Source organism: Streptomyces sp. NPDC034085 (assembly GCF_055575555.1).
This window is the reverse complement of sequence record NZ_JBVISL010000001.1, coordinates 1-54916: the sequence shown is the minus strand read 5'-3', so window position 1 is coordinate 54916 and position 54916 is coordinate 1. Positions and strand designations below refer to the sequence as shown.

Annotated in this window: 57 protein-coding genes (1 of these 57 cut by a window edge); 32 read left to right on the top strand and 25 right to left on the bottom strand. The window is 72.3% G+C overall.

What is annotated here, in order from left to right; genetic code table 11:
- Positions 1-647, bottom strand: partial view of an inorganic phosphate transporter gene (locus tag ACZ501_RS00285; RefSeq protein WP_361609011.1) — the 5' portion only. 628 nt of this gene lie to the left of the window's left edge; 647 of the gene's 1275 nt are visible here — the first part of the coding sequence; it begins with the start codon at positions 645-647; its stop codon lies beyond the left edge, outside the window.
- 386 nt (positions 648-1033) lie between these two features.
- Here ACZ501_RS00285 and ACZ501_RS00280 point away from each other — a divergent pair, with 386 nt between their 5' ends.
- Complete coding sequence (locus tag ACZ501_RS00280) at positions 1034-2164, top strand: alpha/beta hydrolase family protein (protein WP_361609013.1); 1131 nt, start codon at positions 1034-1036, stop codon at positions 2162-2164.
- A 141-nt stretch (positions 2165-2305) separates the two neighbouring features.
- Positions 2306-3721: a hypothetical protein gene (locus ACZ501_RS00275; protein WP_468791356.1), complete on the top strand. Its 1416-nt coding sequence runs from the start codon at positions 2306-2308 to the stop codon at positions 3719-3721.
- A 71-nt stretch (positions 3722-3792) separates the two neighbouring features.
- Here the strand turns inward: ACZ501_RS00275 and ACZ501_RS00270 are convergent, their stop codons facing one another.
- Positions 3793-4188, bottom strand: a complete 396-nt coding sequence (locus ACZ501_RS00270; protein WP_361609015.1) for a VOC family protein — start codon at positions 4186-4188, stop codon at positions 3793-3795.
- A gap of 60 nt (positions 4189-4248) precedes the next feature.
- On the bottom strand, positions 4249-5139 hold the full coding sequence (gene ypfJ / locus ACZ501_RS00265) for a KPN_02809 family neutral zinc metallopeptidase (RefSeq protein WP_468791353.1): 891 nt from the start codon (positions 5137-5139) through the stop codon (positions 4249-4251).
- A gap of 256 nt (positions 5140-5395) precedes the next feature.
- Here ypfJ and ACZ501_RS00260 point away from each other — a divergent pair, with 256 nt between their 5' ends.
- From ACZ501_RS00260 to ACZ501_RS00250, 3 genes are all read left to right on the top strand, one after another.
- Positions 5396-6994, top strand: coding sequence for an ABC-F family ATP-binding cassette domain-containing protein (locus tag ACZ501_RS00260; RefSeq protein WP_361609019.1), 1599 nt, complete (start codon positions 5396-5398; stop codon positions 6992-6994).
- 354 nt (positions 6995-7348) lie between these two features.
- Entirely contained in the window at positions 7349-7570 is a 222-nt protein-coding gene (locus tag ACZ501_RS00255; protein ID WP_007263382.1) for a helix-turn-helix domain-containing protein, read from the top strand.
- 206 nt (positions 7571-7776) lie between these two features.
- On the top strand, positions 7777-8556 hold the full coding sequence (locus ACZ501_RS00250) for an enoyl-CoA hydratase/isomerase family protein (protein ID WP_361605934.1): 780 nt from the start codon (positions 7777-7779) through the stop codon (positions 8554-8556).
- Between the two features lie 115 nt (positions 8557-8671).
- Here the strand turns inward: ACZ501_RS00250 and ACZ501_RS00245 are convergent, their stop codons facing one another.
- From ACZ501_RS00245 to ACZ501_RS00225, 5 genes are all read right to left on the bottom strand, one after another.
- Complete coding sequence (locus ACZ501_RS00245) at positions 8672-9427, bottom strand: SDR family oxidoreductase (protein WP_361605931.1); 756 nt, start codon at positions 9425-9427, stop codon at positions 8672-8674.
- Between the two features lie 10 nt (positions 9428-9437).
- Complete coding sequence (locus ACZ501_RS00240) at positions 9438-10223, bottom strand: SURF1 family cytochrome oxidase biogenesis protein (RefSeq protein ID WP_362457949.1); 786 nt, start codon at positions 10221-10223, stop codon at positions 9438-9440.
- 79 nt (positions 10224-10302) lie between these two features.
- Positions 10303-10536: a hypothetical protein gene (locus ACZ501_RS00235; protein ID WP_361605925.1), complete on the bottom strand. Its 234-nt coding sequence runs from the start codon at positions 10534-10536 to the stop codon at positions 10303-10305.
- Between the two features lie 97 nt (positions 10537-10633).
- A complete protein-coding gene (locus ACZ501_RS00230; RefSeq protein ID WP_361605937.1) occupies positions 10634-11617 on the bottom strand; it encodes a DEDDh family exonuclease in 984 nt (327 codons plus the stop codon).
- Positions 11618-11726: 109 nt separating this feature from the next.
- A complete protein-coding gene (locus ACZ501_RS00225) occupies positions 11727-12350 on the bottom strand; it encodes a TetR/AcrR family transcriptional regulator (RefSeq protein WP_468791350.1) in 624 nt (207 codons plus the stop codon).
- Between the two features lie 136 nt (positions 12351-12486).
- On the opposite strand from ACZ501_RS00225, the gene ACZ501_RS00220 reads away from it, so the two are divergent.
- The 7 genes from ACZ501_RS00220 to ACZ501_RS00190 all read left to right on the top strand — a co-directional run bounded on the left by ACZ501_RS00220 (position 12487) and on the right by ACZ501_RS00190 (position 19594).
- The gene (locus tag ACZ501_RS00220; RefSeq protein ID WP_468791347.1) at positions 12487-13284 is read left to right on the top strand and encodes an acetoacetate decarboxylase family protein; all 798 of its coding nucleotides are present in this window, start codon (positions 12487-12489) and stop codon (positions 13282-13284) included.
- Between the two features lies 1 nt (position 13285).
- Positions 13286-14170: an SDR family NAD(P)-dependent oxidoreductase gene (locus ACZ501_RS00215; protein WP_468791344.1), complete on the top strand. Its 885-nt coding sequence runs from the start codon at positions 13286-13288 to the stop codon at positions 14168-14170.
- A 12-nt stretch (positions 14171-14182) separates the two neighbouring features.
- Complete coding sequence (locus tag ACZ501_RS00210; protein WP_468791341.1) at positions 14183-15481, top strand: amidohydrolase family protein; 1299 nt, start codon at positions 14183-14185, stop codon at positions 15479-15481.
- A 2-nt stretch (positions 15482-15483) separates the two neighbouring features.
- The gene (locus tag ACZ501_RS00205; RefSeq protein ID WP_468791338.1) at positions 15484-16701 is read left to right on the top strand and encodes an amidohydrolase family protein; all 1218 of its coding nucleotides are present in this window, start codon (positions 15484-15486) and stop codon (positions 16699-16701) included.
- A gap of 208 nt (positions 16702-16909) precedes the next feature.
- Complete coding sequence (locus ACZ501_RS00200) at positions 16910-17818, top strand: sterol desaturase family protein (RefSeq protein WP_361605907.1); 909 nt, start codon at positions 16910-16912, stop codon at positions 17816-17818.
- On the top strand, positions 17815-18525 hold the full coding sequence (locus ACZ501_RS00195; RefSeq protein WP_361605904.1) for a lysoplasmalogenase: 711 nt from the start codon (positions 17815-17817) through the stop codon (positions 18523-18525). The genes ACZ501_RS00200 and ACZ501_RS00195 overlap by 4 nt, the downstream gene beginning before the upstream one ends.
- 25 nt (positions 18526-18550) lie before the next feature.
- A complete protein-coding gene (locus tag ACZ501_RS00190; protein WP_468791335.1) occupies positions 18551-19594 on the top strand; it encodes a zinc-dependent alcohol dehydrogenase family protein in 1044 nt (347 codons plus the stop codon).
- A 76-nt stretch (positions 19595-19670) separates the two neighbouring features.
- On the opposite strand, the gene ACZ501_RS00185 is transcribed toward ACZ501_RS00190, so the two are convergent.
- Positions 19671-21215, bottom strand: coding sequence for a S8 family serine peptidase (locus tag ACZ501_RS00185; protein ID WP_468791332.1), 1545 nt, complete (start codon positions 21213-21215; stop codon positions 19671-19673).
- A gap of 254 nt (positions 21216-21469) precedes the next feature.
- On the opposite strand from ACZ501_RS00185, the gene ACZ501_RS00180 reads away from it, so the two are divergent.
- The 3 genes from ACZ501_RS00180 (at position 21470) to moaA (ending at position 24623) form a co-directional block, all read left to right on the top strand.
- On the top strand, positions 21470-21835 hold the full coding sequence (locus ACZ501_RS00180) for a DUF485 domain-containing protein (protein ID WP_361605895.1): 366 nt from the start codon (positions 21470-21472) through the stop codon (positions 21833-21835).
- Positions 21832-23469 (top strand): solute symporter family protein, encoded by a 1638-nt coding sequence (locus ACZ501_RS00175; RefSeq protein ID WP_361605892.1) that lies wholly within the window; start codon positions 21832-21834, stop codon positions 23467-23469. The genes ACZ501_RS00180 and ACZ501_RS00175 overlap by 4 nt, the downstream gene beginning before the upstream one ends.
- 164 nt (positions 23470-23633) lie before the next feature.
- A complete protein-coding gene (gene moaA / locus ACZ501_RS00170; protein WP_361605889.1) occupies positions 23634-24623 on the top strand; it encodes a GTP 3',8-cyclase MoaA in 990 nt (329 codons plus the stop codon).
- A 6-nt stretch (positions 24624-24629) separates the two neighbouring features.
- Here the strand turns inward: moaA and ACZ501_RS00165 are convergent, their stop codons facing one another.
- Positions 24630-24863, bottom strand: a complete 234-nt coding sequence (locus tag ACZ501_RS00165; RefSeq protein ID WP_361605886.1) for a hypothetical protein — start codon at positions 24861-24863, stop codon at positions 24630-24632.
- Between the two features lie 138 nt (positions 24864-25001).
- The gene (locus ACZ501_RS00160; protein WP_362457974.1) at positions 25002-25334 is read right to left on the bottom strand and encodes a DUF3099 domain-containing protein; all 333 of its coding nucleotides are present in this window, start codon (positions 25332-25334) and stop codon (positions 25002-25004) included.
- Positions 25335-25511: 177 nt separating this feature from the next.
- Here ACZ501_RS00160 and ACZ501_RS00155 point away from each other — a divergent pair, with 177 nt between their 5' ends.
- Entirely contained in the window at positions 25512-25790 is a 279-nt protein-coding gene (locus ACZ501_RS00155; RefSeq protein ID WP_362457976.1) for a GlsB/YeaQ/YmgE family stress response membrane protein, read from the top strand.
- 90 nt (positions 25791-25880) lie between these two features.
- Here ACZ501_RS00155 and tyrS read toward each other — a convergent pair whose 3' ends face one another.
- From tyrS to ACZ501_RS00140, 3 genes are read right to left on the bottom strand one after another with little or no spacing between them, the layout of a single operon-like run.
- Positions 25881-27149 (bottom strand): tyrosine--tRNA ligase, encoded by a 1269-nt coding sequence (tyrS, locus tag ACZ501_RS00150; RefSeq protein ID WP_361610512.1) that lies wholly within the window; start codon positions 27147-27149, stop codon positions 25881-25883.
- Between the two features lie 53 nt (positions 27150-27202).
- A complete protein-coding gene (locus ACZ501_RS00145; protein WP_468791329.1) occupies positions 27203-28597 on the bottom strand; it encodes a metallopeptidase TldD-related protein in 1395 nt (464 codons plus the stop codon).
- A complete protein-coding gene (locus ACZ501_RS00140; RefSeq protein WP_468791327.1) occupies positions 28597-30159 on the bottom strand; it encodes a TldD/PmbA family protein in 1563 nt (520 codons plus the stop codon). The genes ACZ501_RS00145 and ACZ501_RS00140 overlap by 1 nt, the downstream gene beginning before the upstream one ends.
- Before the next feature lie 145 nt (positions 30160-30304).
- Between ACZ501_RS00140 and fabG the strand changes: the two genes are divergently transcribed.
- The 3 genes from fabG to ACZ501_RS00125 all read left to right on the top strand — a co-directional run bounded on the left by fabG (position 30305) and on the right by ACZ501_RS00125 (position 32459).
- Entirely contained in the window at positions 30305-31024 is a 720-nt protein-coding gene (gene fabG, locus ACZ501_RS00135; RefSeq protein ID WP_468791324.1) for a 3-oxoacyl-[acyl-carrier-protein] reductase, read from the top strand.
- Positions 31025-31029: 5 nt separating this feature from the next.
- Positions 31030-31800 carry an enoyl-ACP reductase FabI gene (fabI, locus tag ACZ501_RS00130; protein ID WP_361610519.1) on the top strand — a complete coding sequence of 257 codons (771 nt, stop codon included), beginning with the start codon at positions 31030-31032 and terminating at the stop codon, positions 31798-31800.
- 227 nt (positions 31801-32027) lie between these two features.
- Positions 32028-32459: a hypothetical protein gene (locus ACZ501_RS00125; RefSeq protein WP_468791321.1), complete on the top strand. Its 432-nt coding sequence runs from the start codon at positions 32028-32030 to the stop codon at positions 32457-32459.
- A gap of 12 nt (positions 32460-32471) precedes the next feature.
- On the opposite strand, the gene ACZ501_RS00120 is transcribed toward ACZ501_RS00125, so the two are convergent.
- Positions 32472-33149 carry a FadR/GntR family transcriptional regulator gene (locus ACZ501_RS00120; protein WP_361607088.1) on the bottom strand — a complete coding sequence of 226 codons (678 nt, stop codon included), beginning with the start codon at positions 33147-33149 and terminating at the stop codon, positions 32472-32474.
- A gap of 84 nt (positions 33150-33233) precedes the next feature.
- Here ACZ501_RS00120 and ACZ501_RS00115 point away from each other — a divergent pair, with 84 nt between their 5' ends.
- From ACZ501_RS00115 to ACZ501_RS00100, 4 genes are all read left to right on the top strand, one after another.
- Positions 33234-34514, top strand: coding sequence for a CynX/NimT family MFS transporter (locus ACZ501_RS00115; RefSeq protein ID WP_468791318.1), 1281 nt, complete (start codon positions 33234-33236; stop codon positions 34512-34514).
- Positions 34515-34519: 5 nt separating this feature from the next.
- Positions 34520-34639, top strand: a complete 120-nt coding sequence (locus tag ACZ501_RS00110) for an SGM_5486 family transporter-associated protein (protein WP_361607094.1) — start codon at positions 34520-34522, stop codon at positions 34637-34639.
- A gap of 156 nt (positions 34640-34795) precedes the next feature.
- The gene (locus ACZ501_RS00105) at positions 34796-34990 is read left to right on the top strand and encodes a hypothetical protein (RefSeq protein WP_468791315.1); all 195 of its coding nucleotides are present in this window, start codon (positions 34796-34798) and stop codon (positions 34988-34990) included.
- Positions 34991-35078: 88 nt separating this feature from the next.
- The gene (locus ACZ501_RS00100; protein ID WP_468791312.1) at positions 35079-35600 is read left to right on the top strand and encodes a SixA phosphatase family protein; all 522 of its coding nucleotides are present in this window, start codon (positions 35079-35081) and stop codon (positions 35598-35600) included.
- Positions 35601-35661: 61 nt separating this feature from the next.
- On the opposite strand, the gene ACZ501_RS00095 is transcribed toward ACZ501_RS00100, so the two are convergent.
- From ACZ501_RS00095 to serB, 5 genes are all read right to left on the bottom strand, one after another.
- Positions 35662-36495 carry a tryptophan 2,3-dioxygenase family protein gene (locus ACZ501_RS00095; RefSeq protein ID WP_361607103.1) on the bottom strand — a complete coding sequence of 278 codons (834 nt, stop codon included), beginning with the start codon at positions 36493-36495 and terminating at the stop codon, positions 35662-35664.
- Positions 36488-37435 (bottom strand): diiron oxygenase, encoded by a 948-nt coding sequence (locus tag ACZ501_RS00090; RefSeq protein WP_361607106.1) that lies wholly within the window; start codon positions 37433-37435, stop codon positions 36488-36490. The genes ACZ501_RS00095 and ACZ501_RS00090 overlap by 8 nt, the downstream gene beginning before the upstream one ends.
- Positions 37432-38730, bottom strand: a complete 1299-nt coding sequence (locus ACZ501_RS00085; protein ID WP_468791310.1) for an aminotransferase class I/II-fold pyridoxal phosphate-dependent enzyme — start codon at positions 38728-38730, stop codon at positions 37432-37434. The genes ACZ501_RS00090 and ACZ501_RS00085 overlap by 4 nt, the downstream gene beginning before the upstream one ends.
- Positions 38727-39536, bottom strand: coding sequence for an SDR family NAD(P)-dependent oxidoreductase (locus ACZ501_RS00080; RefSeq protein ID WP_468791307.1), 810 nt, complete (start codon positions 39534-39536; stop codon positions 38727-38729). Before ACZ501_RS00080 ends, ACZ501_RS00085 begins: the two co-directional genes overlap by 4 nt.
- Positions 39537-39759: 223 nt before the next feature.
- The gene (gene serB / locus ACZ501_RS00075) at positions 39760-40959 is read right to left on the bottom strand and encodes a phosphoserine phosphatase SerB (RefSeq protein ID WP_361607115.1); all 1200 of its coding nucleotides are present in this window, start codon (positions 40957-40959) and stop codon (positions 39760-39762) included.
- A gap of 379 nt (positions 40960-41338) precedes the next feature.
- On the opposite strand from serB, the gene ACZ501_RS00070 reads away from it, so the two are divergent.
- Positions 41339-43831, top strand: coding sequence for an ABC transporter ATP-binding protein/permease (locus tag ACZ501_RS00070; RefSeq protein ID WP_468791304.1), 2493 nt, complete (start codon positions 41339-41341; stop codon positions 43829-43831).
- A gap of 86 nt (positions 43832-43917) precedes the next feature.
- Here the strand turns inward: ACZ501_RS00070 and ACZ501_RS00065 are convergent, their stop codons facing one another.
- Positions 43918-44577, bottom strand: a complete 660-nt coding sequence (locus ACZ501_RS00065) for a transglycosylase SLT domain-containing protein (protein ID WP_468791301.1) — start codon at positions 44575-44577, stop codon at positions 43918-43920.
- A 472-nt stretch (positions 44578-45049) separates the two neighbouring features.
- Between ACZ501_RS00065 and ACZ501_RS00060 the strand changes: the two genes are divergently transcribed.
- The 3 genes from ACZ501_RS00060 (at position 45050) to ACZ501_RS00050 (ending at position 47245) form a co-directional block, all read left to right on the top strand.
- On the top strand, positions 45050-46198 hold the full coding sequence (locus ACZ501_RS00060) for a GAF domain-containing sensor histidine kinase (protein ID WP_468791298.1): 1149 nt from the start codon (positions 45050-45052) through the stop codon (positions 46196-46198).
- Positions 46191-46850: a response regulator transcription factor gene (locus ACZ501_RS00055; protein WP_361607127.1), complete on the top strand. Its 660-nt coding sequence runs from the start codon at positions 46191-46193 to the stop codon at positions 46848-46850. The genes ACZ501_RS00060 and ACZ501_RS00055 overlap by 8 nt, the downstream gene beginning before the upstream one ends.
- 149 nt (positions 46851-46999) lie before the next feature.
- On the top strand, positions 47000-47245 hold the full coding sequence (locus tag ACZ501_RS00050) for a chaplin (RefSeq protein ID WP_361607130.1): 246 nt from the start codon (positions 47000-47002) through the stop codon (positions 47243-47245).
- Positions 47246-47551: 306 nt separating this feature from the next.
- Here ACZ501_RS00050 and ACZ501_RS00045 read toward each other — a convergent pair whose 3' ends face one another.
- Positions 47552-48325: a hypothetical protein gene (locus ACZ501_RS00045; protein ID WP_361610117.1), complete on the bottom strand. Its 774-nt coding sequence runs from the start codon at positions 48323-48325 to the stop codon at positions 47552-47554.
- A gap of 133 nt (positions 48326-48458) precedes the next feature.
- Here ACZ501_RS00045 and ACZ501_RS00040 point away from each other — a divergent pair, with 133 nt between their 5' ends.
- The 4 genes from ACZ501_RS00040 (at position 48459) to ACZ501_RS00025 (ending at position 51691) form a co-directional block, all read left to right on the top strand.
- Entirely contained in the window at positions 48459-49259 is an 801-nt protein-coding gene (locus tag ACZ501_RS00040) for an ABC transporter ATP-binding protein (RefSeq protein WP_361610118.1), read from the top strand.
- 73 nt (positions 49260-49332) lie between these two features.
- Complete coding sequence (locus tag ACZ501_RS00035) at positions 49333-49758, top strand: NfeD family protein (protein ID WP_361610119.1); 426 nt, start codon at positions 49333-49335, stop codon at positions 49756-49758.
- Between the two features lie 84 nt (positions 49759-49842).
- A complete protein-coding gene (locus ACZ501_RS00030; RefSeq protein WP_361610120.1) occupies positions 49843-50817 on the top strand; it encodes an SPFH domain-containing protein in 975 nt (324 codons plus the stop codon).
- A gap of 103 nt (positions 50818-50920) precedes the next feature.
- Positions 50921-51691 carry a sulfite exporter TauE/SafE family protein gene (locus ACZ501_RS00025; protein ID WP_468792623.1) on the top strand — a complete coding sequence of 257 codons (771 nt, stop codon included), beginning with the start codon at positions 50921-50923 and terminating at the stop codon, positions 51689-51691.
- Between the two features lie 64 nt (positions 51692-51755).
- Here the strand turns inward: ACZ501_RS00025 and ACZ501_RS00020 are convergent, their stop codons facing one another.
- From ACZ501_RS00020 to ACZ501_RS00010, 3 genes are all read right to left on the bottom strand, one after another.
- Entirely contained in the window at positions 51756-52259 is a 504-nt protein-coding gene (locus ACZ501_RS00020; RefSeq protein WP_361610121.1) for an HNH endonuclease, read from the bottom strand.
- A 148-nt stretch (positions 52260-52407) separates the two neighbouring features.
- Positions 52408-52941 (bottom strand): YbhB/YbcL family Raf kinase inhibitor-like protein, encoded by a 534-nt coding sequence (locus tag ACZ501_RS00015; RefSeq protein WP_361610122.1) that lies wholly within the window; start codon positions 52939-52941, stop codon positions 52408-52410.
- A 40-nt stretch (positions 52942-52981) separates the two neighbouring features.
- A complete protein-coding gene (locus ACZ501_RS00010) occupies positions 52982-53764 on the bottom strand; it encodes a sporulation protein (protein ID WP_361610123.1) in 783 nt (260 codons plus the stop codon).
- Between the two features lie 134 nt (positions 53765-53898).
- On the opposite strand from ACZ501_RS00010, the gene ACZ501_RS00005 reads away from it, so the two are divergent.
- Complete coding sequence (locus ACZ501_RS00005) at positions 53899-54540, top strand: DNA-3-methyladenine glycosylase (protein ID WP_468791295.1); 642 nt, start codon at positions 53899-53901, stop codon at positions 54538-54540.
- The last annotated feature ends 376 nt before the right edge of the window (positions 54541-54916 follow it).

Here is a 54916-nt window from a genome sequence, read left to right as displayed (position 1 = left end):
GGGTTGGAGCCGGGCGCGAGCGCGCCGCCGGCGACCAGGGCCAGGGTGATGATGCCCATCGTCTTCTGCGCGTCGTTGGTGCCGTGGGCGAGGGAGACCAGGCCGGCGGAGGCGATCTGGCCGGCCTTGTAGCCCTTGGCGGAGGTCTTCTCGCCGACCTTGCCGTTCAGCTTGTACGTGACCTTCGCGGCCAGCATCGCGGCCGCACCGGCCACGATCGGGGCGGCGACGGCGGGGATCAGCACCTTGGTGACGACGACGCTGCCGTTGACCGCGCCGAGGCCGGCGGAGGCGACGGCCGCACCGATCAGGCCGCCCATCAGAGCGTGGGAGGAGCTGGAGGGGAGGCCGACCAGCCAGGTGACGAGGTTCCAGAGGATCGCGCCGACCAGGGCGGCGAAGATCACCTCGGGCTGGATGCCCTCCTCGTTGACCAGGCCCTTGGAGATCGTCTTGGCGACCTCCACGGACATGAACGCGCCGACGAGGTTGAGCACGGCGGACATGGCCACCGCCGTCTTGGGCTTGAGGGCGCCGGTCGAGATGGTGGTCGCCATCGCGTTGGCTGTGTCGTGGAAACCGTTCGTGAAGTCGAACACGAGAGCGGTGATGATCACGATCCCGAGGAGAAGCGTTATGTGCTCCATTTACCCAGGCTTCTGTTTGGCGTCAGTGGCACGGCGACCGTAGGCAACCTGGGTGAACGGAAGATGAACTGACTCGGGCGACACGGTGTCCTCACGCGCCACACGATCGGGTCATTCGCCCGGTTCTTTTGTAGTTATCCCGGTTCATGCACGTCAAAGCGGGGTGAACGGACCCTTCCGGCAGGCTCCGCGGTCCTGCGGGATCCCCCTCCGGACGCCCGGAGGAGAGCTAGATCACTCCACTTGAGGCCGCCCCGCATTCCGCTCGCGGAGCTCGCGGGCGGCACCCCCGCGACCGGCGCGGCCCGCGCCCGCCGACGCGGGCCTCCTGACCGGAATGATCTCCTCCGGTGGCCCGCCGGCCGCCCCGCCCCGAGACTGGAACGGTGCGTACCGCCACAGCGACGGCAGCGGCCGTCACCACGACCCTGATCGGTGCCGGAGCAGCCGCGGTCGCGGCCGGCCGGTACGCCGCCGACGCCGCCCTGCGGCCCGAACCCGGCCGCCCCCTGCCCGGCGGCCCCCCGCTGAGCGTCCACTCCACCGCTCCCGGCCGGATCGCCCTCACCCGCTCGCTGGCCTCCCTGCGCCCCGGCGTCCACGGACTGGAGGCGCCCGGGGTGCACGCCGTGGTCGGCTCCGTCCTCACCGGCGTCCCGCACGCCCCCGACACCGTCGTACGCCGCCTGCTCGCCGTCACCCACGGCAGCCTGACCCCCGGCATGCGGGTCGCCCTCACCCCCCAGGTGCACCGGGGCAACCCCCGTACCGCCCTCGGGCTGGACCACGCCGACGTGGACGTCCCCGGGGAGCTCGGCCCGCTCCCCGCCTGGTTCCTGCCCGGCGCCCGGGGCACCTGGGTGATCACCGTCCACGGGCTCGGCACCACCCGGGAGCACCCGATGGCGGTCATGCCCTTCCTGCACGGCCACCGCCTCCCCGTGCTCGACCTCGCCTACCGCGGCGACCTCGGCGCCCCCGCCTCCCCCGACGGCCTCGGCCACCTCGGCGAGTCCGAGTGGCGCGACCTGGACGCCGCCATCCGCTACGCCCTGCGCTACGGGGCCCGCCGCGTGGTGCTGTACGGCTGGTCCACCGGAGCCACCATGGCCCTGCGCGCCGTCGAGCGCTCCGCCCTGGCCGGGCGGATCTCCGGGGTCGTCCTCGACTCGCCCGTCCTGGACTGGCACACCACCCTGCGCGCGCTCGCCGCCGCCCGCCGCACCCCCGCCCCGCTGCTCCCGCTCGCGGTCCGCGCCGCCGAGGGCCGCGCCGGGCTGCGCGCCGACCACCGGGCCCCCGCCGCGGACCCCGGCGCGCTGAGCGTCCCCGTCCTGCTCTTCCACGGGCCCGCCGACACCATCGCCCCCTGGGAGCCCTCCCGCCGGCTCGCCGCCGCCCGGCCCGACCTGGTCACCCTGCACACCGTCATGGACGCGGGGCACGGGGCGATGTGGAACGCCGACCCGCTCCGGTACGAGGAGGCGCTGCGCCGCTTCCTCGTCCCCCTCATGTGAGGTGCGATGCGGCGCGGAGGGTGAAGGGCCTGGGGCGGACGGGACGGCATGGGGGATTCCTCCCGGTTCATCCGGCCCGTGACCTGTGGAAACGACCGGTTCCGTTTGGGCTTTCGGCCAGTGACGGGCGAGACTGCTTCCGTGACGTCCCGAAAGCCTGATGAGCAGTTGGCTCGCGACTCCAGACTCCGACTCGTCTCCCAGCGCTCCGTCGCCACGGCGCGCAAGGCGGTGACCGACCGGCGAACCCGGCCGGCCACCCGGCCCCCGGCGGGCACCCCCGCCAGGGCGGACCTGGCGAACCGCGCCCGCACCTCCCTCGCCGACGCGGTACGGCTCGCCCGCTGGGCCGAGCTGCACCTCGGCGCGGGCGACGGCGGCCGCCCCGCCCCCGCGGGCGCCCTGCCCGCGGCCGACGTCGAACGCGCCGCCGACGACCTGGGCCTGACGCACGGGCAGATCCAGGTCGGCTGGGACCGCGCCCGCCTCTCCGGCCTCGTCGAGGTGCACGGCGGACACGCCCGCCCCGGCTGGCGGCTGCGCGCGTGGGACCGGGACGACACCGCCGTACTGCGCGGCTGGGTCGCCCTCTTCGACGCCTGGTCCCTCGTCCACCCGGCCCCCGCCGACATCGCCCCCTCGGCCGTCGCCGAGGTGGTCGAGGCGATGCCGCAACTGCTGTCGCTGCTCCAGCTGTCCGCCGGCCCGGTGAGCGTCCCGGACCTCCTGGACCTCCTCGGCCAGCGCGTCACCGAACTGCGCGACGAGCGCTGCGAGGTCCCCTACGGCGCGGAGACCGCCACCGGCTGCGGCGCCCCCGCCGAACCCCGACCGCTCCCGCTCGCCCGGCTGCTGCGCTGGGCCCTGGGCGGCCTCGCCGCCGTCGACGCCGTCACCCTCGGCCCCGCCCGGGCCACCCTCACCCCCCTCGGCAGCTGGGCCGTGTGGGTGAAGCTGGAGCAGATCTGCGTGGCCGCCCAGAGCCCGGCCGGCAACATCGAGCAGTCGGCCGCCGCCATGCTGCACGGCTGCGCCCGGCTCACCCCCGGACCGGCCCGTGCCGAGTACCAGGCCTGGCTCGCCGCCCGCCCCGTCGGCCACGCCGTCAGCGAGCTGCTGCACGCCGCCCGCGGCGAGGACGCCCTGCTGCGCGGGCTGGCCTTCGAGGCCCTGCGGGTGGTCGGCGCCCCCGCCGAGCCCGAGGTGCGCGCGGCCCTGCGGGAAGCCGTGCTGCGGCCGTACGCCCTGCTCTGGCTCGCCGAGCACGACGGGGTGGACCCCGACGAGGCCCAGGACGTGCTCACCCCCGAGGAGTCGACCTGGCTCTGGGTGGACACGGCGGCGGCCATCGCCGACCACGGCGAGGCCGACCTGCTCGCCCGGCACCTCGACTCCGCCGTCCGCACCACCGTCCCCCGGCTGCTGGACGAGGTCCGCGCGGTCGGCCACCCCCGCACGGTGCAGGTGCTGGTCGCCCTCGCCGCCGCGCACCCCGACCCGGCCCTGGCCAAGGCGGTCCGCCGGGCCGCCTTCCAGGTCCACACCGGCGGCGGCTGACCCGCCCCCCGACCCGGCGCCTCGCCGTACGCGGGCGCGCGGGGAGGCGTACGCCCGCCCGCGCCGCGGCGTCACAGCTGCGGCGCGTACGTCCCGAAGCTCCAGACGTTGCCCTCGGCGTCCCGCGCCATGTAGTCCCGCGAGCCGTAGTCCTGGTCGGTCGGCTCCATCAGGATCTCCACGCCGTGTTCGGCCGCCCGGCGGTGATGGGCGTCGACGTCGCCGACCACGACGTAGACCCCCGCCGGTCCGGCGGCCTCCATGGCCCGGTCGAAGACGCCGCCGCGCCCCTTGCTGCCCAGCATCACCGCGCCGTTGCCGTACGCCAGCTCCGCGTGCATCACCGAGCCGTCATCGCCCTCGTAGACCGCGACCTGCGTGAACCCGAAAGCCTCCGTGAGCTGGCGGATCGCTGCCTTCGCGTCGCGGTAGAGCAGCGTGGGGCAGATGGACGGAACGCCTGCCATGGCGGTCACTCCCTCTCGTGACGGTGATCCGCGTCACAGCATGGCAGGCGCCGCCGACCGTCAGCGGAACGTGTCGCACTGGGCCATGTCGCCCGTGCGGTAGCCCTGGTAGAACCACTGCTGGCGCTGCTCCGCCGAGCCGTGCGTCCAGGACTCGGGGGTGACCCGGCCCTGGAACTTCTCCTGGATCCGGTCGTCGCCCACCGCCGCCGCCGCGTCCAGCCCGTCCCTGATGTCCTGGTCGGTGAGGCTGGTGATCAGCGGCCGTCCCGTGGACTCGTCCGGGGTCCTCGTGGCGTTGTGCGCCCACACGCCCGCGTAGCAGTCGGCCTGGAGCTCGACCTTCACCGCGTTGCTGTTCGCGCCCTGCCGGCCGTCCTGGGCCCGCTGGAGGGTTCCGGTCAGGTTCTGGACGTGGTGTCCGTACTCGTGGGCGACGACGTACGCCTGGGCGAAGGGGCCGCCGCTCGCCCCGAACGTCGTGCGCAGCTCGTCGAAGAAGCCCAGGTCCAGGTAGACCTGCCGGTCACCGGGGCAGTAGAAGGGGCCGACCGCCTTGGTGGCCGCCCCGCAGGCCGTGTTCACCCGGCCGGCGAAGAAGACCGTCGACGCCGGGCGGTAGGCGCCCCCGCGCTTCTGGAACTCCTGCCTCCAGTAGTCCTGGGTGCTGTTCACCACCGCGACGAGCCGGCAGTCCTCGCGGGTGTTGGCGTCCTGCCCGGTCCTGCAGGTCTGCTGCACCTGGGCGGCCGAGGAGGCGGTGGCCGCGGGCTCCGGGCTCCCGTCGGACAGGCCCAGCTGCTCCGGGCCCACTCCGAAGATCAACCCCAGGACCAGTGCGATCAGACCGACCAGGCCGCCGCCCACCGTGGCCCTCCCGCCCGGGACGCGGCTGCCGCGGACGTCCTTGACCTCGGAGGTGTCCAGATTGGCGTCGTCGTCGAACTGCATCCCGCACCGCCTCTATCGGTGAGATCCACGGGGCCGCCTGGGCGCCCCTGCGGCGAGTATCAACCCGTTCATCCTCGTACGCGCCGTGGCGGCTCCGCGTGGTCCGTGCGCCGAACGGGGGACGGGAGGCCCCGAAAAGTGGTTGCGCACCCCCGGTAGAATGAATCCCATGGCAAATCTCCTCGCGGATTAGCGGCGTCGAAGCAACGCGCGTCCTGCCCCCCTTCCGCCGTCCCAACCGCCCTGGAGTATTTCCGTGATCACCGCCACCGGCATCGAGCTGCGCGCCGGCGCCCGCATCCTCATCGAGAACGCGTCCTTCCGTGTGGCCAAGGGGGACCGCATCGGGCTCGTCGGCCGCAACGGAGCGGGCAAGACCACCCTCACCAAGTGCCTCGCCGGCGAGGGCCAGCCCGCCGGCGGCACCATCACCCGCTCCGGCGAGGTCGGCTACCTCCCGCAGGACCCGCGCACCGGCGACCTCAACGTCCTCGCCCGCGACCGGATCCTCTCCGCCCGCGGGCTCGACGTGCTCCTCCAGAAGATGCGCGCCAACGAGGAGCGCATCGCCACCGGCTCCGGCGCCACCCGTGAGAAGGCCCTGAAGCAGTACGAGCGCCAGGAGACCGAGTTCCTGACCAAGGGCGGTTACGCCGCCGAGTCCGAGGCCGCGACCATCTCGGCCGCCCTCAGCCTCCCCGACCGGGTCCTCGGCCAGCCCCTGCACACCCTCTCCGGCGGCCAGCGCCGCCGCGTCGAGCTGGCCCGCATCCTCTTCTCGGACGCCGACACCCTGCTCCTGGACGAGCCCACCAACCACCTCGACGCCGACTCGATCGTCTGGCTGCGCGACTACCTGAAGAACTACCGCGGCGGCTTCATCGTGATCTCCCACGATGTCGACCTGGTCGAGACCGTGGTCAACAAGGTCTTCTACCTCGACGCCAACCGCTCCCAGATCGACGTCTACAACATGGGCTGGAAGCTCTACCAGCAGCAGCGCGAGGCCGACGAGAAGCGCCGCAAGCGCGAGCGCCAGAACGCCGAGAAGAAGGCCGCGGCCCTGAACTCGCAGGCCGACAAGATGCGCGCCAAGGCCACCAAGACCGTCGCCGCGCAGAACATGGCCAAGCGCGCCGAGCGGCTGCTGTCCGGCCTGGAGGCCGTCCGCGCCTCCGACAAGGTCGCCAAGCTCCGCTTCCCGGACCCGGCGCCCTGCGGCAAGACCCCGCTGACCGCCGAGGGCCTGTCGAAGTCCTACGGGTCGCTGGAGATCTTCACCGACGTCGACCTGGCCATCGACAAGGGCTCCCGCGTGGTCATCCTCGGCCTCAACGGCGCCGGCAAGACCACCCTGCTGCGCCTGCTGTCGGGCACCGAGAAGCCCGACACCGGCACGGTCGTGCCCGGCCACGGCCTCAAGCTGGGCTACTACGCCCAGGAGCACGAGACCCTGGACCCCGAGCGCACGGTCCTGGAGAACATGCGCTCCTCCGCGCCCGACCTGGACCTGGTCGACGTACGCAAGACGCTCGGCTCCTTCCTGTTCTCCGGCGACGACGTGGACAAGCCGGCGGGTGTGCTCTCCGGCGGCGAGAAGACCCGTCTGGCCCTGGCCACCCTGGTCGTCTCCTCGGCCAACGTGCTGCTGCTCGACGAGCCCACCAACAACCTCGACCCGGCCAGCCGCGAGGAGATCCTCGGCGCGCTGCGCACCTACAAGGGCGCGGTCATCCTCGTCACGCACGACGAGGGGGCCGTGGAGGCCCTGGAGCCCGAGCGGATCATCCTGCTCCCGGACGGGGTCGAGGATCTGTGGGGCCCGGACTACCGGGACCTCGTCGCCCTCGCCTGACCGTCCGCGGCGGCGTTGATCCAGTTCCTTATGGATCATTCGGCTCAGACGTGATCCATCATCTGAGTGAGACGGTCTCGTACCCTCGCGCCCTGTTCATCGGCCCCGGCCGCGTCCGCAAGGACGCGCGTCCGGGGCCGGCCGTCTTCCGCGTCCGGCCCCCTGACCTGGTGATTCCTTTCGGCAACGGAGAAATGTGACGGAGGTCATGCGCCGGAAGAGGAGATTCCGTTCTGCTCGGGTGTCCACCGGCTGGGAAATGCCGTCGTACCGACCTTGCTGAATGGGTGGCCAGGAAGCCGGGGAGGGGTGATCATGAGAAGTCCAGAGCGCACTTCCCATGAGGAGGCACGGGTGGCCGAGACTCTGAAGAAGGGCAGCCGGGTGACCGGCGCCGCGCGCGACAAGCTCGCGGCAGACCTGAAGAAGAAGTACGACTCCGGTGCGAGTATCCGGGCGCTGGCCGAAGAGACCGGCCGGTCCTACGGATTCGTCCACCGGATGCTCAGCGAGTCCGGAGTCACGCTGCGTGGTCGCGGTGGCGCGACGCGCGGCAAGAAGGCGGCTGCGGCCTGACCCTGGCCGTCAGGCCGAGGCCGGTGCCGAAGTCCGCCCGACAGCTCCGTGCTCTTTCACGCTGTCTGATCCATGCTGTCTGTTTCCGTCCTGCTCCACGCACGGTTCCTTCGGTGACCCCCGGTCGGCCCTCCGGTCGGCCGGGTGGTTACTGTGCAGTCACTTAGGCCGGGTACGCGGCCACGACTGCACACCGGAGGCATCAGATGGCTCTGCTCGACAAGGATGGCGTACGGCTCACCATCGACGACACGGTCGCCACGGTGACACTGACCAATCCGGCCAAGCGAAACGCCCAATCCCCCGCGCTCTGGCGGGCGTTGGCGGAGGCCGGACGGTCGCTGCCCGGCACCGTCCGGGTCGTCGTGCTGCGCGGGGAGGGCAAGTCCTTCTCCGCCGGGCTCGACCGGCAGGCTTTCACCCCCGAGGGTTTCGAGGGCGAGCCGTCATTCCTCGATCTGGCACGCGGTTCGGACGAACTGCTCGACTCCACCATCGCCGAGTACCAGGAGGCCTTCACCTGGTGGCGCCGCAATGACGTCGTCTCCATCGCCGCCGTGCAGGGGCACGCGATCGGCGCCGGCTTCCAGCTGGCGCTCGCCTGCGACCTGCGCGTGGTCGCGGACGACGTGCAGTTCGCCATGCGCGAGACCAGCCTGGGCCTGGTCCCGGACCTGGCCGGCACCCAGCCGCTGACCGCCCTGGTCGGCTACGCCCGCGCGCTGGAGATCTGCGCGACGGGCCGCTTCGTGCACGCCGAGGAGGCCGAGCGGGTGGGCCTCGCCAACCTCGTGGTCCCGGCCGACGAGCTGGACGCCGCCGTCCAGGACCTCACCACCGCCCTGCTGGCCCCGCCGCGCGACGCCGTCATCGAGACCAAGGCGCTGCTGCGCGGCGCCCCCTCCCGTACGTACGACGACCAGCGCGCCGCCGAGCGAGCCGCCCAGGCCCGCCGCCTGCGCGACCTGGCGGGCCTCTCCGACTGAGGCCGGCGGGCGGGCGCGACGGCGGGGCCGGTCCTTCCGGCACCCGCCGGCGTGTGGCGCGAGGGGTGCGGAGCGGGCCGCTCGCGGCCGGGCCGCGCCGTCGGCGCCCCGGGCGTCAGAAGCCGTGGCGGGCGCCGCCGTCCACCGGGAGCATCAGGCCCGTCAGGTACGACGCCGCCGGGGAGAGCAGGAACGCCGCCGTGCGGCCGAACTCCGCCGGGGTGCCGTAGCGGCGCAGCGGGATGCGGGACTCGTTGCCCGCCCGCGCCGCGTCCGCGTCGCCGGACAGCGCGTCCAGCTCCCGCACCCGGTCGGTGTCGATCCGGGCCGGCAGCAGGCCGATCACGCGGATCCCGCGCGGGCCCAGCTCCACCGACAGGGACTTGGCGAAGCCCGCCAGCCCCGGCCGCAGGCCGTTCGAGATGGTCAGGCCGGGGATGGGCTCGTGGACCGAGCCCGACAGCACGAAGCCGATGACCCCGCCCTCGCCCAGCTCGGCCGCGGCCGTCCGGGCCAGGCGGACCGCGCCCAGGAAGACCGTCTCGAACGCCGCCGCCCACTGCTCGTCGGTGTTGTCCGCCGCGAAGCCGGGCGCGGGGCCGCCGACGCTGATCAGGATGCCGTCGAAGCGCCCGAACCGCTCGCGCGCCGTGGCCACCAGCCGCTCCGCCGCCCGCGGGTCGGAGTTGTCCACCGCCACGCCCAGCGCGTGGGGGCCGAGTTCCGCGGCCGCGTCCGCCACGCGCTTCTCGTCCCTGCCGGTGAGCACGACCTTCGCCCCGTCGGCGGTGAGTTCCCGCGCGGAGGCGAAGCCGAGGCCCCGCGTGGCTCCGGTGACGACGTAGACACGGTCCTTCAGTCCAAGATCCATGCCCGACAACCTACGCCGAAGCGGGCTCCGGCGACACGGCCTTCGCCGCCGCCTCCTCGCGGTCACGCCTCTCGCGCCGCACCAGGACCACCCACCCCACCGGCACCGCCGCCGCGAACAGCCACCACTGGACCGCGTACGCCATGTGCGGGCCGATCGAGTCGTGGTCGGGCTCGGCGACCGGCTCGGGGGTGCCGCCGGCCGGTCCGGGCGCGACCAGTTCGAGGTACCCGCCGAGCACAGTCCTGCCCAGCGCGGCCGCCTGCTGCCCACTGTTGATCAGCATCACCTGGCGGTCGGGCAGGCCCTTGCGGTCCTTGATGCCGCTGCCGCCGCTGGTCTCGTCGGCCTTGAGCCGCCCGGACACCGTGACCTCGCCCGAGGGCGCGGCCGGCACCGGCGGGTAGGCGCGCGGGTCGTCGCCGCCGGCCACCCAGCCCCGGTTGACCAGCACGACGCGGCCGTCGCCCAGCACCAGCGGCGTCACCACGTGGAAGCCGACCTTGTCGTCGTTCGAGGTGCGCATCCGTACGACGGTCTCGTGCGCGGAGTCGTACGTACCGGTGGCGGTGACGGCGCGCCAGTAGTCGGCCCTCGGGACGGTGTGCCCGGGGGAGGTGACCTCGGTCACCGGCACCGGCTTCGCGTACAGGTTCTTCGCGATCAGCTCGTTCTGCGCGACCCGGTGCTCGTGGCGGTGGAACTGCCAGAACCCCAGCTTGATCATCACGGGGATGAGGACGAGGGTGACGAGGGTGAGGGACACCCACTGCCGGGTCAGCACAAAGCGGTACACGCCCACGACGGTACCCCCAGCGGCGAGGACCCCGGAGGGCGGGTGGCCCTCCGGGGCCGCAGCGGCGGCGGGCGGGTGATCAGACGTGGTCGACGATGCCCACCTTCCCCTCCGCGCGGGCGCAGTGCGCACCGCAGAACCACTGGTCCTCGACCTCGACGCCCTGCCCGATGATCTGGACCCGGCAGTGCTCGCAGATCGGCGCCATGCGGTGGATGGCGCACGAGAAGCAGTCGAAGACGTGCACCGCGCCCTGCGCGTGCACCTCGAAGGACATGCCGTAGTCGTTTCCGCAGACCTCACAACGTGCCATGCGCCGCATGCTGTGCGGGGCGGGCGGCCGGAACAAGATCCACCGGGGTGAGTCGCCCGGCCTGCACCCGGCCGGAGCAACACGCGCTGCTCCCGCGCTACGCCTCGCCGGCCGCCGCGACGTCCCGCAGCAGCTGGGTGAAGGCCGCCTCGTCCACGACCGGCGTCCCGAAGGACCTGGCCTTGACCGTCTTGGAGGTCGCGGAGTCGGGGTCGTTCGTCACCAGCAGGCTGGTGAGCCGGGACACGCTCGTCGCGACGTGCAGGCCCGCCTCCACGGCCCGGTCCTCCAGCAGCTCCCGGTCCACGGAGGTGTCACCCGAGAAGGCGACCCGCATGCCCTGCCGCAGCGGCTTGCCGTCCTCGAAGCGGCCCGGGTTCGGGTACGGGCACGGGGGCCGCTTGCGCGAGGCCCGCCAGGAGCCGCCGTTGCCGTACGAGGACTGGTAGCCGATGCGGGGCGCGGCGGGGGAGTCCGACCACTCCGTCAGCGGACGGCACTCCAGCAGGGGCAGCCGTACGCCGTCCCGCGCGGCCGCGTGCAGGGACGGACGGAAGGCCTCCGCCAGCACCCGGGCGTCGTCGAGCGCGTGGTGGGCGCGCTGCTGGACCACCCCGTAGTGCGCGGCGAGGGACGCCAGCTTGTGGTTGGGCAGCGGGAGGTTCAGCTCCTTCGACAGGGCGATGGTGCACAGCCGCTGGCGTACCGGGGCGGTCGCGGAGGCGCGCGCGTACTCCCGCGCGATCATCTGCCAGTCGAAGATGGCGTTGTGCGCGACGAGCACCCGGTCGGCGAGCCGGCCCGCGAACTCCTCGGCGATGTCCTCGAAGAGCGGGGCGTCCTGGAGCATCGCACTGGTCAGGCCGTGGATCCAGGTGGGCCCCGGATCGCGGCGCGGGTTGACCAGGCTGTACCAGTGGTCCTCCACGTTGCCCTGAGCGTCGAGCCGGTAGACGGCCGCGGAGATTATCCGGTCGTCGCGAGCGAGCCCGGTCGTCTCCACGTCGACGACCGCGTACCCCTGTGGGTACGCGGTCGGCCATTCCGCCTCTGCGGTCGTACGGTCGTGCAGCATGGTCACAGAGGATATCGGCACGCACTGACACCCGTGGCCCGATGCCTTTTCAGCCCGCCTGCGCCCCCTGCCCGGTGAGCGGGCCGTCCCCCCGGCTCCGCCACCGGGCCGGGCCCTATCCGCCGGGCTCCGCGAGCAGCGCATCGGTCAAGGCCCGTACCGACAGCAGGAACAGCCGTTCCGGGTCCGCCGGGCGGGCCAGGGCGCGGGCGAGCGCGGGGTCGCCGGCGGCCTGCGGATCCCAGAGCTCCCCCTCGCCCGGCGACTGGGCGGGGGAGCGCTCGCGGTTGCGCTCGACGAGCAGGAAGCCGACGATCTGGAACTGGACGGCGCGCACCGCGTCGGCGGCCCGCGCCCCCCGCAGTCCCGCGGCGTGCACCTCGTCGACGAGCGCCCGCTGGGCGGGCAGGAACATGCGCTCGGTGAGCCCGCGCTCGTGGACCATCGCGATCAGGTGCGGGCGTGCGCGCAGTTCGCGCCGCAGGGTCCGGGCCACCGAGACGATCCGCCCGGCCGGTGTGTCCCCGGCCGGGCGGACCGCGCCCATCTCCTGGACGGTCCGCTCCACGAGGGCGTCGAGCAGCTGCTCGCGGTTGCCGACGTGCCAGTAGATGGAGGTCACCGCCGTGCCCAGCTCGGCGGCGAGCCCCCGCATGGTCAGGGCCGCCGGACCGTTCCGCCGGACCAGGGACGCGGCCGCCTCCAGCACCTCCTCACGGGTCAGTGCGCTTCTCGCCATGGGGACGGTTCGCCAATCTGTCGCTACGTCAGTTCCTGTGCGTGCAGGGGTCTTTACCCTTCATCGGCAGCGGTGTAACTGTGTTACAGAACCGCCCCCGGTCCCGCCGGGGGGACCCAGAAGGGTGGTGCGAGACATGGCACGCATACGGTACGGAGCGCGCACCGAGGCCGAGACCACGGCGTCGCGCGAGAAGAGCGCCAAACTCCCCGACATCTGGTCCACCGGCGTCGTGGCCGTCTGGGAGACCGACCCCGACGCCGTGGCGGCGGTCCTGCCGCCGCCGCTGGGGCCCGCCGAGCGGCCCCTCGTCCGGGCCAACATCAGCAAGGTCGACCTGCCCGGCTACCCGCTCGGCGCCGGCTCGGTGGCGGTGGCCGCCCGGCACGGCGGGGTCGAGGGCTGGTACCCGCTCGTCATGCCGATGACCCACGAGCGGGCCCTGACCGGGGGCCGGGAGGTGTTCGGCGAGCCCAAGAAGCTGGGCGAGGTCACCGTCGAGCGCGAGGGCCTCGTCGTACGGGCCGCCCTCGCCCGGCACGGGATCGCCTTCGTGGAGGTGCGCGGCGCCGTCGACGGCGCGCTCCCGCTGCCCGAGCCGACGGTGAAGACCGACTTCTACTTCAAGTTCCTCCCCGCGGTGGACGGCTCGGGCCTGGACGGCGACCCGGTCCTCGTGCACTGCACGCGCAACGAGAAGGTCCGCAGGCTCGAACACCTCACCGGTGACGTGGTGCTGCGCGAGTCGATGTTCGACCCCGTGGCCGACCTTCCCGTACGCCGCCTCGTGGAGCTCACCATCGGCGAGAAGACCACCGACCAGAAGGGCCGGGTCGTCGAGCGGGTCAGCGCCCAGGCGCTGCTCCCCTACATCCACCAGCGCTACGACGACCCGCTGCAGATCCTCGACGGGCCGCCCGAGGGGAGCGTGTGACATGCGGCTCGAACCCGGACAGGTGGCCGTCGTCACCGGCGCCGCGAGCGGCATCGGCCTCGCCATGGCCCGCCGCTTCGCCGCCGAGGGCCTCAAGGTGGTCCTCGCCGACGTGGAGGAGGCCGCCCTGCGCAAGGCGGCCGACGACCTCACCGCCGACGGCGCCGAGGTGCTCGCCCGCACCGTCGACGTCAGCGAGCGCCACTCCGTCCTCGCCCTCGCCGACGCCGCCTACGACGCCTTCGGCGCCGTCCACGTCCTGTGCAACAACGCCGGCGTCGGGTCCGGCGCCGAGGGCCGGATGTGGGAGCACGAGCCGAACGACTGGAAGTGGGCCTTCGCCGTCAACGTCTGGGGCGTCTTCCACGGCGTCCAGGCCTTCGTCCCGCGCATGATCGCCTCCGGCGCCCCCGGCCACGTCGTCAACACCTCCTCCGGCGACGGCGGCATCGCCCCGCTGCCCACCGCCTCGGTGTACGCCGTCACCAAGGCGGCGGTGGTCACCCTGACCGAGTCCCTCTACGCCCACCTGAAGGCGGAGGGCGCGGCCGTCGGCGCCTCCGTCCTCTTCCCCGGACCGCACATGCTGCGCACCGGCCTGTGGGAGTCGCACCGCAACCGGCCCGAGCGCTTCGCCAAGGAGCGCCCGCGCAGGTCGCCGTACCGCAGCCTCAGCCAGTACGAGGCGGCGATGAGGCGGGCCGGGCACGAGGTGCGCTTCACCCCGGTCGAGGAGGTCGCGGAGCACGTCGTCGACGGCATCCGCGCCGACCGCTTCTGGATGCTGCCGGCGAGCGAGCACAGCGACCGCCAGATCCGCGCCCGGTCGCAGTCGATGCTCGACCGCGCCAACCCCGCCTACCTGGAGAGCTTCATCCTCGACTGAGGAGCGTCTGCCGTGAGTGACACCGCCAACGCCGCGTACGAAGACCCCTACCTGATCATCTCCTCGGACTGCCACGCCGGCCTGCCGACCGAGCGGTACCGCCCCTACCTCGACTCCCGCTTCCACCCGCAGTTCGACGAGTTCCTCGGCCAGCGCGACGCCCGCCGCGAGGAGGCCACCCGGCTCGGCGTGCGCAACGAGGCCTTCGCCGAGAAGTGGTTCCACGACCACGCGGAAGGCCTCAAGGGCGGCTGGGACAGCACCCAGCGGCTCAAGGAACTCGACGGTGACGGCGTCGCCGCCGAGGTCGTCTTCCCCGACGCGGACGCCGTCGACAGCCAGACCGCCGCCCCCTTCGGGGTGGGCCTCGGCCTCTCCGGCGACCAGGACCCCGAGCTGGGCATGGCGGGCGCGCAGGCGCACAACCGCTGGCTGGCGGAGTTCGTCGGCCAGAACCCCGCGCGCCACTGCGGGGTCGCCCTGCTGCCCGTCACGGCGGAGCCCGCCAAGGTCGTCGCGGAGGTCCACCGGGCCAAGGAGTCGGGCCTGGGCGCCCTGATGATCCCCTCGATGTGGGTGGACCAGGCCCCCTACCACGACCGCCGCTACGACCCGGTGTGGGCGGCCGCCGCCGAGACGGGGATGCCGGTCGTCACCCACTCGGGGGCCGCGCCCCGCCACGAGTACGGGGACCACCTGGGCATCTACGTCTCCGAGGTCACCTGGTGGCCGGCCCGCCCGCTGTGGTTCCTGCTCTGGTCCGGGGTGTTCGAGCGGCACCCCGGCCTGAGGTTCGGGGTGGCCGAGTCGGGCTGCTGGTGGCTGCCGAACCTGCTCTGGTTCATGGACCGCCTCTACCTGGGCGCCCACGGCGGCAAGAAGCTCTCCCCCTTCTCGGAGCTGAAGCGCCCGCCGAGCGAGTACCTGGACCGGCAGGTGTTCGTCTGCGCCACGAACACCAAGCGCCGCGAGCTCGCCCAGCGCTACGAGATCGGCGTGGACAACATCCTGTGGGGCTCGGACTTCCCGCACCCCGAGGGAACCTGGCCCGACACCCGCAACTGGCTGCGGAACACCTTCCACGACATCCCGGTCGCCGAGACCCGCCGGATGCTGGGCCTGGCCGCCGCCGAGGTCTTCGGCTTCGACACCGCCGAGCTCGCCCCGATCGCCCGCCGGATCGGCCCCACCCCGGCCGACCTGGGCCAGAGCCCCGACCAGGCGGCGGTGGAGGCCTCCTGGGCCCGCTCGCGCGAGACCGGCCGGCACTGGCTCACCGGCGCCGACTTCCCGTCGCTGGGGGTGTCGTAGCCGTGGAGGAGCGCTACACCGTCATCTCGGCGGACTGCCACGCCGGCGCCGACCTGCTCGACTACCGGCCGTACCTGGCCAAGCGCCACCACGAGGCCTTCGACGCCTGGGCCGCCACCTACGTCAACCCGTACGAGGACCTCCTCGCCGACACGGCCGACCTCAACTGGAACTCCCAGCGCCGGCTGGCCGAGCTCGAGGCCGACGGCATCGTCGCCGAGGTCGTCTTCCCGAACACCATCCCGCCCTTCTTCCCCAAGGCCTCCCTGATGGCGCAGCCGCCCACGGCCGCGGAGTACGAGCTGCGCTGGGCCGGCCTCCAGGCGCACAACCGGTGGCTGGCGGACTTCTGCGCGGACGCGCCGGGACGGCGGGCGGGCGTCGCCCAGATCCTCCTCAACGACGTGGACGCCGCGGTGGCGGAGATCCGCCGCACCCGCCGGGCGGGCCTGACCGGCGGCGTCCTGCTCCCCGGCGTCCCGCCGGGCTCGCCGGTGCCCGAGCTGTACTCGGCCGCGTACGACCCGATCTGGGCGGTCTGCGCGGAGCTGGACGTCCCGGTCAACCACCACGGCGGCTCGGCCTCGCCGCCGCTCGGCGACGAACCGGCCGCGCGGGCCGTCTTCATGGTGGAGACCACGTGGTTCTCGCACCGCGCCCTGTGGCACCTCGTCTTCGGCGGCGCCTTCCACCGCCACCCGGGCCTCAAGCTGGTCCTGACGGAGCAGGGGTCCGGCTGGATCCCGGGCGTGCTGGAGATGCTGGACTACTACCACGGCCGCCTGGTGGCAGCCGCCTCCACCGCCGAGGCCAAGTTCGGCGCGGGCCTGGCCGAGGCCATGGGCCGGGGCCCGAGCCAGGTGTGGCGGGACAACTGCTTCGTGGGGGCCAGCTTCATGCGCCCCCACGAGGTCCCGCTGCGGGACCGGATCGGCCTCGGCAAGATCATGTGGGGCAGCGACTTCCCCCACGACGAGGGCACCGCCCCCTTCTCCCGCGAGGGCCTGCGCATCGCCTACGCGGGCCTGCCGAAGGAGGAGGTCGCGGCCATGGTCGGCGGCAACGCGGCCCGCGTGTACGGCTTCGACCTGTCCCTGCTGGACGCCCTGGCCGCCAAGCACGGCCCCCTGGTCTCGGAGATCGCCGAACCGCTGACGGAGATCCCCCCGGGCGCCACCAGCCCGGCGTTCGCCCGGGGCGCCTCGGTCCGGGTCTGGTGACACCGCCTCCCGCCGGACGGCTCGCCACGAGAGGTGGGGCGCTCCGGCGGGACGCGGTCCGGGCCACCGCGCGGCGGTGGCCCCGGCCCGCGGGGGAGCCGTTTCGGGGGCCGGTGGGGGCCGCCCCCTTGTACCCGGGGTAACCCCGTCGGATACTGATCGGTAACAACCCCTAGCGGCACCCCGGAACCCGCCCTAAGGTGCGCCCATGCCAAATCTGCCCGATGTCGTGCTGTGGTCCATACCCGCCTTCGTACTGCTCACCGTGCTGGAGGTCGTCAGCTACCGGCTCCATCCCGACGAGGACGCCGCCGGCTACGACTCCAAGGACGCGGCCACCAGCATCACCATGGGGCTCGGCAGCATCGGCTTCGACCTGCTCTGGAAGCTCCCGGTCGTCGCGGTCTTCACCGCCGTGTACGAACTGACGCCGCTGCGCGTGCCGTTCCTGTGGTGGACCGCCCTGCTGATGCTGCTCGTACAGGACTTCCTCTACTACTGGCAGCACCGGCTCCACCACGTCATCCGCATCCTGTGGGCCTGCCACGTCGTCCACCACAGCAGCAAGCGGTTCAACCTCACCACCGCGCTGCGCCAGCCCTGGACCAGCGCCACCACCTGGTGGTTCTACCTGCCGATGGTCGCCGTCGGGGTGCATCCGGCCGCGATCCCCTTCTGCTACGGCATCAACCTGCTCTACCAGTTCTGGGTGCACACCGAGCGCATCGGGAAGCTGCCGCGCCCCTACGAGTACGTCTTCAACACCCCCTCCCACCACCGCGTCCACCACGCCTCCCAAGGCGGCTACCTGGACCGCAACTTCGGCGGCATCCTGATCGTCTGGGACCGGATGTTCGGGTCCTGGGTGGGCGAGACCGAGCGGCCCGTCTACGGCCTCACCAAGAACATCGACACCCACAACCCGCTGCGCGTCGCCACCCACGAGTACGCCGCCATCGCCCGCGACGTCCGCGCCGCCCGCAGCTGGCGCGAGCGCGCCGGCCGGGTCTTCCGCGGCCCCGGCTGGCAGCCGGCGGCCCGGACCGGCGGGGCCGCCGAGCCCGCCGGGACCAGCGCGGCCGCCGAGCCCGCGAAGGCGCCGGAGCCCGCCGCGTGAGCGCCACCGGAGCCCGTACGCCGTCCTGGGCGGCGGTACGGCCCGTCGCCGGCCGGCGCGCCGAACGCGTGCTGCTCGCCGCCTTCGGCGCGGCCGCGGCCGCCGATCTCGGCGCGCTGCTCGCCGGCTGGCACCTCGGGCACGTCCTCGCCAAACCGCTGCTGATGCCGCTGCTGGTGGCGTACGCGCTGACGCGCGGCGCACCCCGCCTGCTGGTCGCCGCCCTGCTGTTCGGCTGGGGCGGGGACCTCGCCCTGCTCTTCGACGCCGAGCCCGCCTTCCTCGTGGGCATGGGCTCCTTCGCCGCCGGGCACGTCTGCTACCTCGTGCTCTTCGGCCAGCGCAGCCCCTCCGGCCGGGGCGGGCCGAGCCGCGCGGCCGGGGCCGCGTACGCCCTCGCGCTCGTCGGGACCGTCGCGCTGCTCTGGCCCGACCTGCCCGCCGACCTGCGGATCCCCGTCGCCGGCTACAGCCTGCTGCTCACCGCCATGGCCTACCGCGCCGGCGTCCTCGGCCGCGCGGCGGCCGCGGGCGGGGCGCTGTTCCTGCTCTCCGACACCCTCATCGCGACCGGGGTCGCCGGGTGGCCGCAGCTGCCGCGCCCCGACTTCTGGATCATGGCCACCTACCTCGCGGCCCAGTGCCTGCTGGCCCTGGGCGCGGTCGCCCGCGGGCAGGCGTACGGTAGGGAAGTCATACAAGACTGAACCACTTCCGGAGGGCTGCACCACCATGCGCGCCACCGTCATCCACGCCCCGCACGACATCCGCGTGGAGGAGGTGCCCGACGCTGCGATCCAGCGCCCCGAGGACGCCGTCGTCCGCGTCCTGCGTGCCTGCATCTGCGGCAGCGACCTGTGGGCCTACCGCGGCCACGCCGCGCGGCAGCCCGGCCAGCGCATCGGGCACGAGTTCCTCGGCGTCGTGGAGGAGACCGGCTCCGCCGTCTCCGGCCTGCGCGCCGGAGACCTCGTCGTCGCCCCGTTCATGTGGTCCGACGGCACCTGCGACTACTGCTCCGAGGGCCTGTACACGTCCTGCGTGCACGGCGGCTTCTGGGGCTCCGTCGGCTTCGACGGCGGCCAGGGCGAGGCCGTCCGGGTCCCGCACGCCGACGGCACCCTGGTCAAGCTGCCCGCCGCGGCCGCCTCCGACGACCACCTGCTGACCGGGCTGCTCGCGCTGTCCGACGTCCTGGGCACCGGGCACCACGCCGCCCTGGGCGCGGGCGTCCGCGCCGGCTCCACCGTCGCCGTCGTCGGCGACGGCGCGGTCGGGCTGTGCGGCGTCCTCGCGGCCAAGCGGCTCGGCGCCGAGCGGATCATCGCGCTGGGCCGCCACAGCGCCCGTACGGACATCGCCAAGGTGTTCGGGGCCACCGACGTGGTCGCCGAGCGCGGCGAGGCCGCCGAGGCCGCCGTGCGCGAGCTGACCCGGGGCCAGGGCGCGCACGCCGTCATCGAGGCGGTCGGCACCGAGGAGTCCATGCGCACCGCCGTGAACATCACCCGCGACGGCGGGGCCGTCGGCTACGTCGGCGTCCCGCACGGCAGCGGCACCGGCCTCGACCTCGGTGTCATGTTCGACCGCAACATCACCCTGCGCGGCGGTGTGGCGCCGGTCCGGGCCTACATCCCGGAGCTGCTGGAGGACGTGCTGAGCGGCGCGATCGACCCGGCTCCCGTCTTCGACCGGGCCGTGTCCCTGGACGAGGTCCCGGACGGCTACCGCGCCATGGACGACCGCAGCGCGCTGAAGGTCCTGATCAGGCCCTGACCGACCGGGGCGGACGCGAACGGGCCGGGCGGGGAGCACCCCGCCCGGCCCGTCCGTGCGCAGACGTCGTCCGGCGCTACTTGACGGCCTTGAGCGCGTCGACCACGCCCGAGCCGTAGTAGGCGGTCTGGCCCCATTTGCTGGTGCAGGTGGTGGCGTCGACCAGGGCGCCGGTGGCGTCGTAGACCTTCTCCGGGCAGGCCGCCTTCGTGGCCTGGGCCTTCAGCATGGCCTGGAGCTGCGACGGCGTGGCCGTCGGGTGGGCGCTCTTGAGCAGCGCCGCGACGCCCGCGACGTGCGGACCGGCCATCGAGGTGCCCTGCTTGTAGCCGTAGCCGCCGCCGGGGAGGGTCGACAGCACGCGGCCGTTGGCGTCCGGGGTGGCCGGGACCTGCCACTTGTCGCCGCCGGGGGCGGCGACGTCGACGACGCCCAGGCCGTAGCTGGAGTAGTACGACTTCAGGCCCTTGTCGCCGGTCGCGCTGACCGTGACGACACCCGGCAGCTGCGTGGGCAGGTCCAGGCAGACCTTCGGGTCGATGGTGCGCGGCAGCGGGGTGGAGTCGTTCGGGCTGGTCGTGTCCTCGATCGAGTCGGCGGCCAGGTCGTGGTTGGAGTTGCCGGCCGAGGCCACGCTGAGCACGCCCTTGCGCTCGGCGTACTTGGTGGCCCGGGAGAGGGCCTCCACCAGCGCCTTCTGGTCGTCGTCGTTCTTGCAGGTGTAGTTCCACGGGTCGACGTAGTAGCTGTTGTTGGTCACCTCGATCCCCTTCTCGGCGGCGAACATGAAGCCGCAGACGACCGCCTCGGTGTAGAAGAGGCTGGTCCCCGGCTCGCTCACCTTGATCGCGGCGACCTTCGCGCCCGGCGCGACACCGCTGATGCCGACCCCGTTGCGGGCCGCGGCTATGGTGCCGGCCACGTGGGTGCCGTGGTCGCTGCCGTCCGCGTACGGGCGCCAGGCGCCCTCGGCGGTGTCGGCGACGCCGCCGACGCAGTTGGCCGACTGCCCCTTGGAGAAGTTGGCGGCCAAGTCGGGGTGAGTGTCGTCGACGCCCGTGTCGATGACGCCGACGGTGACGTCGGGGCTGCCATCGTTGATCTGGTGAGCCGCGTCGGCCTTGATCGCCCGCAGGTCCCACTGGTTGGACTCCAGGGGCTCCTGGCCCGGCTCGGCCTGCGCCGCCGCCTTGGCGGCGTCCGCGGCGCTGAGCGTCTGGGTCGTGCCCTCCTCGGTGGTCTGCACCGGCTGGAGGGGGGCCGTACGGGTGGCGCCGACCGAGGCGAACAGGCCGCGCTGCGCCCGCAGCTGCTTGGCGAAGTCCGGGTTCTGGGAGTGCGCGACGATGACCCCGATCTGCTCGTGGGCTATCACCACCGTTCCCCCGGCCCGCTCGATGGCCTTCTTGGCCGCCGTCGCCGTGGCGTACACGTTCAGGTTCGCCACGTAGGACAGTTTCGGGCCGGTGGCCGCGGGCTTCGCGGCCGCCACCGGGTCCGCCGTCGTACCCAGCGGTGCGGCCGAGGCCGCGACCGAGGGCAGGAAGGCGAGCGAGGCGGTGAGCGCCAGGCCGACCGGAACGGCGAGAGCTCGCCGGCGGCCGTGTCCCAGATGAGCCATGGGTTCTCCACATCATCCGTGAAAAAGCCGTCCGCACGCGGTCGCGTCGGACGGGTTCATGACAGGCGAACCTAGCGCTGACGTTCCTGTCAGCGCCATGCGTTCGAGAAAGAAGTTCTGGAAGAAACAGCGGGTGTTGAACCGTCCCGACACGCCGGCCGTGCCGTTGACAGGGGGGATCAGCACCACCGTCCCCCCGCACGGAGGTTGTTTTGTCCGTCCCCACCGCACCCGCGTCACAAGGAGAACCCCCCGTGACCACCGAAGCAGCGCCGCCGCCGGGCGGCGCGGTACCGGCCCCGGCGAACCTGCCGGCCGAAGAGTTCACGCGCGTCCAGCAGAGCCCCGAGTTCACCGAACTCCGCAGCTCCTACCGGTCCTTCGCCTTCCCGCTCACCGTGGCCTTCATCGCCTGGTACCTGCTCTACGTCCTGCTGTCCAGCTACGCGGGCGGTTTCATGGGGACCAAGCTCTTCGGCAACATCAACGTCGCGCTGGTCCTCGGCGTCGCCCAGTTCCTGACGACCTTCCTGATCGCCTGGCTGTACTCGCGGCACGCCGCCGCCAAGCTCGACCCCAAGGCCGAGGCCATCAAGAAGCGCATGGAGGCCGGAGCATGACCCTGAGCACGAGCCCGGTCCCCCAGCTGACGGCCGCCGCCGGAGCGAGCGAGCACCGCCCGCTGATCATCACCCTCTTCGGGCTGTTCGTCGTCGCCACCCTGATCATCACCGTCTGGGCCGGCCGCCAGACCAAGGACGCCGCCGACTTCTACGCCGGCGGCCGCCAGTTCACCGGCTTCCAGAACGGCCTGGCGATCTCCGGTGACTACATGTCCGCCGCCTCCTTCCTCGGCATCGCCGGGGCCATCGCCCTCTTCGGCTACGACGGCTTCCTCTACTCCATCGGCTTCCTCGTGGCCTGGCTCGTCGCCCTGCTGCTCGTCGCCGAGCCGCTGCGCAACTCCGGCCGCTACACCATGGGCGACGTCCTCGCCTACCGGATGCGCCAGCGGCCCGTCCGCACCGCCGCCGGCACCTCCACCATCGTGGTCTCGATCTTCTACCTGCTCGCCCAGATGGCCGGCGCCGGCGTGCTCGTCTCGCTGCTGCTCGGCATCACCAGCGACGGCGGCAAGGTCGCCGTCGTCGCGCTGGTCGGCCTGCTGATGATCGTCTACGTGACGATCGGCGGGATGAAGGGCACCACCTGGGTCCAGATGGTCAAGGCGGTGCTGCTCATCGCCGGCGCCCTGCTGATCACCTTCCTGGTGCTGCTGAAGTTCGACTTCAACATCTCCGCCCTGCTGGGCCAGGCCGCCGAGAACAGCGGCCAGGGCACCAAGTTCCTGGAGCCCGGTCTCAAGTACGGCAAGGACGGCCTGACGAAGCTCGACTTCATCTCCCTCGGCCTCGCCCTGGTCCTCGGCACCGCCGGCCTGCCGCACATCCTGATCCGCTTCTACACCGTTCCCACCGCCAAGGCCGCCCGCAAGTCCGTGAACTGGGCCATCGGCATCATCGGCGCCTTCTACCTGATGACCATCGCCCTCGGCTTCGGCGCCGCGGCCCTCCTCAAGCGGGCCGACATCCTGGCCTCCAACAAGGCCGGCAACACCGCCGCGCCGCTCCTCGCCCAGGAGATCGGCGGCGGCCCCGGGTCGACCGGCGGTGCGGTGCTTCTCGCGGTGATCTCCGCCGTCGCCTTCGCCACCATCCTCGCGGTGGTCGCCGGGCTGACCCTGGCGTCCTCGTCGTCCTTCGCGCACGACATCTACGTGAACGTCATCCGCAGGGGCCAGGCCACCGAGAAGGAGGAGGTGCGCGCCGCCCGCTGGTCCACCGTGGTCATCGGCGCCGTCGCCATCTTCCTCGGGGCCCTGGCCCGCGACATGAACGTCGCCGGCCTGGTCGCCCTCGCCTTCGCCGTCGCCGCCTCCGCCAACCTCCCCACGATCCTCTACAGCCTCTTCTGGAAGCGCTTCACCACCCAGGGCGCGCTGTGGTCGATCTACGGAGGGCTGGTCTCGGCGGTCGGGCTCGTGCTCTTCTCGCCGGTCGTCTCCGGCAAGCCCACCTCGATGTTCAAGGACGCCGACTTCTACTGGTTCCCGCTGGAGAACCCGGGGATCATCTCCATCCCCCTCGGCTTCCTCCTCGGGTGGCTGGGAACCGTCCTGTCCAAGGAGGAGGCCGACCCGCAGAAGTTCGCCGAGCTGGAAGTGCGCTCGCTCACCGGCACCGGGGCCCACTGACTGCGGCTTTCCGGAATCGTCCCAGCACCGTGCGTGGCCGCGTCGTACTTCCCTACGACGCGGCCACGTTACGTATCGTTCATTCGGGCACCCCTCGGCGACACACAGGTCGCGTACGCTCGATGCATAGAACCTCTAGATCCGGACAGGGGAGGGGGCCCACAGTGCTTCTCGACACGTACGGCCGCGTGGCCACTGACCTGCGCGTCTCACTCACCGACCGGTGCAACCTGCGGTGTACCTACTGCATGCCCGAGGAGGGCCTGCAGTGGCTGGGCAAGTCCGACCTGCTGAGCGACGAGGAGATCGTCCGGCTGATCCGCATCGCCGTGACCAGCCTCGGCATCACCGAGGTCCGCTTCACCGGCGGCGAGCCGCTGCTGCGGCCCGGCCTGGTCGGCATCGTGGAACAGTGCGCGGCCCTGGAGCCCCGCCCCAGGATGTCCCTGACCACCAACGGCATCGGCCTCAAGCGCACCGCCCAGGCCCTCAAGGCCGCCGGCCTGGACCGGGTGAACGTCTCCCTCGACACCCTGCGCCCCGACGTCTTCAAGACCCTCACCCGCCGCGACCGCCACCACGACGTCATCGACGGCATGGCCGCCGCCCGCGAGGCCGGCCTCACCCCCGTCAAGGTCAACGCCGTCCTGATGCCGGGGCTGAACGACGACGAGGCCCCCGACCTGCTCGCCTGGGCCGTGGAGAACGAGTACGAGCTCCGCTTCATCGAGCAGATGCCCCTCGACGCCCAGCACGGCTGGAAGCGCGACGGCATGATCACCGCCGGGGACATCCTGGAATCCCTGCGCACCCGCTTCACCCTCACCGAGGAGGGTGCCGAGGAGCGCGGCTCGGCCCCGGCCGAGCGCTGGCTGGTCGACGGCGGCCCGGCCACCGTCGGGGTCATCGCCTCCGTCACCCGGCCCTTCTGCGGCGCGTGCGACCGTACGAGGCTCACGGCCGACGGCCAGGTGCGTACGTGCCTGTTCGCCACCGAGGAGTCGGACCTGCGCTCCGCACTGCGCTCGGGCGCCCCGGACGAGGAGATCGCCCGCCTGTGGAAGGTGGCGATGTGGGGCAAGAAGGCCGGCTCCGGCCTCGACGACCCGTCCTTCCTGCAGCCCGACCGCCCGATGTCGGCGATCGGCGGCTGAGGCCGCTCAGCGCTCCCGCTCGGAGCCCTCGGGCTGGACCCACTCGTCGAGCTTCACGACGTCCTTGAGGAAACCGCGGACCCCCAGGAACTGGGACAGGTGTTCGCGGTGCTCCTCGCACGCCAGCCAGGTCTTGCGCCGCTCCGGCGCGTGCAGCTTCGGGTTGTTCCACGCCAGGACCCATACGGCCGCGTCGCGGCAGCCCTTGGCGGAGCAGGTGGGGGTTTCGGGAGAAGTCACGGCCCCAACCCTACAAACGGAAGGGCGACGCCGGGCAGCCACGGGGGGAGCTGCCCGGCGTCGGTCCGTCGCTCCGACGGGGGATGCGGAGCGCGTAGGCAGTATGTCACGCACGACCCCGTGCGGTGCACCGGAACTTCATGATTGATCTGAGCTTTTATTGAGGTTTCCCGCATCCAGTGCGGGGCGCACAGGGGCGGGCACGAAGTGCGAGGGCAGCGAGGGCGCCGATTCGCGCCCCGCGTTGGCGATCACCACGGCGATGTACGGCAGGAGCAGCCCGGCCGCCAGCGTCACCACGGCCACATGGCGCTCCACGTTCCACAGGATCACCGTCGCGATCACCGACAGGGTCCGGATCCCCATCGAGATGACGTACCGGCGCTGGCGCCCCCGTACGTCCTCGGCGAGCCCCATGCGGGCCCCGGTGATCCGGAAGACCTCGGGCCCGTTCCGCTTCGTCCGCTGCATGCTCCACCACCGATCCACCCGCCGGACGCACCCCGGTCCGGACCACTCCACGGTACGCCGCCCGCGCGGGAGCGAGGAGAGGGGGTGCCCCCGAACGGCAGTGTCCGACATGCGCGGTACGCCGGACGGGCCGAGACTGGGCCCACATGCGCACAACGCGCCACGAGGAGGCTCGACATGCAATGGTTGTGGGCGATCATCGTCGGTTTCGTGCTGGGTCTCATCGCCCGGGCCGTCCTGCCGGGCAGGCAGCACCAGCCCATCTGGCTGTCCACCCTCTTCGGCATCGCCGGCGCCATCCTCGGCAACGCCGTCTCGCGCTGGATCGGCGTCGAGGACACCAAGGGCATCGACTGGATCCGGCACCTGCTGCAACTGGTGGGCGCCGTCGTCATCGTCGGCCTCGGCGACATGGTCTACATGGCCCTGCGGGGCAACAGGCGCCGCACCGCCTAGCGGGACGCCGGGCCGCCTCCGGCGGCGCACGGCGAAGGGGCCGGTGCGGACAAGCGTCCGCACCGGCCCCTTCGCCGCGTCCCGTGCCCGTCAGGCGCCGGTGACCTCCACCGCGGCCAGGTTCTTCTTGCCGCGGCGCAGCACCAGCCAGCGCCCGTGCAGCAGGTCCTCCTGCGCGGGGACCGCGTCCTCGGCGGTGACCTTCGCGTTGTTCACGTAGGCGCCGCCCTCCTTCACGGTCCGGCGGCCGGCGGACTTGCTGGCGACCAGGCCGGTCTCCGCGAACAGGTCCACCACCGGGCCCAGCTCGGCGACCCGGGCGTGCGGCAGCTCGGAGAGGGCCGCGGCCAGCGTGGCCTCGTCCAGCTCCGCCAGCTCGCCCTGGCCGAACAGCGCCTTCGACGCGGCGATCACGGCGGCGCACTGGTCCGCGCCGTGCACCAGCGTGGTCAGCTCCTCCGCCAGCGCCCGCTGCGCGGCGCGCGCCTGCGGACGCTCGGCGGTCTGCGCCTCCAGTGCCTCCAGCTCCTCGCGGGACTTGAAGGACAGGATCCGCATGTAGGTGGAGATGTCCCGGTCGTCCACGTTCAGCCAGAACTGGTAGAACGCGTACGGGGTGGTCATCTCCGGGTCGAGCCAGACGGCCCCGCTCTCGGACTTGCCGAACTTGGTGCCGTCCGCCTTGACCATCAGCGGGGTCGCCATCGCGTGCACGTGCGCGCCCGGCTCGACCCGGTGGATCAGGTCGAGGCCCGCCGTCAGGTTGCCCCACTGGTCGGAGCCGCCCTGCTGGAGGGTGCAGCCGTAGCGGCGGTACAGCTCCAGGAAGTCCATGCCCTGGAGCAGCTGGTAGCTGAACTCCGTATAGCTGATGCCCTGTTCGGAGTCCAGCCGCTTGGCGACCGAGTCCTTCGTCAGCATCTTGTTGACGCGGAAGTGCTTGCCGATGTCCCGCAGGAACTCGATGGCGGACAGGCCCGCCGTCCAGTCCAGGTTGTTGACCATGACCGCCGCGTTCTCGCCCTCGAAGGACAGGAACGGCTCGATCTGCGTACGCAGCCGGTTCACCCAGTTCGCGACCGTCTCGGGGTCGTTCAGGGTGCGCTCCGCCGTCGGGCGCGGGTCACCGATCTGGCCGGTGGCCCCGCCCACCAGCGCCAGCGGCCGGTGGCCGGCCTGCTGGAGCCGGCGGACGGTGAGCACCTGCACCAGGTGCCCGACGTGCAGCGAGGCCGCCGTCGGGTCGAAGCCGCAATAGAACGTGACCGGACCGTCCGCGAAGGCCTTGCGCAGCGCTTCTTCATCGGTGGACTGGGCGAACAGCCCGCGCCACTTCAGTTCGTCGACGATGTCCGTCACGGTCTCTCGACTCCTCATGATCTCCGGGAAATACCGAGCTCAGTCTAGGTCGGTCAGACGCCCTTGCTGACCGAACTCATGTTGAAGTCCGGGATGCGGACAGCGGGCATCGCGGCCCGGGTGAACCAGTCGCCCCACTCGCGCGGGAGGGTCTTCTCGGTCCGCCCGGCCTCCGAGGCCCGCGACAGCAGGTCCACCGGCGACTCGTTGAACCGGAAGTTGTTCACCTCGCCCGTGACCTGCCCGTTCTCCACCAGGTACACCCCGTCCCGGGTCAGCCCCGTGAGCAGCAGGGTGGCCGGGTCGACCTCCCGGATGTACCAGAGGCAGGTCAGCAGCAGACCCCGCTCGGTGCCCGCCACCATCTCCTCCAGGGACTTCTCGCCGCCCCCGTCCAGGATCAGGTTCCCGAAGGCCGGGGACAGCGGCAGCCCGGTCAGAGCGGCGCTGTGCCGGGTCGTGGTCAGCCGGGCCAGCTCGCCGCCGCTGATCCACTCCGTCGCCGGGACCGGCAGACCGTTGTCGAAGACCGACGCGTCGTCGCCCGAGCTGTGCGCGATCACGAACGGCGCGGACTCCAGGCCCGGTGCGTTCGGGTCGCTGCGCAGCGTCAGCGGCAGCTGCGACAGCCGCTCCCCGATCCGGGTGCCGCCGCCGGGCTTGGAGAAGACCGTCCGGCCCTCCGCCGCGTCCCGGGCGGCCGCCGACCACATCTGGTAGATCAGCAGGTCGGCCACCGCGGTCGGCGGCAGCAGGGTCTCGTACCGGCCGGCCGGCAGTTCGATCTTCCGCTCGGCCCAGCCGAGGCGTACGGCGAGCTCCGCGTCCAGGGCGGTCGGGTCCACGTCCTTGAAGTCGCGGGTGGCCCGGCCGGCCCAGGCGGACCGGGAGCGGTCGGGGGACTTCGCGTTGAGCTCCAGGGTGCCGTTCGGCTGGTCGTGGCGCAGCCGCAGGCCGGTCGAGGTGCCGACGTAGGTGGAGGTCAGCTCGTGGTGGGCGAAGCCGTACAGCTCCCGCCCACCCGCCCGGGCGCGGGCGAAGGCCTCGCCGAGGGCCGGGGCGAAGTCCGCGAACACCGCCGAGGAGGTCTCGTCCGGGGCGTCGGTGAAGTCCGGGGAGGCCGGGGTGCCCGTCACCAGCGGCTGGGCGTCCTCGGCGGGGCCGGCACCGCGCGCGGCAGCCTCGGCGGCCCGGACCAGCGGCTCCAGGTCGGCGGCGGTGACGGCGGAGCGCGTCACGACCCCCGAGGCCGTGCCCTCCCTGCCGTCGACGGTGGCGATGACCGTCAGGGTGCGGCCGCGGGTGACCCCGTTGGTGGTGAGCGCGTTGCCGGCCCAGCGCAGGTTGGCGCTGGACTCCTCGTCCGCGATGACGACGCAGCCGTCGGCGGTGGACAGCTCCAGGGCCCGCTCGACGATCTCGTGCGGCTTGGTGCGGTTCATCGACATCAGCGTCCGGCCTCCTGGGTGGTGTTCAAGATGTTCACGTCGCGGAAGAGGGCGGACGGGCAGCCGTGCGAGACCGCCGCGACCTGGCCCGGCTGCGCCTTGCCGCAGTTGAAGGCCCCGCCCAGGACGTAGGTCTGCGGTCCGCCGACCTTCTCCATCGAGCCCCAGAAGTCCGTGGTGGTGGCCTGGTACGCGACGTCGCGCAGCTGTCCGGCCAGCCTGCCGTTCTCGATCCGGAAGAAGCGCTGCCCGGTGAACTGGAAGTTGTAGCGCTGCATGTCGATCGACCAGGAGCGGTCGCCGACCACGTAGATCCCGCGCTCCACCCCGCCGATCAGGTCCTCGGTGGACAGGCCGCCCGGATCGGGCTGGAGCGAGACGTTCGCCATCCGCTGGACGGGCACGTGCCCGGGGGAGTCGGCGTACGCGCAGCCGTTGGAGCGGCCGAGGCCGGTCAGCCGCGCGATCCGCCGGTCGGTCTGGTAACCGGTCAGGGTGCCGTCCTTGACCAGGTCCCAGCTCTGCGCCTCGACGCCCTCGTCGTCGTAGCCGATGGTGGCCAGGCCGTGCTCGGCCGTGCGGTCACCGGTCACGTTCATGATCGAGGAGCCGTACTTGAGCTTGCCCAGCTGGTCGAAGGTGGCGAAGGAGGTCCCCGCGTACGCCGCCTCGTAGCCCAGCGCCCGGTCGAGCTCGGTGGCGTGGCCGATGGACTCGTGGATGGTGAGCCACAGGTTCGACGGGTCCACGACCAGGTCGTAGCGCCCGGCCTCGACGCCGGGGGCCCGCATCTTCTCGGCGAGCAGGGCGGGGATCTGCTCCAGCTCGGCGTCCCAGTCCCAGCCGGTGCCGGTCAGGTACTCCCAGCCGCGCCCGGCGGGCGGGGCGATGGTGCGCATGGAGTCGAACTCGCCGGTGGTGCCGTTGACGGCTACGGCGGTGAGCTGTGGGTGGACGCGTACCCGCTGCTGGGTGGTCGAGGTGCCCGCGGTGTCCGCGTAGAACTTGTTCTCGTGGACGGCGAGGAGCGAGGCGTCCACGTGCGCGACGCCCTCGGCCGCCAGCAGGCGCGCGCTCCAGTCGGCGAGCAGGGCCGACTTCTCGGCGTCCGGCACCTCGAAGGGGTTCACGTCGTAGGCGGAGATCCAGGTCTTGTCGGCGTGCACCGGCTCCTCGGCCAGCTCCACCCGTTCGTCCGAGCCGGCCGCCTTGATCACCTGTGCGGACAGCTTCGCCATGGCCACGGCCTGCGAGGCCACCTTGGCGGCGGCGTCCATGGTCAGGTCCACGCCGGAGGCGAAGCCCCAGCTGCCGCCGTGCACCACCCGGACCGCGTACCCGAGGTCGGTGCTGTCGGAGCCGCCGGAGGGCTTGGCGTCGCGCAGCCGCCAGGAGGCGCTGCGGATCCGCTCCAGCCGGAAGTCGGCATGGTCGGCGCCCAGCGCGCGCGCCCGGGCGAGTGCCGCGTCGGCGAGCGCCCGCAGGGGCAGCGCGGTGAAAGCCGCGTCGATGGAATGGGCCACGGAAATCCTCCCGGGGTCGGGGCCGGTCGCCCCGATCATGTCGCGCCCGGGGCCGCCGTGCCTACCTCTTTCTGTAGGGACTCGACAGAGCGGGTGGTGAGGCCCTGTCGGAGCCCGATTCTCCGTATGCCCTGCCCGGGCTATAGGTTTTTGCCATTGAGACCGCTAGGGAAAGGGTGATCCGTTGAGCCGCTCGGTTCTCGTCACCGGAGGAAACCGGGGCATCGGCCTCGCCATCGCCCGAGCCTTCGCAGAGGCCGGCGACAAGGTCGCCATCACGTACCGTTCGGGCGAGCCCCCGCAGGAGCTCGCCTCGCTCGGCGTGCTGGCGGTGCGCTGCGACATCACCGACTCCGAGCAGGTGGAGCAGGCCTACAAGGAGATCGAGGAGAAGCACGGCAACGTCGAGGTGCTGGTGGCCAACGCCGGCATCACCAAGGACACGCTGCTGATGCGCATGACGGAGGAGGACTTCGCGTCCGTCGTCGACACCAACCTCACCGGCACCTTCCGGGTCGTCAAGCGCGCCAACCGCGGCATGCTCCGCGCCAAGAAGGGCCGCGTCGTCCTGATCTCCTCGGTCGTGGGCCTGCTGGGCTCGGCCGGCCAGGCGAACTACGCCGCCTCCAAGGCCGCGCTGGTGGGCTTCGCCCGCTCCCTCGCCCGAGAGCTGGGCTCCCGCAACATCACCTTCAACGTGGTCGCCCCCGGCTTCGTGGACACCGACATGACGAAGGTGCTCACCGACGAGCAGCGCGCGGGCATCGTGGCCCAGGTGCCGCTGGCCCGCTACGCGCGGCCCGAGGAGATCGCGGCAGCCGTCAGCTTCCTGGCGTCCGACGACGCCGCGTACATCACCGGAGCCGTCATTCCCGTTGACGGCGGATTGGGCATGGGTCACTGATCACCATGAGTGGAATTCTCGAGGGCAAGCGCATCCTCATCACCGGGGTGCTGATGGAGTCGTCCATCGCTTTCCACACCGCCAAGCTGGCCCAGCAGCAGGGCGCCGAGGTCATCCTCACGGCGTGGCCGCGGCCGACGCTGACCGAGCGCATCGCCAAGAAGCTGCCCAAGCCGGTCAAGGTGATCGAGCTCGACGTCACCAACGACGAGCACCTGGCCCGTCTGGAGCAGCTGGTCCGTGACGAGCTCGGCGGCCTCGACGGCGTCGTCCACTCCATCGGCTTCGCCCCGCAGGACGCCCTCGGCGGCAACTTCCTGAACACGCCGTTCGAGTCGGTGGCCACCGCCATGCACGTCTCGGCGTTCTCGCTGAAGTCGCTGACCATGGCCTGCAAGCCGCTGTTCCCGGCGGAGGGCGCGGCCGTCGTCGGCCTCACCTTCGACGCGCAGTTCGCCTGGCCGCAGTACGACTGGATGGGCCCGGCCAAGGCCGCCCTGGAGGCCACCAGCCGCTACCTCGCCCGTGACCTGGGCAAGGAGAACATCCGCTGCAACCTGGTCTCGGCCGGTCCGCTCGGTTCGATGGCCGCGAAGTCCATCCCGGGCTTCTCCGACCTGGCGGACACCTGGAACCACCGCTCCATGCTGGAGTGGGACATGAGCGACCCGGAGCCGGCGGGCCGGGGCGTCGTGGCCCTGCTGTCGGACTGGTTCCCCAAGACCACCGGCGAGATCGTCCACGTGGACGGCGGCCTGCACGCGATGGGTGCCTGATCCCCGGATCGTCCCCGTAGTACGGCGGTGGCCGCGCCTTCCCCCTCGGGAAGGCGCGGCCACCGCCGTTTGCGTGTGCCGCGGCGCCCTCCGGAGCGCCTTCACGGGGCCCCGTTCGATCGGATGTCCGGCGTCCGACCGGATCTTCCCGAGTCGAAAACCGGGACCGATGCCTGCAAAATGACCAAGTCGGGATCTTCCCGGCGTTTCGGGGAGGAGGTACGGGCATGCGCGCGAGGCCGAGCCGAGCGGTATCGCTGCTGGTCACCTCAGTGGTGCTGACCGGCCTCCTGGGCCCGGGGGCCGTCGCCCACCCCGGCGCGGGGGAGCCCGCGCCCGGTCCCGAAACCGCGGCCCCCGCCACCGTGGACTACGCCGACATCCCCGGCGAGCCACCCGTACGGCCCGCCCCGCTCCCCGAGGAACTCTTCGGCTCCGACTGCGACACCGCGATCACCGGCTCGACGGTGGTGGCGTCCTGCCACAACGGCTACCCCGCGACCGACCTGCTCCGGCTCCACGTCGAGTGCGAGCGCTGGTGGGACGTGGACGGCGACGGCGACCTCGTCCCCCTGGACCCGGCCGGCCGCACCAAGCTCACCGGCCGCTGCTGGAAGGAGGTCCGCACGGCCTGGGTGAGCCACCAGCGCACTCCCTGACGGCGGGAGCCCCTACGCCGATCCCCTGCCCAGGCACACGAAGGGGTAGCCCGCCGCCTCCGCCGCCGCCGCGTCCGCGTCCCCGCGCCGGATCGCCGCGATCAGCCGGGCGTGGTCCAGGTGGTCCGCCGGATCCAGCTCGGTGCCGACGTCCGCCCGCAGCCAGTCGGCCACCAGGTCGCCGAGGTCCGCGTACAGCTCGATCAGCACCTCGTTGTGCGAGGCCGTCACCACCGCCATGTGCAGGCTGACGTCCGCCGCCACGAACCGCTCCGCATCCCCGCTCTCCCACGCCTCCTCGCGCCGCGCCAGCAGCGCGTCCAGCTGGACGAGGTCCCGCTCGGTGCGCCGCTCCGCCGCCAGCCGGGCCCCCGAGGACTCCAGCGTCGAGCGCAGCTCCGCGATGTGCCGGGGGTCGGCCCCCGCGAAGCGCCGGTGCATCACCCCGGCCAGCTCGCTGGTGGCGAGCACGTACGTACCCGAACCCTGGCGGATGTCCAGGAGGCCGTTGTGCGCCAGGGCGCGGACCGCCTCCCGCACGGTGTTGCGGGCGACGCCCAGCAGCTCCACCAGCTCGGGCTCGGTGGGGATGCGGCTGCCGACCGGCCACTCGCCGGAGGTGATCTGGTTCCGCAGCTGGGCGATCACCTGATCGACGAGGGCGGAGCGCCGGGGCGAGGTCAGCGGCATGGCGGGTGGGATCCCCTCGGGGTCGACCGGACGAGACCGGGCAAGACTGGACAACCAATCATCCCATGATTCTATGATGGCGGGATGCAGGACGAAGACATCCAGACCATGAACCGCCCGGCGGTCGAGCGCGGCTCCGCCGTCCGGCCCGCCCCCGCCGACGCCGCCCCCACGTGGCTGGGTCCGGTGCTCGTCGTCGGGATCGTGCTGGCCGCCCTCAACCTGCGACCCGCCATCACCAGCCTCGGCGCCCTCTTCGAGGAGGCCCGCACCGGCCTCCACATGAGCGGCACCGTCGCCGGGCTCATCACCTCCGTCCCCGCCCTCTGCTTCGCGGTGTTCGGCGTCACCGCGCCCCGGCTCTCCCGCCGTTTCGGCCCGGCCGCCGTCGTCTGCGCCGGCATGGCGGCCGTCGCCGCGGGCCTGCTGATCCGCCCCTTCGCGGACGCCGCCGCCGGCTTCCTCGCCGCCAGCGCCCTGTCCCTGGCCGGCATCGCCCTGACCAACGTGCTGCTCCCGGTGATCGTCAAGCGCTACTTCCCGGACCGGGTCGGCACCATGACCGGCCTCTACTCCATGGCCCTGGCCGCCGGCACCTCCCTCGCCGCCGCCACGACCGTCCCGCTGACCGAGGCCCTCGGCGGCAGCTGGCGCACCGGCCTGCTGGTCTGGGCGGCCCTCGCCGCGGCCGCCGTACTGCCGTGGCTGCCCGTCGCCGCCGCGAGCCGCCGCGAAAAGGCCGCCGCGCCCGCGGCCCGGGCCGCGGACGCCGGGCCCTCCGTCGTCCGCAGCCGCACCGCCTGGGCCCTGGCCTGCTACTTCGGCCTCCAGGCCACCGGCGCCTACGTCACCATGGGCTGGCTCCCGCAGATCTTCCGCGACGCCGGCGTCTCCGCCTCCACCGCCGGCGTCCTGCTCGCCGTCACCATGGTCATGGGCGTCCCCCTGGCCTTCGTCATCCCCGGCCTCGCCGGCCGGATGCGCCACCAGGGCCCCATCGCCGCCGTCCTCGGCGTCTTCGGCCTCGCCGGGTACCTCGGGCTCTACCTCGCCCCCGCCGGCGGAGCCTGGGCCTGGGCCCTGCTGCTCGGCATCTCCAACTGCGCCTTCCCCCTGGTCATCACCATGATCGGGCTGCGCGCCAAGTCCCCGGCCGGGGTCGTGCGGCTCTCCGCCTTCGCGCAGAGCACCGGCTACCTCATCTCCATCCCCGGACCGCTGGTCATCGGCACCCTCTACCAGCACAGCGGCGGCTGGGACCTGCCGCTGGCCCTGATGGCCGGCCTGCTCGTCCCCCAGATCGCCCTCGGCGTCCTGGCGGGCCGGGACCGCACGATCGAGGACGAATGCGGCATGCGAGACTGAACGGCATGTCGCCCGTACTCGAACCCAACCCCCAGAACGGCCACAAGAAGCTGGGCCTCGTGCTCGGCGCGATGCTCATCGTGACCGTGGTCATCTCCGTCGTCGCGACCATCGCCTCCCCCTGACACCGGGGCCCACGGGGGTGGTGGGGATAACCCCACCACCCCCTAGGGGGCCCGTTTCAGGGTCGGCTGGGGTGTGCCCCCGATGGGAACCGCGCCCTCGGATCCATAGATTCGAGGCAGCGAGCCCGTCCCACCCGCACACCCCAGGAGGCGGCCATGCCGGCCCCCACACCCGCTCCCCGCGCCTTCGGCCGCGACGCCCGCCTGCACTGGTGGACGCTGGCCCTGCCCGCGCTCGCCTTCGCCCTCCTCCTGCTCCTCCTCGCCGGCTCCGCGCAGGCGCACGCCGCCCCCGGCGAGCCCTCCGCACTGGTCCAGGTCAGCCGGCAGCTGCTGCGCGCCGTCGGCTGACCCGCATGCGCCGGACACGCCCCACGGCAGGGGGACGGCCCCCCAACACCCTGCGCCCCGTGGCTCGTTTCGTGCGAAGCTGGGAGCCATGAGCGCCGACACACCCCGCAGGATCGCCCTCCTCCGGCACGCCAAGGCCGACTGGCCCGACGTGTCCGACCACGACCGCCCGCTGGCGGAACGCGGCCGCCAGGACGCGCCCGCCGTGGGACTGAAGCTCGCCGAGACCGGCATCACCTTCGACCTGGCCCTCTGCTCCACCGCCGTCCGCACCCGGGAGACGTGGAAGCTCGCCGTCCAGGAACTGCCGGCCCGGCCGAAGACCGTGTACGAGGACAGGCTGTACGAGGCCTCGCCGGGCGAGCTCATCGCGCTGCTGAACGAGACCCCCGACGAGGTGGCCGACGTCGTGCTCATCGGCCACAACCCCGCCATGCACGCCCTCGCCGACACCCTCTCCGGGCGCGCCGAGGGCGACACCCTGACACGGATGACCCGTACGGGCTTCCCGACCGCCGCGCTGGCCGTCGTCTCCTTCACCGGATCGTGGAAGTCCCTCGAACCCGGGGTGGGCACCCTGCTGGACTACTGGACGCCCAAGGAGCACTGAGCCACCGGTCCGCGCACGCCGCAGGAGCCCGGGGCCCGGCCCCCCGGGCTCCCGTCCGTCCTCAGCCCAGCGGGCAGCGGGCCGCCGGCGCGGAGAAGCCCGCGTCGCGGGCCTCCCACAGCTCCGGGTAGAACCGCCGGTACACCGAAGCCCGCAGGTGGGCCGTTCCGCTGCTGCCGCCCGTCCCCGGCCGGCCGCCGATCTGCCGCTCCACCAGCAGCGCGTGGCAGGCCCGCCACTCGGTCCACACCTCGTCGTGGTCGACCAGCGCCTCGGCCAGCTCCGCCAGCTCCGCCCACAGCGCCGGGTCACCGTCCCGCGGGCGCCCCGCGAGCCGCGCGTACGCCTCCCACCGCTCCTCCCGCGTCGCCACCGCGAAACCGGCCTTGGACAGCAGCCCCACGAACGCCTCCCACAGGGTCGGCTCCGCCAGCCGCCCGCGCAGCCGCTCCCGCTCGTCGCGGGTCAGCCCCGCGACCACCCGGGACCCGTACTCTCCGTGCACCCAGTCCGCACCGCACAGCGCCGCGATCTCCAGGTACTGCGCGGACTGGGCGCCGCTGCTGGTGCCCAGCGCCCCGCGGAAGGCGTGGAACTCCCGCGGCGGCATGGCCCGCAGCGGGAGGATCGCCGCGACCGACGCCCGGGTGAGGGCGACCGAGCGGACCAGCCGTGCCCGGGCGCCCCGCGGGTCACCCTCCAGCATCCGGTCGCGGGCGTCGGCCAGGTCGCGCAGCAGCTGGCCGAACCACAGCTCCTGCACCTGGTGGACCGTGATGAACAGCAGCTCGTCGTCCACCCCGTCGGCCAGCGGCACCTGGAGCGCCAGCAGCTCCGGCAGCCGCAGGTAGCCGGAGTACGTCACGGGCCCGGGGCGGGTGGCGGTCTCAGACATCGGTGTCCTCCGGGGCGCGCAGTCCGTGGGCGGCGAACGCGTCCGCGACACCGGGCAGGTCGAAGGCGCCGGCCTGGGCGCACAGCCGCAGGGTGGAACGGGAGATCGTCTGGATCCGGTCCACGCCCGCGCTGCCGCCGTAGCTGTCCGCGAGGACGGCCTCGACGCGGTCCTCGTCCAGTCCTGCCAGCCGCAGAGACACCCGGACCGGCTCCAGGTCCCAGTCGAGCGCCGCGCGGATCATGGCGGGCAGCGCACGGGCCGCGAGGACCCGGCGCCGCCCGTCGAGCCGCGCCCACAGCTCCAGGAAGAACGCGGAGAAGAAGCGGTGGTGGCGCCCCTCGTCCTTGGCGTGGTCGCGCATCAGCTCGCGTACGGTGCTCACCACTGTCGGGTCCTGCGGCACCTCGTTGAGGACGGCGGTGATCAGCGTCTCGAAGACCACCGCCTGCAACTGCCCGGCCAGCACCGGATCCTCGGGCAGCAGCCGCCGGCCGGTGTCCTGGAGCGCCGTGACGAAGCCGCCGTAGTCGACGTCCGGGACGGCGATGCCGGTGACGGCGGCCACCTGGTCGGCCAGGTCCAGGCTGTAGAGGGCGTGGTAGCCCTCGTCGCAGTACACCTTGAAGGCGTCCATCCGCAGCGCGGTGGGGAAGTGCAGTCCCGCGTTGCCGTTGGCGACCGGCTCGGCGGCCCCGTTGACCACCCGGGTCTCCAGGTGGGTGGTCGAGTGCAGGAACTGGTACAGGTGCCGTACGGAGACCTCCCGGACCCGCTCCGGGGCCAGCGCCTTCACCTCGGGGTGGGACAGGTGCGGTACCAGGGCGTCCGGGAAGAAGACCCGGCCCTGTTCGGCCTCGGCGTGGAAGATCCGCCGTACTCCGCCGCGTACGCCGGCGGTTTCGTACCAGCGGTCCAGGGGGCCGGGGGCGGTGCTCATGGGCGCGATCCGTTCGACGAGGAGGGGACGGGGGAGGGGGAGGGGGACGCGGTGTCCAGGTGGGCGGCGATCCGGCGGACCGCCTCGGCGACCAGCGGCGCCTCGACGGTGTGGCACAGCCGGAACCAGCCGGGTTCGGGCGAGCGGAACGCCCCGCCGGGCAGGATGCTGACCCTGGCGTTCTCGAACAGCTCCCGCCACAGCAGCCGCTCGGCCTCGAACCCCCTGCCGGGCAGCCACCGGCCGAGGTCCAGCCAGACGGAGAACCCCGCTGCGGCCGGGGCGTACGGGATCCCGTGCGCGTCGAGCAGGGTGACGAGGTGCTCGTACGAGGCCCCCAGCCGCCGGCGGCCCGCAGCCAGGAAGGACGCCACCCACTCCGGATCGGCGAGCAGCCCGGCGAGGGTCTGCTGGGTGGCGGTGGAGACGGGCGCGAAGTACGCCATCGCCCGCGCGGCCTCCCGTACCCGCGGATCGCGGGTGTGCAGGACACCGGTCTTCAGGCCGGGCAGCCCGAAGTCCTTCGCGAAACCCCAGACCACGTGGGTGCGTTCGGCCCAGTCGGGGTTGACGGCCGGGTCGGCGGCACTGGTGAAGGCCTGCTCGCCGAAGACCGCGTGGGCGTAGATCTCGTCCGAGACCAGGTCGACGTCGTGCTCGCGGACCACGCGCAGCAGGGCGGCGAGCACCTCGGGCGGGTGGACCTCGCCGATCGGGTTGGAGGGGGAGGAGAGCGCGACCGCCCGTACGGTGATCCCCCGCGACCGGGCCTCCACCAGCGCCCGGTCGACCGCTGCGGCCGTCAGCCGGAAGCCGTCGGCCGCGCTGAGCGGGGCGGGCAGGATCCGGGCGCCCGAGCGGCCGCCGAGGTCGGTGTCGAAGGCGCCGTAGTACGGGGCCGGCACCACGATGGCCTCGCCCGGGTCGCACAGGACGGAGGCGATCGCGTCCAGTGCCCCGGTCGCCCCGCTGATCACCACCAGGTCCTGCGGGTCCAGCGGGGTGCGGCAGGTGGCGGAGAGCAGGCCGGCCACGCGCTCGCGCAGCACGTCCGTGCCGTGCAGCGGCGCGTACCGGGCGGTGGCCTCGTTCAGGGGCTCCAGTGCGGCCAGCCGGTCCTCGAGCAGGTCCCACAGGAGCCGGTTCTCGGCGGTGCCCAGGTTGAGGTAGCCGTCGGGGCGGGTGCGGGCGTCGTACGGCTCGGCCTCGGCGCGGAAGTGGGCCTCGGCGATCGCCGGGGTGTCGGCGAGGAGCCGGGCGGCCTGGCGGGAGACGCGGGGGCGGGGGGCGGTCATCGGGCCCTCCCGCTGTCGACGCCGGCGCCGGTGAGCAGGCCCGGGTGGACGCCGAGGCCCATGGAGGCGTCGATGACGGCGCCGTGCAGGGGCGCGGAATGCTCACCCGCCAGCCACCACACCTGCTCCGCCATCTCCCGGGAGGTGATCATCCGGCCCTGGGGGAGCCGCGCGGAGAGGGCGGCACGCTCCTCGGGCGAGAGCTTCTCCAGGGTGCTGGCCCGGAACATGGTGGTGTCGACGGCGCCGGGGCACAGGGCGAACACCTGCACCGGGGTGTGCACCAGCTCGGCGGCGAGGTGACGGGTCAAATAGGTCAGAGCGGCCTTGCTCATCCCGTCGGCCGGGTGGAAGCCGGGGAACTGGAAGATGCCGCCGCCCACGCTGGACATGTTGATGATCTTGCCGAAGCCGCGCTCCAGCATCCCGGGCAGCACCTGCTCGCTGAGCCAGAGCGGGCCCACCGCGTTGATCCGGAAGAACGCGGCGGCCTTGTCCTGCGGCGCGCCGTCGGTGTAGTGCTCGATGGTCTTCGACCCCACGGCGGCGTTGTTGACCAGGACGTCGACCGGGCCCGGCAGCCGGTCGAACAGCTGCTCGTGCTCGTCCCAGTCCCCCTGGCTGAAGGGGAAGGCCTCGACCTTGGCCCGGCCGGTGAGGGCCAGCTCGTGCACCAGCCGTTCGGCCCGCTCCCGGCCGTTGCGGTAGGTGAACCAGACCGTCCAGTCCTCCTCCGAGGCGAACCTCTCCACGCAGGCCCGGCCGATCCCGCCCGAGCCTCCGGTGATGAGCACACTACGAGTCAACGTCGTCCCCTTGGCGATCAAGGCTGACCGGTCGCCGTTGTCGGGATCCGACAACGCGGTCAGTGATGTGAGGCCAAGTGGACTTCAGCGGAAGCCAGTTCGGATCGGAGGCGCCTGGACTCCGCCTCGCGCGGGGTCACCGGACGACGGACGCCCGGCCGGAGGGATCCGGCCGGGCGTACGGGGAGCCGGCGTCGGCGCCGGCTCGGGCGCCGTGGGCGCCTCAGGCCAGATCGGCCGCTTCCACTTCCTCGCGGGTGACGCCGAGCAGGTACAGCACCGCGTCCAGGAAGGGCACGTTCACGGCGGTGTGGGCGGCCTCGCGGACCACCGGCTTGGCGTTGAAGGCCACACCCAGCCCGGCGGCGTTCAGCATGTCCAGGTCGTTGGCGCCGTCACCGATCGCCACCGTCTGCGACAGCGGCACCCCGGCCTCCCCGGCGAAGCGGCGCAGCAGCCGCGCCTTGCCCGCCCGGTCCACGATCTCGCCGGTGACCCTCCCGGTCAGCTTCCCGTCGACGATCTCGAGGGTGTTGGCCGAGGCGAAGTCCAACCCCAGCCGCTCCCGCAGGTCGTCCGTCACCTGCGTGAACCCGCCCGAGACCACACCCACCTGGTAGCCCAGCGTCTTCAGCGTCCGGATCAGGGTCCGGGCACCGGGCGTCAGCCGCACCTCGGAGCGGACCTTGTCCACCACCGACGCGTCCAGCCCCGCCAGCAGCGCGACCCGGGCGTGCAGGGACTGCTCGAAGTCCAGCTCACCGCGCATGGCCCGCTCGGTCACCTCGGCGACCTCGGCCTCACAGCCGGCGTGCGCGGCGAAGAGCTCGATGACCTCGTCCTGGATCAGGGTCGAGTCCACGTCCATGACCACCAGGCGCTGCGCCCGGCGGTGCAGCCCCGCCGACACCACGGCCACGTCCACGCCGATCTGCGCGGCGGTGGTCGCGAGAGCGGTGCGCAACGGCTCGGTCGCGACGCCGGAGACGGCGAACTCGACCGCCGTCACCGGAAACTTGGCGAGACGGAAGATGCGGTCGATGTTGCCGCCGGTCGCGGTGATCCGGGCCGCGATGGTGGCCGTGGACTCCGCCGTGAGGGGGTGCCCGAGGACGGTGACGTGGGACCGGCCGCTACCACGGGGCCGGTTGTCACCGGTGCCGGAGATGATCTCGGCCTGGAGCTTGAGCGACTCGGCCCAGCTGTGCACGGTGGAGCGCAGCTCGCCCTCGGAGCCGGCGGCGGGCTTGGTGACGAGGGCGCACAGGACGATGCGGCCGCGGGTGACGACCTGCTCGATGTCGACGACATCGACGGAGTAGGCGGCGAGGGTGTCGAACAGCCCGGCGGTGATCCCGGGACGGTCCTTGCCGAAGATCTTGACGAGGAGGGTGGGGACGTCGGAGGTCTGCGAAGCGCTCATGGTGCCCACACCGTATCTTCCCACCCCGCCCCCCTGGACCCCCGTCCCACCTTTCGGGCGCGGCCGGCGCCGGCCCCGTCGGCGTTCGAGGCGCGGGGTCCGGGGCGGAGCCCCGGGGAACGGGCGAAGGGCGGGGACCCGCGCCCCGAGCCACCCGCTCCACCACGCGCCGCGCGGCCACCGCGGGACCGGGCGCCGGAGGGTGAGACGTCCCGTATCTCACTCTCCGGGCGCCTTTCGCCCCCGCCCGCGAAGGCCCCGATTCCACATGTGGCCCCAGGCCTGAAATAGTTCCCCCGGATGTTCGCCATCCCTAGACTCCCTGACGTCGGACTCCCTGACGCCAGGGGGATTCTCGGGGGACTTAAGTGGGGCTGGAGTGCCGGAACTCGTACTGGAATTGAACGGAAGGACTTGGACGCTCGATCCGTCCAGGTCGTACTCGCTGGGGCGCGACCCCCAGGGAGACGTGGTGATCGATGACGCCCGGGTGTCGTGGCGGCACGCCACCATCAGCTGGAACGGCCGGGGTTGGGCCATCGAGGACCACGGCAGCACCAACGGCACCTACGTGCACGGTGCGCGGGTCCAGCAGACGGAGCTCGTGGCCGGTACGCCGGTCCACCTGGGCAACGCGACCGACGGCCCGCGGCTGAATCTGAGCGCGGCCGCCGCGGCGGCGCCCGCCCCGCAGCCGGCCTACCAGGCGCAACAGCACGCACAGGCACCTGCCTACCAGGCCCCGGCGCACCAGCACCAGCAGCCGCAGCCCGCCTGGGACCAGCCGCAGCACCAGCAGCCGTACGTGCCGCCGCAGCAGGCCGGCGGCGCCCCCGCGCAGTCCGCGGCCCCCGGCTACAGCGACCACCGCAGCCCGACGACGTTCCACCAGATCGCCGTGGGCCGCGTCATGCGCATCGGCCGTGCCCTGGAGAACGAGCTCGTCGTCTCCGACCTCCAGGTCTCGCGCCACCACGCGGAGTTCCGCTCCACCGGCGGCCGCTTCGAGATCCACGACCTCGGCAGCCACAACGGCACCTACGTCAACGGTCAGGCGCTGCCCAAGTCCGGCACCGCGCTGCTCGGCCCGAACGACATCGTCGGCGTCGGCCACTCGACGTTCCGGATCGTCGGCGACCGGCTCGAGGAGTTCGTCGACACCGGTGACGTCTCCTTCTCGGCGCGCCACCTCACGGTCACGGTCGACGGCGGCAAGCAGATCCTCAAGGACGTCACCTTCGGCGTCCCCGAGAAGTCGCTCATCGGCGTCATCGGCCCCTCCGGCTCGGGCAAGTCGACGCTGCTGAAGGCCCTCACCGGCTACCGGCCCGCCGACCAGGGTGACGTCCTCTACGACAACCGCAACCTGTACAAGCAGTTCGCGGAGCTCCGCCAGCGCATCGGCCTGGTCCCGCAGGACGACATCCTGCACAAGGAGCTGAAGGTCAGCACCGCCCTGAAGTACGCGGCCAAGCTCCGCTTCCCCGGCGACACCGCCGAGTCCGAGCGCGCCGCCCGCATCAACGAGGTGCTGCGCGAGCTCAAGCTCGACATCCACAAGGACAAGAAGATCACCTCGCTCTCGGGCGGCCAGCGCAAGCGCGTGTCCGTGGCCCTGGAGCTGCTGACCAAGCCGTCGCTGATCTTCCTGGACGAGCCGACCTCCGGCCTCGACCCGGGCATGGACCGCGACGTCATGCAGCTGCTGCGCGGCCTCGCCGACGACGGCCGCACCGTCCTGGTCGTCACCCACTCCGTGGCCGAGCTGGCCCTGTGCGACAAGCTGCTGGTGATGGCCCCGGGCGGGTCCGTGGCCTACTTCGGCCCGCCGGACGAGGCGCTGAACTTCTTCGGCTACACCACCTGGGCCGACGTGTTCTCCGCCTTCGAGAACTACCGCGAGTACGACTGGGCCGGCCGCTGGAAGGGCTCCCAGCACTACCAGCTGTACGCCGCCGACCTCGACGCGGTCGCCCCGCAGCCGGTCGCGATGCCCACCCCGCAGCAGCTGAACCCGCCGAAGCCGCAGGGCTGGGGTTCGCAGCTGTGGACGCTGATCCGCCGCTACGTCTCGGTGATCGCCTCCGACAAGGGCTTCCTGGCCCTGATGGTGCTGCTGCCCGCCGTCCTCGGCATCGTCTCGACGGTGATCCCCGCGAAGTTCGGCCTCGCCCCGCCGGTGAAGCCGTCCCGCTTCAACGGCGACGCGGGCACGATCATGCTGATCCTCGCGGTCGGCATGTGCTTCTCGGGCGCGGCCAACTCGGTCCGTGAGCTGATCAAGGAACGCGTCATCTACGAACGCGAGCGCGCGACCGGCCTGTCCCGGTCGGCGTACCTCATGTCGAAGGTGATCGTCCTCGGCGTGATCACGGCCGTCCAGGGCGTGATCATCTGCGCCATCGGCTTCACCCCGCGCAAGCTGCCCGCCGAGGGCCTGTTCATGTCGCCGGCCGCCGAGCTCTGCATCTCGGTGACGGCGCTCGGCTTCACCGCGATGATGTTCGGCCTGGTGATCTCCTCGCTGGTGAAGACCGCCGAGAAGACCATGCCGCTGCTGGTCATGTTCGCGATCATCCAGGTCGTCTTCACCGGCATCCTCTTCCAGCTGTACGACAAGATCGGGCTGGAGCAGTTCGCCTACCTGATGCCGTCGCGCTGGTCGGTCGCCGCGGCCGGCACCACGCTGGACCTCGGCAAGCTCATGGCGCCGTGGGACCCCGAGAACCCCACGAACACCGACCCGCTGTGGGACCCCACCGCCGGCCAGTGGTTCCTCGACATCTCCGTGCTGGTGCTGCTCGGCGTCATCTGCGGCTTCGCGGTGGCCCGCCTGCTGCGCCGCCACGAGCCCGAGGTCATGCGCAAGTAGCCGGTGCGCCGACGCACCGAACGCCTCAGGGCGGCACCCGGGACTCCGGGGGCCGCCCTGAGGCGCATGGGGGGCGTGGGGTGCGCTCAGTAGGCGCTGTTCACGTTGTCCATCGAGCCGTAGCGGTCGGCGGCGTAGTTGCACGCGGCGACGATGTTCGCGACCGGGTCGTACTGGTCGAACTTGGTGCCCTTGACGTGGTACGTCTTGAAGGTCGGGGCGATCACCTGGAGCAGACCCTTGGACGGGATGCCGTTCTGGGCGTTGATGTCCCAGTTGTTGATCGCGCGCGGGTTGCCGCTCGACTCGCGCATGATGTTGCGGTGGATGCCGGCGTAGGTGCCGGGGATGCCCTCGCGCTTCATGATGAAGAGGGCTTCCTTGATCCAGCCGTCGAGGTTGTTCGCGAAGACCGGGGTGCGGGCCGCGGAACGGCTCGCCGCCGCCTTGGCCTCGCGGTCCTTCTTCGCCTGGGCCTCCGCCTTGGCCTTGGCCTTGGCCTTCGCCGCGGCGTCCTTGGCCTTCTGGTCGGCGACGGCCTGCTGGGCGCCGACGTTCTGCTGCACGGACTGGGTCCAGGCCACCGGGGCGACCGCGATCGTCTGAGCCTGAGCGGTCCCGGTACCGGTCTCGGCGGGGACGAGGGAGAAGGCGAGGGCAGCGGCACCGAGGGTGGCGACACCGGCGATCGACAGCTTGTACGCCTTCGTCAGACGACTGTGACCGGGAGTGCTGGAAGCAGACATGCGGGGCAACCTCTTCGAATAGCGGGGGCCGCAGGAAAGCGCCGCTCGGATCCGGGATCCGCGGCGCTGTGCGACGGCAGCCATTCTTAGCGGCGGCAAAATCGCATGGCAAAGGTGTGACGTACGATCCCGCTTAGTGGATCAGGGCCCCCCGGCGGAGCGGCATTTACGCCCCCGCCGCTAGGCGCAGCAGCACTGACCGCGCCCTTATTCGTCCACTACGCGGCTTCGTAAGTGATGTGCGTCCTATGCCCGGGCTCACATCGGGCACGTAACGGTTTCACCCAGAGTTGCTCCCGCAATTCAATGGGTGACCGAACTCCGACTTCCGGACGACCTGCCCGCCCGCAGGCCTCATCCCCAGGGCAGAGAACCGCCCCCCGCAACCCCTCCCCAAGCCGTATGCCCTCCGCCCCCGGACCTACACCCGCAGCCCGATACCCCAGGTCAGGGCCGCCGGTACGGTGACCTCATGCACAACGGACCCGCTACGGGAGGACTGGCGGCCGTCAGCTCCGCGCTGCTGGCCATGAGCCGCCGACTGGAGGTCCAGGACGTCCTGCGCACGATCGTCGCCTCCGCCCGCGAACTGCTGGGCGCCGAATACGCGGCCCTGGGCGTCCCGGACGACCACGGGGGCTTCGCCCAGTTCGTCGTCGACGGCATCAGCGAGGAGCAGTGGCGCCGCATCGGCCCGCTGCCCCGCCAGCACGGCATCCTCGCCGCGATGCTCCACGAGGAGACCCCCGAGCGGCTGGCCGACGTCCGCAAGGACCCGCGCTTCGGGGGCTGGCCCGCCGCCCACCCCGAGATGTCCGACTTCCTCGGCCTGCCCATCCGCGACGGGGAGGAGAACCTCGGCGCCCTCTTCCTCGCCAACAAGCGCGGTGCCCCGGGCGCCGGCCGCGGCTTCACCGACGAGGACGAGGAGCTCCTCTCCCTCCTCGCCCAGCACGCGGCCATCGCCCTGACCAACGCCCGCCTCTACGAGCGCAGCCGCGAGCTGACCATCGCCGAGGAGCGCTCCCGGCTCGCCCACGAGCTGCACGACGCCGTCAGCCAGAAGCTGTTCTCCCTGCGCCTGACCGCCCAGGCGGCCGCCGCGCTCGTGGACCGCGACCCGGGCCGCGCCAAGGGCGAGCTCCAGCAGGTCGCCGCGCTCGCCGCGGAGGCCGCCGACGAGCTGCGCGCCGCCGTGACCGAGCTGCGCCCGGCCGCACTGGACGAGGACGGCCTCGTCGCCACCCTGCGCGACCACGTCCGCGTACTGGACCGCGCCCACACCGCACGCGTCACCTTCACCTGTGACGGCGTACGGGCCCTGCCCGCGGCCCAGGAGGAGGCGCTGCTGCGCGTCGCCCAGGAGGCCCTCCACAACGCCCTGCGCCACTCCGGCGCCGACCGCGTCGAGGTCACCCTGGCCCGCACCGTCGAGGGCGGCGCCGTCCTGCGCGTGCGCGACTGGGGCCGGGGCTTCTCCCCGCCGACCGTGCGCAAGGCCGGCCGCCACCTGGGGCTGGTCTCCATGCGGGACCGCGCGAGCGGTGCCGGGGGCCGGCTGGAGGTCCGCTCGGAGCCCGGCGAGGGCACCACGATCGAAATGGAGGTCCCCGGTGGCTGACGTCCCCGGCCGCGGCCGGATCCGCGTCCTGCTGGTCGACGACCACCAGGTGGTCCGGCGCGGCCTGCGCACCTTCCTGGAGGTACAGGAGGACATCGAGGTGGTCGGAGAGGCCGCCGACGGGGCGGAGGGCACCGCCCGCGCCGAGGAACTGCGCCCCGACGTGATCCTCATGGACGTGAAGATGCCCGGCACCGACGGCATCGAGGCCCTGCGCCGGCTGCGGGACCTCGGGAACCCGGCGCGCGTCCTGATCGTCACCAGCTTCACGGAACAGCGGACCGTGGTGCCCGCGCTGCGGGCCGGCGCCGCCGGATACCTCTACAAGGACATCGACCCCGACGCCCTGGCCGGAGCCATCCGCTCCGTGCACGCCGGCCACGTCCTGCTCCAGCCGGAGGTGGCGGAGGCGCTGCTCGCGGCCCAGGACGACCAGAGCGGGCCGGGGGGACGCCCCGGGGCGCTGACCGACCGCGAACGGGAGGTGCTCGGTCTGATCGCGGACGGGCGCTCGAACCGGGAGATCGCCCGGGCCCTCGTCCTGTCGGAGAAGACGGTCAAGACCCACGTCTCGAACATCCTCATGAAGCTCGACCTCTCCGACCGGACGCAGGCCGCGCTGTGGGCGGTCAGGCACGGCATCACGGAGTAGCGGGCGAAGCCGCGTGAAGTCGTGGGCTGAGCTGAGATTCATACGGTCGGGTGTATGTAGCCCACATGGCGTATCCGGGCCGCGGGGCGGCCGTTCTCCATGGCGTGCCGCGGCGGCTGGTCGCGGCAGACGTACTGGAGGACGAGAACGTGAAGAACTTCAAGAAGGCCGCAGCCGTCACCATGGTCGCGGGCGGCCTCCTCGCCGCCGGCGCCGGTGTCTCCTCGGCGCACGGCGGTGCGTCCGCGGAGGGCGAGGCCCTGAACTCGCCCGGCGTGGCCTCCGGGAACCTGCTCCAGGTCCCCGTGCAGGTCCCCGTGAACGTGGTCGGCAACTCCGTCAACGTGATCGGCCTGCTCAACGGCGCCTTCGGCAACACCGGCGTCAACGCCTGACCCGCGCCCCCGCCGGCCCCGCTTCCCCCTCTCCCCTGGAAGCGGGGCCGTGCCATTTCCCTCGCGCCGGCGTTCCGGGGGGGGCGAGGGGCCGGAAGCCCCGGACCGGCCGCGGGCACGCCCCCACCACGGCGCTCGCACCCGCCGCAGGCCGCCGGCCGCCTGCGCACCGGCGACGGTCCGGAGCATCCGGGACCACCGACAGCGGTTCCGGCCCGCGTATCACGGCCCAATGGACCCGCCGCAAGCACCGGAACCGCCGGATGCCACCGGCAGCGGCCCCGGACCCGCCGGAACCGCCGGAGGCTACCGCTCCTCCACCGCCGCGTTGTACGCCGCCACCAGCGCCCGCCGGGCCACCCGCTCCACCGGCCGCAGCGCCTCCGCCCGCGCCGCCATCTCGGACGCGGCCACCGCGCCCCCGTGCCCGCGCTCGTACGCCAGCGACACCATCAGGTCGACCCGCTGCGCCAGCGCCAGCACCCGTACCGCCCGGGCCGGATACCCGGGCGCCAGTACGTCACGCCCCGCCTCCGCCCGCGCCCGGTACGCGGACAGGGCCGCGTCCGCCACCGGCCCCGACGCCGCCACGTCCAGCCGGGTCAGCACCACCGTCGCCTCCCGCAGCGCCTCCGCCAGCTCCCGCTCCGCCTCGCCCAGCGACGGCACGTCCGCCGGCGGGGCCTCCCGTACCGGCAGGCAGTGCCACACCACCGAGACGTGGACGTCACCGGCCGGGCCCGCCTCCGAGACCTCCGGCACCAGTCCCAGCGCGGCCCCGGCGCACACCACCGCCTCCTCGGCCTCCAGCGCCCGCGCGTTGAACTCCGGCGGCCCGCTCAGCCCCAGCGGATGCCCCGCCACCGGCAGCGCCACCCGCAGCCCGGTCGCCCCCAGCGCCCGCAGCCGCCCGAGCGCCAGCGTGAGCCCCACCGGCTCCGCTTCCCCCGGCAGCCCGGCCACCCGGTGCACGGCGTCCTCGCCCACGATCGACAGCGCCGCCTCGTCGGGCGAGACCAGGCCGGCCAGCAGAGCGTTCCCCCAGGCGGCCAGCCGCCCTGAACGTGGTTCGAAAAGCATCCCCCCACTCTACGGATCGGCGCCCCGACCCGGCCTGGCGCCCGGAGCCCTCCGCCAGTGGCGTAGGTTTTCCCCTGGGGCTGCGCCTGCCGGCGCACAGAGAACCGTGACTGCAAGGGGTGACAACACGCTCATGAGCGATGTTCTGGAGCTGGTGGACGTATCCGTGGTCCGCGAGGGCCGGGCTCTGGTGGACCAGGTCTCCTGGTCGGTGAAGGAGGGGGAGCGCTGGGTGATCCTCGGCCCCAACGGCGCCGGCAAGACCACGCTGCTGAACCTCGCCTCCAGCTACCTCTTCCCCACCACGGGCGCCGCCACCATCCTCGGCAGCACCCTCGGCAAGCCCGGCAGCGACGTCTTCGAGCTGCGCCCGCGCATCGGCGTCGCCGGCATCGCGCTGGCCGACAAGCTCCCGAAGCGGCAGACCGTCCTGCAGACCGTGCTCACCGCCGCCTACGGCATGACCGCGACCTGGCAGGAGGAGTACGAGGACATCGACGAGCAGCGCGCCCGCGCGTTCCTCGACCGCCTCGGCATGACGGAGTACCTCGACCGCAAGTTCGGCACCCTCTCCGAGGGCGAGCGCAAGCGCACCCTGATCGCCCGCGCCCTGATGACCGACCCCGAGCTGCTCCTCCTCGACGAGCCCGCCGCCGGCCTGGACCTCGGCGGCCGCGAGGACCTCGTACGCCGCCTCGGCCGCCTGGCCCGCGACCCCCTCGCCCCCTCCATGGTGATGGTCACCCACCACGTCGAGGAGATCGCCCCCGGCTTCACGCACGTCCTGATGATCCGCCAGGGCAAGGTCGTCACCGCTGGTCCCATCGAGCTGGAGCTGACCTCCCGCAACCTCTCCCTCTGCTTCGGCCTCCCGCTCGTCGTCGAACGCAACGAGCACGACCGCTGGAGCGCCCAGGGCCTGCCGCTGCGCTAGACGGCCGGGGCCCGGCGCCAAGGCCGCCGTTCGCGCCCTGTCCGGCCGCGCCCGCCCGACCTACCATGACCATGTGGACATCGACGCATGGGTGTGGTGGCTCATCGGCGCGGTCGGACTGGGCATCCCCCTCGTCCTGACCGCCATGCCGGAGTTCGGCATGTTCGCGGTCGGCGCGGTCGCGGCCGCCGTCACCGCTGCCGTCGGCGGGGGAGCGGTGGCCCAGGTCCTGGTCTTCGTGATCGTCTCGGTCGCCCTGGTCGCCGTCGTCCGGCCCCTCGCCAACCGCCACCGTGACCAGCCCCAACACCGCAGCGGCATCGAGGCGTTGAAGGGCAGGACCGCCCTCGTGCTCGAACGGGTCGACGGCAGCGGCGGCCGCATCAAGCTGGCCGGGGAGATCTGGTCCGCCCGTACCCTCGACTCGGACACCAGTTTCGAACCCGGCCAGTCCGTCGACGTCATCGACATCGACGGAGCGACCGCGGTCGTCATGTAGCAAGCAGCCCACCCGCGGCCCCGGGGTCTGCGAGACTCCGCTCAACGGGGCAGCACAGACAGCCGGAAGGGCACGGGGAACAGCATGCAACCGATCATCATCGTCCTGATCATCCTGGTGGTACTGGTCTTCATCGCCCTGGTCAAGACGATCCAGGTGATCCCGCAGGCCAGCGCGGCCATCGTCGAGCGGTTCGGCCGCTACACCCGCACCCTCAACGCGGGCCTCAACATCGTCGTCCCGTTCATCGACTCGATCCGCAACCGGATCGACCTGCGCGAGCAGGTCGTCCCTTTCCCGCCGCAGCCGGTCATCACCCAGGACAACCTGGTCGTCAACATCGACACCGTCATCTACTACCAGGTGACCGACGCCCGCGCCGCGACGTACGAGGTGGCCAGCTACATCCAGGCCATCGAGCAGCTCACCGTCACCACCCTGCGCAACATCATCGGCGGCATGGACCTGGAGCGGACCCTCACCTCCCGCGAGGAGATCAACGCCGCCCTGCGCGGGGTCCTCGACGAGGCCACCGGCAAGTGGGGCATCCGCGTCAACCGCGTCGAGCTGAAGGCCATCGAGCCGCCGACCTCCATCCAGGACTCGATGGAGAAGCAGATGCGCGCCGACCGCGACAAGCGCGCCGCGATCCTCCAGGCCGAGGGTGTCCGGCAGTCGGAGATCCTGCGCGCCGAGGGCGAGAAGCAGTCCTCGATCCTGCGCGCGGAAGGCGAGGCCAAGGCCGCGGCCCTCAGGGCCGAGGGCGAGGCGCAGGCCATCCGTACGGTCTTCGAGTCCATCCACGCCGGCGACGCCGACCAGAAGCTCCTCGCCTACCAGTACCTCCAGATGCTCCCGAAGATCGCCGAAGGCGACGCCAACAAGCTCTGGATCGTGCCCAGCGAGATCGGAGACGCGCTCAAGGGCCTCTCGGGCGCCATGGGCAACTTCGGCCCCCTCGGCGGCGGTTCGGCCGGCTTCAACCCGCAGAACCCCGGCAAGGGCGTACCCGCCCAGGACCGTCCCGCCGAGCGCCGGGAACAGCCCCCCATCGACTGACGCGGCCCTCCCCTTCGGGCATGATCGGTGAGGCCCCTCGACCTTCACGGCGGGGAGGCGACTCACTCACGCAAAGGGGATGGCTCCGTCCATGTCCATGTCCATGTCCCTCTGGGAATCGCTCGCGGTCTTCGCCGCCGGAATCGGCGCCGGCACCATCAACACCATCGTCGGCTCCGGCACCCTGATCACCTTCCCGGTGCTGCTCGCCACCGGCCTGCCCCCGGTCACCGCCAACGTCTCCAACACCCTCGGCCTGGTGCCCGGTTCCCTCAGCGGAGCCATCGGCTACCGCAAGGAACTCCAGGGCCAGCGCGCCCGCATCGTCCGGCTCGGCGCCGTCTCCCTCGTCGGCGGACTCGCGGGCGCCGTCCTGCTCCTGGTCCTGCCCCCGGACTCCTTCGACACGATCGTGCCCGTCCTCATCGGCCTGGCCCTCGTGCTCGTCGTCCTCCAGCCCCGCCTCGCCGCCGCCCTGCGCCGCCGCCAGGAAGCCGCCGGCGGCGGTCCCGGCCACGCGGACGGCGGACCGGCGCTGCTGGCCGGCATGCTGTTCTCCAGCGCGTACGGGGGCTACTTCGGCGCCGCGCAGGGCGTGCTCTACGTCGGCCTGATGGGCCTGCTGCTCCACGACGACCTGCAACGGATCAACGCCGTCAAGAACGTGGTCGCCGCCCTCGTCAACGGCATCGCCGCCGTCTTCTTCCTCTTCGTCGCCGACTTCGACTGGACGGCCGTGCTCGTCATCGCCGTCGGCTCCACCATCGGCGGCCAGATCGGCGCCAAGGTCGGCCGCCGGCTCCCCCCGACCGCCCTGCGCGGAGTCATCGTCACGGTCGGGATCCTGGCCATCGTCCAGCTGCTGCTCCGCTGAGCGACGTAGAGGAGATACGTCGCCCAGCGCGCGGCACACCACGACGGACGGGGAAGACGCGAACTCAGGCGGAACGCGCCAGCCAGTCGGGCAGCGCGTCCTGCCCCCGCACCCCCAGGGCGAGCAGCATCGCGTCCGCCGGAGACGGCACGAAGGGCTTGCGCAGCAGCGGCATCCCCGCCTCCTCCGGCGTCCGCGCCGCCTTGCGGTGGTTGTCCTCCGCACAGGAGGCCACCGTGTTCAGCCAGGTGTCACCGCCCCCCTGGGCCCGGGGCAGCACGTGGTCCACGGTCGTCGCGCGCTTGCCGCAGTACGCGCACCGGTGCTGGTCCCGTACCAGCACCCCCCTCCGCGACCAGGGAGCATGTCTTCGGAAGGGCACCCGCACGTACCGGCACAACCGGATCACCCGCGGCATCGGCAGCTCCATGGTCGCCGCCCGCACACGCAGCTCCGGATGAGACTGTTCGACCACGGCCTTGTCCTGGAGCACCAGCACCACGGCCCGGTTCAGCGTCACCGTCGACAGCGGCTCGAAGCTCGCGTTCAGTACCAGCGTGTCCCGCATCTCGCCCACCTCCGTGTGCAGGCCCGCGACCACCCTGGCGGCAAGGCCCGCAACCACTCTGGCCGCGCGCGCCACGCGGGACAACGCAATAAAAATGCCCGGTCCTGGCCTCCTTTAGACCAGGACCGGGCAAACAGATCAAGAACGATCAGCCGGCCGGCGACTCGTACTCGCCGATCAGCTGCGCACGGCCGATGGCGTGGAACCGGAGGTGGAAACCGACCGACGCCGGCGAGGAGTCCTCGTCCGTCCCGAGCTGCTCCCGGTCCACCGCGTACACGGTGAACACGTACCGGTGCCGCTCCCCGCGCGGCGGGGCCGCACCGCCGAAGTCCCGGGTGCCGTAGTCGTTCCGCGCGTGCACGGCCCCCTCCGGCAGCCCCTCGAAGTCCCCGCTGCCCGCGCCGGCCGGCAGCGAGGTCACCGAGGCCGGGATGTCGAAGAGCACCCAGTGCCAGAACCCGCTGCCCGTCGGCGCGTCCGGGTCGAAGCAGGTCACCGCGAAACTCTTCGTGCCCTCGGGAAAGCCCTCCCACCGCAGCTCCGGGGAGACGTTGCCCCCCGTCAGCACCTGCGCCTCCGCCAGATCCGCACCCGGCGCGACGTCCGCACTGGTCACGGTGAAGGCCTCCACCTCGGGGTGGAAGGCGTGCGGAAGGGGCGCCCTGTTCTGCTCGGCCACTGCTGTCCTCCTGGATCGGATGAGGGGTACGGGCCCGAGCCTAGAACCAGTTGCGCTGTGAACCGACCGAGGCGATCCACTGGTTCAGGTACGCCGCCCAGTCGGTCCCCTCGTACGACTGCAGGCCGACCTGGAAGCAGCGGTAGGTGTCGCTGCCCTCGCTGAACAGCCCCGGCTTCTTGTCCATCTCCAGGACGACGTCCATTTCGCGCCCGTCCGAGACGAAGGTCAGCTCGACCTGGTTCAGCCCCCGGTACTGCGACGGCGGCAGGAACTCGATCTCCTGGTAGAACGGCAGCGTCTGGCGCGTCCCGCGGATGTGCCCGCGCTCCATGTCCGCGCTGCGGAAGGTGAAGCCCAGCTGCCGGAACGCGTCCAGGATCGCCTGCTGCGCCGGCACCGGGTGCACGTTGATCGGGTCCAGGTCGCCCGCGTCCACCGCGCGCGCGATCTCCAGCTCGGTGCTGACCCCGATGTTCATCCCGTGCAGGTGCTGGCCCCCGAAGTGGGTGATCGGCGTCTCCGCGGGGATCTCCAGCCCGAACGGCACCACGTGCAGCGCACCGGCCTGCACCTTGAAGGCACCGCCGAGGCGCTGCTTGGTGAAGACGATGTCCTGCTTGTACTCGCTGTCGCCGCCCTCCACCTCCACCCGCGCCTGGAGCCCGACGGACAGGCCCTCGATCTGCTGCTCCACGGACCCGCCCTGGATCCGCACCTCGCCCTGGACGATCCCGCCCGGCACGACGTTCGGCTCCGTGATGATCGTGTCCACCGACGCCCCGCCGGCACCCAGGCTCGCGAACAGCTTCCTGAACCCCATGCTCAATCTCCCCTATACGGATCTAAGGACCTGGCGACCAGGCCAGCCCTGCTGACTGCGTCGCGTCTACCCCTTACCAACGCGGAACCTTAGGCCCCGGTTGCAGGGACGCGCCTTCCAGTACGCTCGACCGGATGAGCGCGCGACCCGACCGTACGCCCCTGCCCCGGTCCTTCTTCGACCGCCCGGTCCTCACGGTGGCCCCCGATCTGCTGGGCCGGATCCTGGTACGCCGGACCCCGGACGGCCCCATGGAACTGCGCATCACGGAGGTGGAGGCGTACGAGGGCGAAGCCGACCCGGGCTCCCACGCCTTCCGGGGCCGCACCGCCCGCAACGCCTCGATGTTCGGCCCGCCCGGCCACGCGTACGTCTACTTCATCTACGGCATGTGGTTCAGCCTCAACCTGGTGTGCGGACCACCGGGCCACGCGAGCGGGGTGCTGCTGCGGGCGGGGGAGGTGACGGTGGGCGCTGACCTGGCCGCGAAACGTCGGCTTTCAGCCAGAAACCCGCATGAACTCGCCAAGGGGCCGGCCCGTCTGGCCACGGCCCTGGACGTGGACCGCTCCCTCGACGGCGCGGACCTCTGCGACGGCCCCGACGCGCCGCTGTCCCTCCTGACCGGCACCTCCACGCCGCCCGACCTGGTCGGCAACGGCCCCCGCACAGGAGTGAGCGGAGCCGGAGCCGCCCACCCCTACCGCTACTGGATCAACGGAGACCCGACGGTGAGCCCGTACCGCGCCCACGCGCCGCGCCGCCGCTCGACTTGACTCGGCCCTGGCCGACGCCTAACGTAGCCCGAGCCGCTTGAACGGGGCGCTGCCTTCCGCAGACCCCCAGAGCGGCCAAACCACTACCTACGACTTACCCCTGGCGGGGTCCTATTCGGCATGCCCGGATTTCCCGCCGACGGGCTCGATTATGAGCCGCAAGGGAAAAGCGTTAACGTAGTGACAACGCCGAAAGGCAAGGCCCCTCCGAAGGCCGTCGGAATTCCAAACCGAGTCGGAAACGACACGGCGAAAGAGTCTGATAGAGTCGGAAACGCAAGAACACAGAACGAAAGCCCGGAGGAAAGCCCGAGAGGGTGAGTACAAAGGAAGCGTCCGTTCCTTGAGAACTCAACAGCGTGCCAAAAATCAACGC

Bases quoted from the DNA above. Each gene is read 5' to 3' on its own strand.
- ACZ501_RS00030 (WP_361610120.1), top strand. From the start codon at position 49,843: ATGCAACCGATCATCATCGTCCTGATCATCCTGGTGGTACTGGTCTTC.
- ACZ501_RS00105 (WP_468791315.1), top strand. From the start codon at position 34,796: ATGCCGGCCCCCACACCCGCTCCCCGCGCCTTCGGCCGCGACGCCCGC.
- ACZ501_RS00245 (WP_361605931.1), bottom strand. From the start codon at position 9,427: ATGGATCTTGGACTGAAGGACCGTGTCTACGTCGTCACCGGAGCCACG.
- serB (WP_361607115.1), bottom strand. From the start codon at position 40,959: ATGAGCGCTTCGCAGACCTCCGACGTCCCCACCCTCCTCGTCAAGATC.
- ACZ501_RS00025 (WP_468792623.1), top strand. From the start codon at position 50,921: ATGTCCCTCTGGGAATCGCTCGCGGTCTTCGCCGCCGGAATCGGCGCC.
- ACZ501_RS00045 (WP_361610117.1), bottom strand. From the start codon at position 48,325: ATGCTTTTCGAACCACGTTCAGGGCGGCTGGCCGCCTGGGGGAACGCT.
- ACZ501_RS00145 (WP_468791329.1), bottom strand. From the start codon at position 28,597: ATGTCGATGAACCGCACCAAGCCGCACGAGATCGTCGAGCGGGCCCTG.
- ACZ501_RS00065 (WP_468791301.1), bottom strand. From the start codon at position 44,577: ATGTCTGCTTCCAGCACTCCCGGTCACAGTCGTCTGACGAAGGCGTAC.
- ACZ501_RS00220 (WP_468791347.1), top strand. From the start codon at position 12,487: ATGGCACGCATACGGTACGGAGCGCGCACCGAGGCCGAGACCACGGCG.
- ACZ501_RS00110 (WP_361607094.1), top strand. From the start codon at position 34,520: ATGTCGCCCGTACTCGAACCCAACCCCCAGAACGGCCACAAGAAGCTG.
- ACZ501_RS00250 (WP_361605934.1), top strand. From the start codon at position 7,777: ATGGCTCTGCTCGACAAGGATGGCGTACGGCTCACCATCGACGACACG.
- ACZ501_RS00270 (WP_361609015.1), bottom strand. From the start codon at position 4,188: ATGGCAGGCGTTCCGTCCATCTGCCCCACGCTGCTCTACCGCGACGCG.
- ACZ501_RS00235 (WP_361605925.1), bottom strand. From the start codon at position 10,536: ATGGCACGTTGTGAGGTCTGCGGAAACGACTACGGCATGTCCTTCGAG.
- ACZ501_RS00020 (WP_361610121.1), bottom strand. From the start codon at position 52,259: ATGCGGGACACGCTGGTACTGAACGCGAGCTTCGAGCCGCTGTCGACG.
- fabI (WP_361610519.1), top strand. From the start codon at position 31,030: ATGAGTGGAATTCTCGAGGGCAAGCGCATCCTCATCACCGGGGTGCTG.
- ACZ501_RS00060 (WP_468791298.1), top strand. From the start codon at position 45,050: ATGCACAACGGACCCGCTACGGGAGGACTGGCGGCCGTCAGCTCCGCG.
- ACZ501_RS00225 (WP_468791350.1), bottom strand. From the start codon at position 12,350: ATGGCGAGAAGCGCACTGACCCGTGAGGAGGTGCTGGAGGCGGCCGCG.
- ACZ501_RS00095 (WP_361607103.1), bottom strand. From the start codon at position 36,495: ATGTCTGAGACCGCCACCCGCCCCGGGCCCGTGACGTACTCCGGCTAC.
- ACZ501_RS00215 (WP_468791344.1), top strand. From the start codon at position 13,286: ATGCGGCTCGAACCCGGACAGGTGGCCGTCGTCACCGGCGCCGCGAGC.
- ACZ501_RS00190 (WP_468791335.1), top strand. From the start codon at position 18,551: ATGCGCGCCACCGTCATCCACGCCCCGCACGACATCCGCGTGGAGGAG.
- ACZ501_RS00175 (WP_361605892.1), top strand. From the start codon at position 21,832: ATGACCCTGAGCACGAGCCCGGTCCCCCAGCTGACGGCCGCCGCCGGA.
- ACZ501_RS00140 (WP_468791327.1), bottom strand. From the start codon at position 30,159: ATGATCGGGGCGACCGGCCCCGACCCCGGGAGGATTTCCGTGGCCCAT.
- ACZ501_RS00010 (WP_361610123.1), bottom strand. From the start codon at position 53,764: ATGGGGTTCAGGAAGCTGTTCGCGAGCCTGGGTGCCGGCGGGGCGTCG.
- ACZ501_RS00155 (WP_362457976.1), top strand. From the start codon at position 25,512: ATGCAATGGTTGTGGGCGATCATCGTCGGTTTCGTGCTGGGTCTCATC.
- ACZ501_RS00005 (WP_468791295.1), top strand. From the start codon at position 53,899: ATGAGCGCGCGACCCGACCGTACGCCCCTGCCCCGGTCCTTCTTCGAC.
- ACZ501_RS00090 (WP_361607106.1), bottom strand. From the start codon at position 37,435: ATGAGCACCGCCCCCGGCCCCCTGGACCGCTGGTACGAAACCGCCGGC.
- ACZ501_RS00120 (WP_361607088.1), bottom strand. From the start codon at position 33,149: ATGCCGCTGACCTCGCCCCGGCGCTCCGCCCTCGTCGATCAGGTGATC.
- ACZ501_RS00100 (WP_468791312.1), top strand. From the start codon at position 35,079: ATGAGCGCCGACACACCCCGCAGGATCGCCCTCCTCCGGCACGCCAAG.
- ACZ501_RS00125 (WP_468791321.1), top strand. From the start codon at position 32,028: ATGCGCGCGAGGCCGAGCCGAGCGGTATCGCTGCTGGTCACCTCAGTG.
- ACZ501_RS00040 (WP_361610118.1), top strand. From the start codon at position 48,459: ATGAGCGATGTTCTGGAGCTGGTGGACGTATCCGTGGTCCGCGAGGGC.
- ypfJ (WP_468791353.1), bottom strand. From the start codon at position 5,139: ATGCAGTTCGACGACGACGCCAATCTGGACACCTCCGAGGTCAAGGAC.
- ACZ501_RS00200 (WP_361605907.1), top strand. From the start codon at position 16,910: ATGCCAAATCTGCCCGATGTCGTGCTGTGGTCCATACCCGCCTTCGTA.
- ACZ501_RS00115 (WP_468791318.1), top strand. From the start codon at position 33,234: ATGCAGGACGAAGACATCCAGACCATGAACCGCCCGGCGGTCGAGCGC.
- ACZ501_RS00160 (WP_362457974.1), bottom strand. From the start codon at position 25,334: ATGCAGCGGACGAAGCGGAACGGGCCCGAGGTCTTCCGGATCACCGGG.
- ACZ501_RS00085 (WP_468791310.1), bottom strand. From the start codon at position 38,730: ATGACCGCCCCCCGCCCCCGCGTCTCCCGCCAGGCCGCCCGGCTCCTC.
- ACZ501_RS00185 (WP_468791332.1), bottom strand. From the start codon at position 21,215: ATGGCTCATCTGGGACACGGCCGCCGGCGAGCTCTCGCCGTTCCGGTC.